Annotated in this window: 46 protein-coding genes (1 of these 46 running past the window's edge); 36 read left to right on the top strand and 10 right to left on the bottom strand. The window is 60.0% G+C overall.

The annotated features are described in order from the left end of the window. From KGA98_RS22295 to tssI, 6 genes are all read right to left on the bottom strand, one after another. A protein-coding gene (locus KGA98_RS22295) for a hypothetical protein (protein ID WP_223503852.1) crosses the window boundary here: on the bottom strand, positions 1 to 10 show its beginning. It extends 308 nt beyond the left edge of the window; only the first 10 of its 318 coding nucleotides appear in the window; its start codon is at positions 8 to 10; its stop codon lies beyond the left edge, outside the window. 275 nt (positions 11 to 285) lie between these two features. Next, positions 286 to 804, bottom strand: coding sequence for an SMI1/KNR4 family protein (locus KGA98_RS22290; RefSeq protein ID WP_223503850.1), 519 nt, complete (start codon positions 802 to 804; stop codon positions 286 to 288). 13 nt (positions 805 to 817) lie between these two features. Further along, positions 818 to 5,020: an RHS repeat-associated core domain-containing protein gene (locus tag KGA98_RS22285; protein ID WP_223503848.1), complete on the bottom strand. Its 4,203-nt coding sequence runs from the start codon at positions 5,018 to 5,020 to the stop codon at positions 818 to 820. A gap of 5 nt (positions 5,021 to 5,025) precedes the next feature. Continuing rightward, a complete protein-coding gene (locus KGA98_RS22280; RefSeq protein WP_223503846.1) occupies positions 5,026 to 5,493 on the bottom strand; it encodes a DcrB-related protein in 468 nt (155 codons plus the stop codon). Between the two features lie 36 nt (positions 5,494 to 5,529). Beyond that, positions 5,530 to 6,111: a DcrB-related protein gene (locus KGA98_RS22275; protein WP_223503844.1), complete on the bottom strand. Its 582-nt coding sequence runs from the start codon at positions 6,109 to 6,111 to the stop codon at positions 5,530 to 5,532. Positions 6,112 to 6,123: 12 nt separating this feature from the next. Further along, positions 6,124 to 7,977 carry a type VI secretion system tip protein TssI/VgrG gene (gene tssI, locus KGA98_RS22270; RefSeq protein WP_223503841.1) on the bottom strand — a complete coding sequence of 618 codons (1,854 nt, stop codon included), beginning with the start codon at positions 7,975 to 7,977 and terminating at the stop codon, positions 6,124 to 6,126. Positions 7,978 to 8,699: 722 nt separating this feature from the next. Between tssI and KGA98_RS22265 the strand changes: the two genes are divergently transcribed. The 5 genes from KGA98_RS22265 (at position 8,700) to KGA98_RS22245 (ending at position 12,985) form a co-directional block, all read left to right on the top strand. After that, positions 8,700 to 10,190 carry a DUF6861 domain-containing protein gene (locus KGA98_RS22265; protein ID WP_223503839.1) on the top strand — a complete coding sequence of 497 codons (1,491 nt, stop codon included), beginning with the start codon at positions 8,700 to 8,702 and terminating at the stop codon, positions 10,188 to 10,190. Beyond that, positions 10,187 to 11,302 carry an ADP-ribosylarginine hydrolase Tri1 gene (gene tri1, locus KGA98_RS22260; protein ID WP_223503838.1) on the top strand — a complete coding sequence of 372 codons (1,116 nt, stop codon included), beginning with the start codon at positions 10,187 to 10,189 and terminating at the stop codon, positions 11,300 to 11,302. Before KGA98_RS22265 ends, tri1 begins: the two co-directional genes overlap by 4 nt. Before the next feature lie 74 nt (positions 11,303 to 11,376). After that, entirely contained in the window at positions 11,377 to 12,285 is a 909-nt protein-coding gene (locus tag KGA98_RS22255) for an immunity protein Tsi6 family protein (RefSeq protein ID WP_223503836.1), read from the top strand. 39 nt (positions 12,286 to 12,324) lie between these two features. Next, positions 12,325 to 12,672, top strand: a complete 348-nt coding sequence (locus KGA98_RS22250) for a hypothetical protein (protein ID WP_223503834.1) — start codon at positions 12,325 to 12,327, stop codon at positions 12,670 to 12,672. A 34-nt stretch (positions 12,673 to 12,706) separates the two neighbouring features. Next, on the top strand, positions 12,707 to 12,985 hold the full coding sequence (locus KGA98_RS22245; protein ID WP_223503832.1) for a DUF6966 domain-containing protein: 279 nt from the start codon (positions 12,707 to 12,709) through the stop codon (positions 12,983 to 12,985). 60 nt (positions 12,986 to 13,045) lie between these two features. On the opposite strand, the gene KGA98_RS22240 is transcribed toward KGA98_RS22245, so the two are convergent. Beyond that, positions 13,046 to 15,211 (bottom strand): M48 family metallopeptidase, encoded by a 2,166-nt coding sequence (locus KGA98_RS22240; RefSeq protein ID WP_223503830.1) that lies wholly within the window; start codon positions 15,209 to 15,211, stop codon positions 13,046 to 13,048. A gap of 692 nt (positions 15,212 to 15,903) precedes the next feature. Between KGA98_RS22240 and KGA98_RS22235 the strand changes: the two genes are divergently transcribed. The 23 genes from KGA98_RS22235 (at position 15,904) to KGA98_RS22125 (ending at position 43,875) form a co-directional block, all read left to right on the top strand. Beyond that, complete coding sequence (locus KGA98_RS22235) at positions 15,904 to 16,656, top strand: hypothetical protein (RefSeq protein WP_223503827.1); 753 nt, start codon at positions 15,904 to 15,906, stop codon at positions 16,654 to 16,656. Between the two features lie 68 nt (positions 16,657 to 16,724). Then, entirely contained in the window at positions 16,725 to 17,258 is a 534-nt protein-coding gene (tssB, locus tag KGA98_RS22230) for a type VI secretion system contractile sheath small subunit (RefSeq protein ID WP_223503825.1), read from the top strand. Between the two features lie 10 nt (positions 17,259 to 17,268). Continuing rightward, the gene (tssC, locus tag KGA98_RS22225; protein WP_056723981.1) at positions 17,269 to 18,771 is read left to right on the top strand and encodes a type VI secretion system contractile sheath large subunit; all 1,503 of its coding nucleotides are present in this window, start codon (positions 17,269 to 17,271) and stop codon (positions 18,769 to 18,771) included. A gap of 25 nt (positions 18,772 to 18,796) precedes the next feature. Continuing rightward, entirely contained in the window at positions 18,797 to 19,279 is a 483-nt protein-coding gene (gene tssE / locus KGA98_RS22220; protein ID WP_223503823.1) for a type VI secretion system baseplate subunit TssE, read from the top strand. Further along, a complete protein-coding gene (gene tssF, locus KGA98_RS22215; RefSeq protein WP_223503821.1) occupies positions 19,279 to 21,111 on the top strand; it encodes a type VI secretion system baseplate subunit TssF in 1,833 nt (610 codons plus the stop codon). The genes tssE and tssF overlap by 1 nt, the downstream gene beginning before the upstream one ends. After that, positions 21,075 to 22,145 (top strand): type VI secretion system baseplate subunit TssG, encoded by a 1,071-nt coding sequence (gene tssG / locus KGA98_RS22210; protein ID WP_223503819.1) that lies wholly within the window; start codon positions 21,075 to 21,077, stop codon positions 22,143 to 22,145. Before tssF ends, tssG begins: the two co-directional genes overlap by 37 nt. Continuing rightward, positions 22,142 to 24,739 carry a type VI secretion system ATPase TssH gene (tssH, locus tag KGA98_RS22205; RefSeq protein ID WP_223503816.1) on the top strand — a complete coding sequence of 866 codons (2,598 nt, stop codon included), beginning with the start codon at positions 22,142 to 22,144 and terminating at the stop codon, positions 24,737 to 24,739. Before tssG ends, tssH begins: the two co-directional genes overlap by 4 nt. A gap of 23 nt (positions 24,740 to 24,762) precedes the next feature. Beyond that, positions 24,763 to 25,518: a type VI secretion system lipoprotein TssJ gene (tssJ, locus tag KGA98_RS22200; RefSeq protein ID WP_223503814.1), complete on the top strand. Its 756-nt coding sequence runs from the start codon at positions 24,763 to 24,765 to the stop codon at positions 25,516 to 25,518. Next, positions 25,515 to 26,858: a type VI secretion system baseplate subunit TssK gene (gene tssK, locus KGA98_RS22195; protein WP_046042543.1), complete on the top strand. Its 1,344-nt coding sequence runs from the start codon at positions 25,515 to 25,517 to the stop codon at positions 26,856 to 26,858. The genes tssJ and tssK overlap by 4 nt, the downstream gene beginning before the upstream one ends. Next, a complete protein-coding gene (icmH, locus tag KGA98_RS22190) occupies positions 26,855 to 27,568 on the top strand; it encodes a type IVB secretion system protein IcmH/DotU (RefSeq protein ID WP_223503812.1) in 714 nt (237 codons plus the stop codon). The genes tssK and icmH overlap by 4 nt, the downstream gene beginning before the upstream one ends. Before the next feature lie 30 nt (positions 27,569 to 27,598). Next, positions 27,599 to 31,471, top strand: coding sequence for a type VI secretion protein IcmF/TssM N-terminal domain-containing protein (locus KGA98_RS22185; protein WP_223503810.1), 3,873 nt, complete (start codon positions 27,599 to 27,601; stop codon positions 31,469 to 31,471). Between the two features lie 31 nt (positions 31,472 to 31,502). Further along, the gene (gene tagF, locus KGA98_RS22180) at positions 31,503 to 32,429 is read left to right on the top strand and encodes a type VI secretion system-associated protein TagF (protein ID WP_223503808.1); all 927 of its coding nucleotides are present in this window, start codon (positions 31,503 to 31,505) and stop codon (positions 32,427 to 32,429) included. Then, positions 32,426 to 34,900: a type VI secretion system membrane subunit TssM gene (gene tssM, locus KGA98_RS22175; protein ID WP_223503806.1), complete on the top strand. Its 2,475-nt coding sequence runs from the start codon at positions 32,426 to 32,428 to the stop codon at positions 34,898 to 34,900. The genes tagF and tssM overlap by 4 nt, the downstream gene beginning before the upstream one ends. A 163-nt stretch (positions 34,901 to 35,063) precedes the next feature. Continuing rightward, positions 35,064 to 35,582, top strand: coding sequence for an Hcp family type VI secretion system effector (locus tag KGA98_RS22170; RefSeq protein ID WP_007978712.1), 519 nt, complete (start codon positions 35,064 to 35,066; stop codon positions 35,580 to 35,582). Between the two features lie 94 nt (positions 35,583 to 35,676). Further along, the gene (tssA, locus tag KGA98_RS22165) at positions 35,677 to 36,774 is read left to right on the top strand and encodes a type VI secretion system protein TssA (RefSeq protein WP_223503803.1); all 1,098 of its coding nucleotides are present in this window, start codon (positions 35,677 to 35,679) and stop codon (positions 36,772 to 36,774) included. Between the two features lie 251 nt (positions 36,775 to 37,025). Further along, positions 37,026 to 37,616: an amino acid synthesis family protein gene (locus tag KGA98_RS22160; protein WP_007978708.1), complete on the top strand. Its 591-nt coding sequence runs from the start codon at positions 37,026 to 37,028 to the stop codon at positions 37,614 to 37,616. A 44-nt stretch (positions 37,617 to 37,660) separates the two neighbouring features. Next, a complete protein-coding gene (locus tag KGA98_RS22155; protein WP_090456298.1) occupies positions 37,661 to 38,494 on the top strand; it encodes an alpha/beta fold hydrolase in 834 nt (277 codons plus the stop codon). Beyond that, positions 38,491 to 39,972 (top strand): aldehyde dehydrogenase, encoded by a 1,482-nt coding sequence (locus tag KGA98_RS22150; RefSeq protein WP_090456300.1) that lies wholly within the window; start codon positions 38,491 to 38,493, stop codon positions 39,970 to 39,972. The genes KGA98_RS22155 and KGA98_RS22150 overlap by 4 nt, the downstream gene beginning before the upstream one ends. 12 nt (positions 39,973 to 39,984) lie before the next feature. Continuing rightward, positions 39,985 to 40,470, top strand: coding sequence for a flavin reductase family protein (locus KGA98_RS22145; RefSeq protein ID WP_046042555.1), 486 nt, complete (start codon positions 39,985 to 39,987; stop codon positions 40,468 to 40,470). A 137-nt stretch (positions 40,471 to 40,607) separates the two neighbouring features. Further along, positions 40,608 to 42,059, top strand: coding sequence for an NAD-dependent succinate-semialdehyde dehydrogenase (locus KGA98_RS22140; RefSeq protein ID WP_223503801.1), 1,452 nt, complete (start codon positions 40,608 to 40,610; stop codon positions 42,057 to 42,059). A 19-nt stretch (positions 42,060 to 42,078) separates the two neighbouring features. Beyond that, positions 42,079 to 42,468: a carboxymuconolactone decarboxylase family protein gene (locus KGA98_RS22135; protein ID WP_007991919.1), complete on the top strand. Its 390-nt coding sequence runs from the start codon at positions 42,079 to 42,081 to the stop codon at positions 42,466 to 42,468. Between the two features lie 89 nt (positions 42,469 to 42,557). Further along, a complete protein-coding gene (locus KGA98_RS22130) occupies positions 42,558 to 43,310 on the top strand; it encodes a GntR family transcriptional regulator (protein WP_015095667.1) in 753 nt (250 codons plus the stop codon). 1 nt (position 43,311) lies between these two features. Next, positions 43,312 to 43,875, top strand: coding sequence for an NUDIX hydrolase (locus KGA98_RS22125; protein ID WP_218496460.1), 564 nt, complete (start codon positions 43,312 to 43,314; stop codon positions 43,873 to 43,875). A 134-nt stretch (positions 43,876 to 44,009) separates the two neighbouring features. Here the strand turns inward: KGA98_RS22125 and KGA98_RS22120 are convergent, their stop codons facing one another. Then, entirely contained in the window at positions 44,010 to 44,306 is a 297-nt protein-coding gene (locus KGA98_RS22120) for a DUF1330 domain-containing protein (protein ID WP_150814363.1), read from the bottom strand. 70 nt (positions 44,307 to 44,376) lie between these two features. On the opposite strand from KGA98_RS22120, the gene ribBA reads away from it, so the two are divergent. The 6 genes from ribBA to KGA98_RS22090 all read left to right on the top strand — a co-directional run bounded on the left by ribBA (position 44,377) and on the right by KGA98_RS22090 (position 51,919). Next, complete coding sequence (gene ribBA, locus KGA98_RS22115; protein ID WP_223503799.1) at positions 44,377 to 45,486, top strand: bifunctional 3,4-dihydroxy-2-butanone-4-phosphate synthase/GTP cyclohydrolase II; 1,110 nt, start codon at positions 44,377 to 44,379, stop codon at positions 45,484 to 45,486. A 322-nt stretch (positions 45,487 to 45,808) separates the two neighbouring features. Then, a complete protein-coding gene (locus tag KGA98_RS22110) occupies positions 45,809 to 46,834 on the top strand; it encodes an ABC transporter substrate-binding protein (protein WP_095967714.1) in 1,026 nt (341 codons plus the stop codon). Beyond that, entirely contained in the window at positions 46,831 to 47,763 is a 933-nt protein-coding gene (locus KGA98_RS22105; protein ID WP_223503797.1) for an ABC transporter permease, read from the top strand. The genes KGA98_RS22110 and KGA98_RS22105 overlap by 4 nt, the downstream gene beginning before the upstream one ends. A gap of 6 nt (positions 47,764 to 47,769) precedes the next feature. Next, complete coding sequence (locus KGA98_RS22100; RefSeq protein ID WP_090456315.1) at positions 47,770 to 48,579, top strand: ABC transporter permease; 810 nt, start codon at positions 47,770 to 47,772, stop codon at positions 48,577 to 48,579. Between the two features lie 17 nt (positions 48,580 to 48,596). Then, the gene (locus KGA98_RS22095) at positions 48,597 to 49,751 is read left to right on the top strand and encodes an ABC transporter ATP-binding protein (RefSeq protein WP_090456316.1); all 1,155 of its coding nucleotides are present in this window, start codon (positions 48,597 to 48,599) and stop codon (positions 49,749 to 49,751) included. A 452-nt stretch (positions 49,752 to 50,203) separates the two neighbouring features. Then, positions 50,204 to 51,919: an amidase gene (locus KGA98_RS22090; RefSeq protein WP_223503795.1), complete on the top strand. Its 1,716-nt coding sequence runs from the start codon at positions 50,204 to 50,206 to the stop codon at positions 51,917 to 51,919. Between the two features lie 114 nt (positions 51,920 to 52,033). On the opposite strand, the gene KGA98_RS22085 is transcribed toward KGA98_RS22090, so the two are convergent. Then, positions 52,034 to 53,032, bottom strand: coding sequence for a bile acid:sodium symporter family protein (locus KGA98_RS22085; protein WP_218496456.1), 999 nt, complete (start codon positions 53,030 to 53,032; stop codon positions 52,034 to 52,036). Positions 53,033 to 53,117: 85 nt separating this feature from the next. Here KGA98_RS22085 and KGA98_RS22080 point away from each other — a divergent pair, with 85 nt between their 5' ends. After that, positions 53,118 to 53,906, top strand: a complete 789-nt coding sequence (locus tag KGA98_RS22080; protein WP_223503793.1) for an AraC family transcriptional regulator — start codon at positions 53,118 to 53,120, stop codon at positions 53,904 to 53,906. A gap of 257 nt (positions 53,907 to 54,163) precedes the next feature. Here KGA98_RS22080 and KGA98_RS22075 read toward each other — a convergent pair whose 3' ends face one another. After that, complete coding sequence (locus KGA98_RS22075) at positions 54,164 to 55,264, bottom strand: polyamine ABC transporter substrate-binding protein (protein ID WP_090456322.1); 1,101 nt, start codon at positions 55,262 to 55,264, stop codon at positions 54,164 to 54,166. 334 nt (positions 55,265 to 55,598) lie between these two features. On the opposite strand from KGA98_RS22075, the gene KGA98_RS22070 reads away from it, so the two are divergent. Next, positions 55,599 to 57,191 carry a hypothetical protein gene (locus tag KGA98_RS22070; RefSeq protein WP_223503791.1) on the top strand — a complete coding sequence of 531 codons (1,593 nt, stop codon included), beginning with the start codon at positions 55,599 to 55,601 and terminating at the stop codon, positions 57,189 to 57,191. Positions 57,192 to 57,671 lie beyond the last annotated feature (480 nt).

Here is a 57,671-nt window from a genome sequence, read left to right as displayed (position 1 = left end):
ATGTTTTCACATTCACCTCAACACGCTGAATTTTGCAGTTTTTTAAAACTACTGTAATCTACGTGATTACTCCAGTGTCCCGGGAGATTGAGTGTTTTTGCCAATTCTTTTGTTCGTGGCCGCTCGATACCGTTTGAGGGGCCACCAGGCATAAACCCTGTCGATTTTGCCTTATCAAACATTTGGGGCTATTTCTTCATTATTTCTTTAGGAATGATATGACGTGGAGTGACGGATTTTTCGCACAAAGCCAGAATCATCAAAAAAGTAAAAAACAAAAAAACTTTAAATCTCCTCTATAAAAGCCGGCGCACCACCCACACACTTAACAATCAAATCATAGAACTCAACAAAACTCCCAGAGACAAAAAACAAGTTCCCAGAATCGTTCTGCTCCGGGATGTCAAAATCATTCTTTAAATCAGACTCATGAAGATGAGTTCTATCCCAATAATAAACTCCTTTTTCGCCACGTTTACCAACCATTACGTAAGGATTTCCTCCTCCATCCTCGCCAATAGCGACAGCCTCGTCGAGAAAATCAAGCTCCTCAATAAATTCCTTGTTAAAACAAATTACATCATTACAATCTTCCTCTGGCAAAAGTCCAAAAAAACGATCAAAACTAATAACCCCTTCATCAACAGCACTTAATGGGATCTGCGCGTAATCAGGCGCTGTCAAGTAAAACCCATTCATTTTGCATAAAAAATCTCTATACCCAACTGGGAGCGCCCTATTAATTTCCACTTCAATATAATCAACATCTGCAGACTTCAATCCTGACTTATACACTACTGGCATACTACACCTTACCTTAGCAAGTGGATTTCATATTTTTCACTCCACCGGAGTGAGTGAACCTGTTGTGAATTTTTTTAGGAACTTCCTGCATCGTTTTCATATTTTCATGATGATGCCAAGTATTCTTCGTGTAATCTGCACTTCCTTTAGGAGCAAGCGCATCAGCCTTTCCGAAATCCCCACCCGGATTTTTTCCGTGATTTCCTTTCAAGTCCGGAACATCAATCTGTTGACGTTCGAACGGTGTAAAGTCTGGATGTCCATTCGGGTACCTGACACTGTTGCCCTCCCAATCACTGTATACCCACGTCCGCCCTTCAATTTCTGAATGTACCGAACCGCCTTTCTCCAGCCATTTTGATATATCTGGTGAATGAGACGGTTTTGCGCTCCAACCCCAAGGATCGATCCAAGCGATTGGATTCGCAGCGTATTGGTAAAGGTTGAAGCCACCCAACAACCCAATCGGATCCTGCGTTACAAACCGCCCCACCTCCGGATCGTAATACCGAAACGTGTTGTAGTGCAGCCCCGTCTCGTCGTCGAAATACTGCCCCTGAAACCGCAGGTTCTGCTCGACCTCATTGACCGCCAGCTTTTCCACCGCCCCCCACGCCTTGTACGTCGCCTGCCAGACAATGCTTCCGTCCGCGTCGGTCATCTCCAGCGGCGTACCAATCTGATCGGTATGGAAGTAGTAAAGCTTTTGCTCTTCACCTTCCGCCTGATCGACCCGCGCCAAGGGCGCATAACTCCCCGGCTCATAGAGGTACAGACGGCTCTGCCCCGGACGCTCTTCGCGCAGCATGCGCAGGCCTTGCCAGAGGAAACGCTTCTGCTCGGTCTGACCGTTGACCTGCGAAACCTTTGCCACCCGCCGGCCCAGGCTGTCGTACCGATACGCACCGGTACTTTCCAGCTTGCCGTTGACCAAGGTCTCAGCCCGCACCAGGCGATTTTCACAGTCATACCCAAACGTCTGCAGCGTGCCCATGCCGCTGCGCTTTTCAATCAGATTGCCCCACGCATCGTAGGCATATTCCTGGTCGCGCCAGCGCTTGAGGCGGTTGTCCTTGACGTGATCAAACTGGCTGGTGTTGAAGTTCAGCCGGTTCGCCGCGGCGTCGTAGCGGAATTCTTCGCTGTCGAGCAACTGGCCGGTGTCGCGGCTGTGCAACTGGCCGTTGGCTTCGTATTGGTACTTGATCTCGCCGCGCAGTTTGTCGAGGGTGCGGGTCAGTTCGCCGGCCGGGTCGTACTGGTGACGGCGGTGGATCGGGTTGTAGGCGTGCTCGACCAGCAGGTCGGGCTGGATGCCGGGGTTGTGCAGGCGTGAGAGTTTTTCCGCCGGCAGGCGCGAGGCGAACTGCCAGCTCTTGCGGCCCATGGCGTCGTAGCCGAAGCAGCTGGTGAGCGTGCCCTGGGTGCGCAGGACTTCGCGGTGCAGATCGTCGCGCTCGATGTCGCTGATCAGTAGGCCGTCGAGGTTGAGTTGGTGCAGGTGGCCGCTGCCGTAGTACAGGTGATTGAGGTGTTGGCCGGTGGGCAACGTCAGGGTGGTGAGGTTGCTCAGTGGATCGTAGTCGTAGGACAAGGCGCCTTGCGCCGTGGTCTCCTGGATCAGACGGCCAAGCAGATCGTAGGAGAATTCGAGCTTTTCTTCGCTGACGCCGATTTGCTTGCCCTGCGCGGTTGGCAGGCGCTGGATCGATAGCAAGCGATCGCCATCGTCATATACATAATCCTGCCGCGCGTCGGCATTGAGCTTGGCCAGCAACCGGCCAATGCGATCGCGCTCGAATTCGGTGCGGCGCTGTGGCCGCTCGCCGCGTTCGCCGTAGCCGGTTTCGTCGACCTGGGTCAGATGCCCGCCGAGGTTGTAGCTGAAGCGCCGGGTCAGGTTGTCGATGCGTTTTTCTTCGATCAACCGGTCGGACGCATCGTAGGCGAACTGGTACGCCGCGTTGTTTTCGTTGATCAGTGCGGTCAGGCGAATCGCCGGGTCGTATTCGTAGCGGATGCGCTGGCCCTTGGCGTCCTGACGACTGCTCGGCAGGCCCCGGGCGGTACGCAGCAGCCGGGTGGTCTGGCCTATGCCATTGGTGTGCGTCAGCACCTGGCCGAGGGCGTTGTAGGTGAACAACTCGGCACTGCCGTCCGGATGACGGATGCGCAGCACTTCGCCGTCGGGCTTGCGTTGCAGTTCGGTGGTCTGGCCCAGCGCGTCGGTGACGGCGACCAGGTGCTGACGCTCGTCGAAGCGGTACGTGGTGTTCTTACCCGAGCAATCCTGGAAGCGTTCGACCTGGGCCAGGGTGTTCCACCACAGGTATTTGGACTTGCGGGTCGCATCGATGATGGTGTGTGGCAGGCCGTCATCGCCGTTGAGGTATTCGGTGGTATGACCGAGGGCATCGACTTCGGCTATGAGGTTGCCCTTGTCGTCGTAGCGGGCTTGCCAGGTGCTGCCGTCAGGGTAGTCCACCTGGGTGACCAGCGGGGTCAGATGGTGATAGCGGTATTTGATCGTGCGCCCGAGCGGGTCGGTCTCTTCGAGCAGGCGTGAGTACTCGTCGTATTTGAGTTGGAGCTTGTTGCCGTCGGGCAGCGTCAGGCCGGTCATGTTGCCGGTGTCATCGATGTCGATGACGTAGTGCTCGCCACCGAAGTCGCGGCTGGCGGTGACGCGATGATCGGCGTTGTAGTGAATCTCGGCTTCGCGCCCGAGCACGTCGGTGATTCGCGTGACGCGGGCCTTGGTGTCGTAGCGGAACTGGAAACGCTCGCCATCGCTGGTCCAGTGCTCAACTACCCGCTGTTGGCCGTCGAGGTGTTCCCAGCGGTAGTTGCAGGTCAGGCCCAGGGCGTTGCTGTGGCTGGCCATTACGCCATCGATGTAGCTGAAACGGCGCAGTGAATCGCCGTTGCGGTTGATCACTTCAGCGAGCCGGCCGTTGTCGTCGTAACGGTACTGCACCAGGGTTTCAACGGCCTCGTTGTCGACCACGCGCCGGACGTCGGTCAGGCGGCCCAGCGGGTTGTCGTAATGCAGGTGCACCCGCACGCCACCGGTGGCGCTGATGTCAGTGAGCGTGCCCTCGGCGGTGCGGGTGAAATGCAGGAAATGGCCCAGGGCGTTTTCGATGCGGTGCAGCGGTACCGGGACATTGTCGTCCGCTACTTCGCCGAAGTAGAAAAAGCTGTTGTCGAGGGTTTGCAGCAGGTAGTGGCCGCCTTCGGTGCAGACCAGGTACACCTGTTCATGGGGGTTGTAGATGCGCTCCCCCGGTTGCACATCCACGAACGGAACGCTGCGCCCCTGACTGTCGGTGAGGTAAACGAAGCTGCCACTGCGACGCAGGCTTTGCTCCCAGGGCAAGACCCAGCCCTTGCCGAGCACGCTGTCGACGCTCAGGTCGCTGGCATAGAAGCGCGACCATTGGATCGGCATCAGGCCCGGCAGGCTGAAGTCGGTTTCGTCGGGAATGACCTTGCGGCCGGTGGTGGCGTCGACGGGGTTGCCGATCAAGCCTCCCACCGCACGCTCGATGGCCGGCCCGACGACGTAACGCGAGGCCACCTCACCGGCGACGAACCCGGCGGTGAATTTCAGGGCGCAGGGCATGACGGCTTTCATGCCGGCCTGGGTCCCGGCCTTGATCAGTTGGGCGATACCGCCCGCTGCGCCGGCGACTGCCATGAGGATGTCGACCGTGGTCCGCAGCCAGCCGGGGATCTCGTCGTCCACTGGCAGATAGCGGTGAGTTCCGCCACCGATGAAGACGTTGTCCGAACCGCTGGAGAGGGTCGCGCCGCAAGTCATCTTGTCGCCCTTGCGGGCGGCGGCCGTGCCATTGATGAAGACGTTGGTCGAGCCTTCGGCGACCTTTACCGGGCCGGGATGCTTGTCGCAGGCGCCCGTGCTTTGTTCGACATGGGCCGCCTTGCGGCTGTTGATGAAGACGTTGGGCGACGCGGTGACGATGGTCCCCGCGGGTGAAGAAAACATACTGCCTATCTTCTCCCCGGCCGCGGTGAGCAGGCTACCTCCGACGCCTGCGACCAAACCCGCCAACAAAGCCACGCCAAACCCACAAGTGAACGTTGCGATCGCCACCGTGGCGACCAGCGCTATGCCGAGCGCCGCGCCGATGAGAAATCCGCCCAGGGCGCTGGTGTGCGACAGTTCATCGCCAAACCTTGCGGCTTCAAACATGGCCGTTACTCCTGCGCGCTGGAGTCGGTCTTGGGGCCGCCGGGCTGGCGAGGCTGAAAGCTCGCCAGCAGGTCAATCCAGTTCTGGTTCTGCTCGCTGCTGAAGTCAGCCTGGGCTGTGGTGGAAAAAATGATGGCGCGTCCGGGCTCGATCAGAAACGCTGCCTGGCGCTGATAGAAAGGTCGGCCATCGGTCATGTAATACGCATCGATCTGCACGCCTTCTATCGGCGCCGTGGTCGACAGCGCAACGGCCTTCTTGCCCAACAGTGTGTAGCCGCGCAGCCTGGACGCGAGCATCTTGATCTGACGCTCGACGTAGGCTTTTAGCACCTCGCCGGGCAGCAATGCGTCCCGGGAAATGGTGATGCTCAACGGCGCCGGAATACTCGCCCCCAGTACAAACATGTTTACCGTGCGGTCCTGGAAACCTTGCGGCAACGCGATGCTGCCTTCCTGCAACTCATAATCCATTCTGGGTAACTTCCTTGAATCAAAAAAATTAGGCGTTCAGCGGACGGCAAGACCGTCGAGCATGCCGTCAAAATCAACCAGCCAGAGACTGAGCGCGGGCCGGGCCGGATCAATCTCGCAAGCAATAGTCAGCCATTGCACATCGTCACGTCCGGCGACAGGCACCAGGGCACCGACCAAGCGAGCGTGGCGATCGGCACGACCGGACTTGAAATGCAGATCCACGGCTTTCGCCGCACTGCCGGCCACACTGACATCGCGCTGGCGGATGATGCGCACGTCTGGATGGTCCTTGCGAAACGCCTGCACCGATGCCTCGAAAAGTTGCTCCAGGGTCTGCCCCTGCTGCACATCACGACGCTTGATCGTCAGGCTGACCGACTCGCCTTCGTGCTCGAGGGTGGTCTGGACCTCGCGAAAATTGAACCCCGTCGGGAATGCCAGGTTGAAGCCACCGAAAGTGAAACTGCAGGGCGTGTCTTGCAGCGCCACCACAGGTTCGGGTTCTGGTTCCGGCTGGGGTTCAATGACCGGCGCGTTCTGTAGTTCAATGCGTGCAGCTTCTTCCTGCGCAATGCGTTTTTCGGAAATCCGATCGTAGAGGCTGGTTCTGATCATGACGCCACTACCTCAGTCATTGACCCTGACCTCGGAACCGGTGATCTGGGTCGTTCCGGTACTCGTAGTGGTGATCGCCTTGCCCTTGATCTCGATGCCGTCCGGCGTGAGAGTGATGCTGCTGTCCCCCACCTGAAGAATGATGTGCTGTTTGGCACTGACCTGAATGAACTGGTTGTCGACCAGAATCGTCAGCGAGCCTTCCTGGACATTCATCACCGTGTCTTTCTTGATGGTTTCGGTGTGCGTGCCACCGACGGTGATCGTGCGGTTGCTGCCGACACTGTGGGTCTCGTCGACCTCGATCTCGGTGTCCATGTTGCGCTCGGCATGCATGATGATCTGCTCGGCGCCGGACTTGTCTTCGAAGCGGAAGAAGTTCGCCGTGCCGCCGTCACCCTTCATCGACCGCGTCAGGAACCCGCTTTGCGTCTTGTTTGCCGGCAGCGACCATGGCGGGGTGTTCTGGCTGTTGTAGAGGCTGCCCATGATCAGTGGACGGTCTGGGTTGCCGTCGAGGAACACCACCACGACTTCATCACCCACACGGGGAATCTGGATGCTGCCGAAACCGCCGCTAGCCCCCGCCTGGGCGACGCGGACCCAGCAGGAGCTCTTGTCGTTGTGCTCGCCCTTGCGGTCCCAGTGAAACTGCACCTTCACGCGGCCGAGTTCGTCGGTGAAGATTTCCTCCCCCGGCGGGCCGACGATGATCGCGGTTTGCGGGCCGGAGATGGTGGGGCGCGGTGTGGTGAGTTGAGGACGGAAGACGATCTTTTTGCGCACGCAGGAGAAGGCGTTGTAGTAGCTCGCCTGATGTCCGCTGAGGTAGTTGTTGTGGCCTTCGCTTTCGACGCTCATCAGCAGGAACTGACGATCCTCGGCGGGGCCTTGATCGTGATCGTAATGCTGCAGCAGTTCGAAGGTGTATCCGGGTTTCATCGCGCGGCAGTTACTGGCGCCATGAAAGCTCTTGCCCTTGAGCTCAAGCGCTTCGACCCGCAGCCGCAGCAGCGCTTCGCCTTCGTCGTAGGTACCGTGGGTGTACTGGCCGGGGAAGTCGTAGATTTCGAATACGTCGACATCGCCCTGCTTGTTCAGGCTCTTCATGGCGACCGGCAAGCGATTGGACGGCTGACGATAATCGAAAGTCTGGACCGCGATTTTCCCGGACTGCAATTGGCGGTTGCCGCTCCATTGGGTAATGGAGTCGGCGGTCTCGGTGACCGATGCCGTGTGGAAGCGGATTTGCGGCTGCTCAGGTAACGGCACCAGCGTGCTGGAGTCATCGCAGATGATCATGGTGTGGCCTTCGGCGGTGTGCTCGAAGTAATAGAACATCCCCTCTTCTTCCAGCAGACGCTGGACAAAATTGAAGTCCGATTCGCGGTACTGGGTGATGTAGGTGTAATGCTTGAGCGGCTTGCTCAGCCGGAATTCGTGGCGGGAAAACGAGGTGCACAACGCAAATACCTGGGTGACGACATCTTCCACCGTGCAGCCCTGGAAAATGCGAGTGTCGAAGCGGTTCTTCAGCATCGAGAACCAGGGGTTCAACGTCGCCGTATAACGCGCCATGCCGCCGTCGCTGCCGATGCTGGCAAACCGCGTGAGGTAGCCTGCCAGGTAACGAGGCGAGGCATCTGCCAGCTCGATTTCCAGAACCACGTGCTGGCCCATCATCGACTTCAACTCGACGCCGGAGTCCTGGCACACCAGCAGCAATTCGAAGTTGTACGCGCGCGACAGACCTTCAGTCCCCTTGAAGGACTCAAGCAACAATTGCTGTTCGGGGTTGGCGAGGTTCTTGAATTTGAACAGGCGCCGATTCTGCGGGGAAAGCATTGCGGCAAGGTCCATCAACATGTGTATCTCCTTGAAAACAGTGGAAAGCTACCGCCCTCTCTCAACCACTGCGCATAACGAATCAGATAAGAGGGTTAAAACGCTGTTTGCCACAACATTGATTAGTGTGAACACTTCGCCGCCCCATGTTTTCGGACTGCGGCATGAATCAATCTGCATGCTTTGTAAGAGACAACCTACAGAAGACTCTTCATTTTCATCGAATTAGCTTAAACGTCGAGCGAAACTGATTACACGAAATGTCACGTCAGGAACTGCGCCCCCAAGACAGTATGATAGTGCCATCACTCGGCAAAAAATTTGAGAAATTTGTCACGCGTTTGCAAGTATCACAGGCTCTCGAACGCGGGAAGGAGACACCCATGTCATGCACCGTGTCAACCCGCACGCCGTGTATGCGGTAACTTCCACGTACTTCGAACTCAGCTCAGGACAATCCCTGAAAAATAATTATCAGCCACGCTGACCGGCCAGAAACGCCGATATATCAAGGGTGAACAGGAAGTTAGCAGCCATTGTTCGGTAACTAATGCCTTATTGCCACCATTGCTGAATGCAACGCAAATAACAAAAATGGGATCCATGTTGAATTTTCTATTCCGCCCCGCAGTCTGCGGGCGCGGCTGATAGCCATCACTTTGTCAATGATGTGAAGTCGGATATTCGACAGCTCGACCGCAGCAACAAGGAAGCGCCTTACCCCCAAGGACAGTGACGAGTAAATGGATCTTTTAGCCAACGTGCCCAGCTGGGCCGATGTCGAACGCAACCTCGACCAGAAATTCAACGAGCTGAACCAGGGCGTCAATGACGGCCTGCAGAGCGTTCACGATAACTGGAACGGCTTCACCCGGCGTGTCAGCAATGGCGCGAGCCTGGCCTATGGCTACATGGGCGGTCATCGCATCGATGCGGTGCATCAGGCGATGACTCTCTCCTACCCGATCATCCAGATGGACCTCAAGCGCAAGTGGGCCTCGATTGAAATCGAGCAGATCCTGCCGGTGCTGCTGCAACTGGTCAAAGAAGTCTCGATGATTCTCGGCGGCAGCGTGGCGATCGGCACCGTGGCCGGCGGCGCAGCGGGGGCCTTCGCATTCGGCGTCGGCGCTGCCCCAGGAGCTGCTGCCGGGGCCGGTATCGGTCTGCAGGTCGGTAACCTGATTCTCATGGGCCTGGGCCTGTCCGCCATCGCCGAATACTTTTACCAGGGCCTGCCCGCCTGCCTCTCGACCTTGCAGGAAGGCATCGCTACGGCCTGGCACGCCGAAGAAGGCGTCAAACCGTCCGGCCTGGACCCCAGCGGCGGTTCTGCTGCACTGGTACAGGAACGCGTCGAACGCGCGGCACGACAACTCGCTCGCGGGCAGGAGCAACTTGTACTGCTGCTACTCACCGCCATCGTCACCTACCTGACCCGGGGACAGATGAAGGCGGGCGTGATGAACAGCATGGAAAGCATCGCGACCCGCAGTGCGAAGCTTCAGGCGGAGATTTCGAACAAGGAGCTGGCGGGTTGGCTGGCAAGGAATGAGCAGAAGTTGCTGGCTCGGGATGAGTTGCGGGTGAGGGAGCCGGCGCCGTTGGCGAAAGCGGAACTCCCCGAAACCCAAAAAACATTGGAACGTCCGGTTGAGACCAAGCGTACCCCTGCGCCGCCGCCACTAATGTCACTCAGAGATGCAGTTGGTCGACAAACTGCAGAAAGGTGGATTGCAAATGGAAGAAGAATCGCCGACCAAGCTGATCTGTCGCGTTCAAGATTGTTAACAGATGACCAGATAGGTGCTCTCCACGGCTATACGACAAATGAAGGGTATACGTGGATCAACCCTGGCTTGCGCGGCCTGACCCCGATGACAGAACAGATGGAAGCGTTTGCCGCACATGCCAAGGAAGGCTTATCCAAACTTCCTCCGTATCACGGGCCTGAAACTTACAGAGGTGCCTCTCTGTCGTCAGATATACTTTCAAAAATACGAATGGGTCACCCTACGAGTGACGGCGCGTTTTTTAGTACCTCCGCCGAGACCGGAAAAGCGTTCAACGGGAATGTTAAATATGTGATCCGCGGCACCTCGGGGCGAGACATCAGTTTTCTCTCGGGACATCCCGAAGCAGAAGTCCTGTTTGGCCCGGGCACGCAATTTCAAGTCGTTAACAAAATTGAATCAGGGCCCGTCACCCATCTTCTATACCAAGAGATCTTATGATTGACCTAAGAAGCTCAAACGAAGCGCTCACCCAATACACCGAGCGTTACGACCACCTGCTCCCACCTCCGTCTCCTCAACTGCGTCAGCGCATGGACCCTATGTTGCAGCCGGACGCACCCAGATATCCGAACAGGAAGCCTGAGTGGCTGACTTCCAGGCCTTGCAACCTCACTGAAGAGCAGGCACTGGACCGCGCAAAGGGTTGCCTGCTGGGGCTCGCGATTGGCGACGCCGTGGGTACAACGCTCGAGTTTCTGCCCCGTGATCGTGAACATGTCAGTGGCATGGTTGGCGGTGGCCCTTTCAAGCTGAAAGCGGGAGAGTGGACTGACGATACGAGCATGGCACTGGCTCTCGCAGACACTTACGTAGCAAACAATAATTTCGATTTCCTCGACTACTCGCAAAGGCTTTGTCGCTGGTACAAAAATGGCGAGAACAGCCATAACGGGAAGTGCTTTGATATTGGCAACGCCACTCGTACCGCGCTAGAAGGCCTGTTGGCGCAGGGCGTCGACTGGTACGGCAACGATCACCCATCCACAGCTGGCAACGGAACAATCATCAGGCTGGCACCTACTGCCATCTTCCGTCGCCATTCCTTGTCCGGCACCTGGCGGGAAAGCGCGGCTCAAAGCCGTTGCACTCACAGGGCTGTTGAGGCGGTAAATTGCTGCGAACTGCTCGGCGCTCAACTGCACCTGGCCCTCAATGGCGCAGACAAGGAAGAAACCTTGTCGTCAATGGTTCGCGCCTTGTATCCCCGCCCCTTGATCATCAACGCTGGCGAATACAAACAAAAAACCCGCGATCAGATCCGCTCCTCCGGCTATGTCATCGATACGCTGGAAGCCGCTCTGTGGGCGGTCTGGAACACCGACAACTTCAAGGATGCAATCCTGTTGGCGGCCAATCTTGCAGACGACGCCGACAGTGTGGCAGCTACCGCCGGCCAGATAGCCGGGGCGCTTTACGGGGTGACGGGCATGCCTGAAGAATGGGTCAAAACGGTCGTTTGGTCAGAACACATTCAAGACCTGGCACAGAAGTTATTCGAAAGCGCCCCACTTCATGACGAGATGGACGAAGTGATTTATGGGAATCACTGACACGGAAAATAAGCCCCTGATATGTTTGTCAGCGCATTGCCGTCCTCAAAATCAAAATACTTGACGGCTATCCCGTGGAAAAACTGCTGCATCGCTTGAAAACCCTTTTCAGGCAAAAGACCGGTCTTCCACCCGCCCCCACCGAGCAGGTTGTTGATGCAGCCGCCTTGTCCGAAGTGGACAAGGCGCCTTCCCAAGTGGAAAGGAACCTGTTCTGGCTGCCGACCAATCGTGAGCCAGACGTTTTTGTAGCGCTGATGCCCCCCGCCTGCCCGGATCTGACGCTTGTGGATGCCCTCCTGTTGCAGCGTTATCGCGTATTCGTCATAGCGAATGACCCGGCCGGCTGGACATCAGAGACCACGATAAACCGCGATAAAGCCAGCCAACTGGCTCATGACCTGTACGGCAAAGGGACAGATATTGGTTATTGTCGAGGCACCGAATCCTCATTCGAAATCTATTGGCTCATGCAATGTGCAGCGATTGTTTCGCTGCTGGCCCATGGACCACAATCGGAACAATTCCTGACTTATAGAAAACACGTTGATTATTATCGGGACGATGCCTCGATCGGAGAGCAGGTTCGAATGTTTGATGAATACGTGGCATCGCGCAGCAATCAAACCACTGGAGCCGGGACGGAGCACCTCTTGAAAACTCCGATAACGGCCCTCGACTACATCGACAATGCGATAGCTATCACCGCCCTGAGATACAACGGCTGTCCAGAATTCCAGATTTACTCAAGCTCGTTAATCCAATTGCAATTCATCAAAAACGTGTTGCTGGGCGTTGAAAAAGATAAAGCCCGGTTGCACCAATTGACTATCGGCGTTTGGGCAAGCAAAGAGTTTGAAGCCGACGATCCTGAACTTGCCAGCGCACTGGGGGATGCCTTCTACATAGGCATTCAGATTGCACGCGGCCTGAAGATTCAGCTGCCTAATGGTCTGCCGCCGGAAAGTCTTCCACGCACATAGCAATGCTGCGACTTCACGGATAGCGCTAGAGGTAACGTAATGACCGAAACGTGGTACCGCGTTAACAACGGAATCCTATGGATAGCGAATCAACCCATTCACCTGCCTCACCCGGTCAAAGTCGCTTTGCAACATGACGACAGGCTCGCGGTCCTGATCGACCCCCCTCAAAATGTCATTTCCAACAAAAACATCCTTGCACTATCCAGGCATGGAAAAGTGCTTTGGTACGTCCAGGAAAGTCCCCATGGTACGCAAGCCGATAAACCCTACATGAGTCTTCACTGCGACAAAAACGGGGCACTGATCGCAGGTAACTGGAATGGCCTCAACTACTCGGTCGATTGGCACAATGGCTCCGTCAGCGTTGTGAGCGTTGATAAGTGACCCACCGAAAACACAACGGCTCAGGGCTGTCACCATGAAAGACATCCGCAAGATCTCCTCGAACCTTGCCCGAACAGCAGAACTGCTGAGGAAATTCGGCCACCCGCAATGGGCAGACAGACTTCAGGAGTGCAGCCTTGCGCTGCCCCAGGATACGGCGTACGCGTTGTCTCGACTGATGTCGCTGTACAGCGGCATGGGCTCAATCAACGACGTTGTTCTGTATGAGAACGCAAAACCCTTGCTGGACGAAAACAACGAACTGCAAGGGCTGCTATCAGACCTTTATGAACTTTGCGCAGGAAGCCTCTGAACTCGCCGACCCACGCAGACCAATGCTGACAGCCTTTACGACTGCCAGCACCGCCCTCCTTCAAGCCTGCTCAAATCGCTGTTGCAGCAGGTGCCGTGCAGTACCTGCATTCAGATAGGTGCCAATCAGTTCCGCCAATTCCTTGTCCTTGAGTTTTTTGTTGTCGCGGCAGACTTGAATCAATTGCAACTGGACCCAGCGTTTTTTCTTGTCGAGTTTCGCATCGGGCGAAAAGAACGAACGCGAAGTCAATTCAGGCAGGGGGGCATCGTCTTCCAGCAGCAGGTTCAAGTGCACACCCTGGCCGGTTCGCAGGCCGAAATCGGCGACGTGCCGGATCGGCAATGGCGACTTGAGGTTCGCGAAAACGAAGTGCTCGGGGGTCAGCAGCAACGCGGTCTTGTTCGCCCGCTTGAGCATGCGCAGCGAGAACGGCAGCAGGCACGCCATCAAGACGACCAGCCCGCCGCCAGCGACCTGCATCATCGATTTGCTCTCCTCCAAAGTCGGCGGCGACAGCAATGGCAAAATCAGTAGGCCCAAGCCCGACAGCAAAAGGAGTGCAAAGCAAATCAGGGTGATCCACCCGCGCAATCGCGCGCCTTCATGCAGTCGGACTTCGTCCGTGACACTGTCGGCCTGGGCACGCAATTCTTCCACGGCCGTGGCGTCCTGCTCCACGTAATGATCGAGAAAATCCTCGGTAATGCGCGCACGCAATGCCTGGGGATCGGCGAAATGGCGATCCATCGCGGCGCAGGCTTGTGCCGCGATGATCGGGCGAGTCCCGCGGCTCAGCGCTTCTTCGAGCGTGACTTGCAAGGAAGTAATGCGCTCGCCATTGGATGGATGAGTGTCCGACGGATGAGGCAGGCTGGTTGCCATTTCCTCCTCGGGCAGGGTCAGTGACTGCGCGGCCAGTTCCTGCACCACGCTGGTTGGCAGGTCACGGGACAGTACGTGCCCGGCACTCGAGTTAGTCGCGTGGGCCACTTGGGTAAATACACTCTCCTGCAACAACGGGTCGATGGCAGAGATGCGCACCAACGCCGAGGCCGTGGCGACATTCCCCGCCAACTCCGCGCCCGTTGCGTCCGCCGCCAGTTCCCGCACGCGGCTCCAATGGTTCACCGCATGTTCGAAGCGCTCGAAAAAATACTCACCGAGCATCAATGCCGGCCACAGTATCGTGCGTTGCAGCACGTCGCTATGGAGCATGGTTTCGGCAATCACCCCAAGGCTGCGGCCAATGCCATCGTAGATCGGCACGAAGCGCAAGCTGTACTCGGTATCGGCGCCGGCGAAGTGCGCCAGTTCGTGCCCAATCACCGCACTGGTTTCTTGCGTATCGAGCAGTCCCAGGTAGACCATCGGCACGTGCAGGGTTCGGCCCTTGAGCGCGGTGTTCGACGGGAGCAGATCGACGTCGCTGGAAGTGACGTAAAAACCCTCGGCCATGCCCAGAACGATGTGCTCAGGAGGTAGCGCGCCGAGTCGATCGGCCAGGCCGCGAACATACGCCCATAGCTCCGGAGCCTGTTGCGCCGAGACCTCCTGACCGAGAACGGGCATCGGCGTCGACTCGAACATGTGCAGCATGACAGGTAACTGCTTGCCCATCTGCCAGATCGAGTACATGAAGCCGAGTATCACCATCATTGCGATGGCTATCAATTTGATTTCACCGGCGATCATTTGTCCCGCATGCCAAAACACCAGGCTTTCGAAAGCCAGGATGGCCGCGACCGCCAAGCCCATGAAGACGATATGGCCCACCAACAGGTAAGGCAGGGTACGACTGACTTCAGTAAAGTTGTACAGCAGTTGCTCACGAGACCGGCTCGCGCGCAATCCGGCCCAACCGAGCCAGAGCAAACCCGACACGCCGATCAGCGAGGCCGTAAGGCCAAGGACGACGACACCTTTGGCCAAAAAGGTTCTCACCGCATTTACCGGGATCAGAGTGTCAAACGCATCTAAGGCTTCCTTCAGGCGAGACAAGCCCAACGCTATGTCCACCCGTTCACCGTCGACATCGACTGCGATGGCACTGGAGCCTCGTTTCCTGGAAAGCGCTTCGAGCTGCGGACGAATATCGATCAGTTCAGCCCGTGCCCTGGCGAACTGCCAGCCGGCATCACTGCTGCGTTGCAACTCCCAGATGCCAATCAAACCAAGGCAAAGAGGCAACAGAACAAGTACGGCAATGAGTTTTAGATACTTCATGAGACATGGCCTCAATCGTTGCATCGCCCATATAGCCATGGCGAGCAAAAAGTCCATTTAAAAAGGCGCGGAGGTCCTTTCGCGATTGCACAATCCGCCATGAAGTTCCCAGAGCGAAGTTGTACCGGGCGCGTTATACAGAAATTCCGCTGATATGTAATCCCACACAAATACAGCTCGCGTTCATTCACTGACCCCTTGCGAATATTGGATGCCCCACCTCATCGCCATTTCCTACAAGCAACCTCAAAACTTCCTACGGATCTTGTTTTTTCAACGGTGGCACCCCCTCGTATTCAGTGAACCGGTTCACCTATTTACAATTTAATTTGAACTAAAAATTGGATCCAACACACTCGCCAAACCCTTGCTCCTGCTGGGCTTCAAAAAATTTTGTAAGTAATCTCCTACACATGGTGGCACTAAGACAGTATTGCGACCTGTATCAAAAACAAGAAAAAATCCGGCCCCATGTGAACTTCTCGACATCGGTATTGCCCTACACGAGGTTACTGGCAACTCAATATCCATATGCCAGCATCGCACTTCCAAATATTCCTGGCAGTTTGATTTTTTGATGTCAAACATCAGCAATCACAACTCGTGGACAGGTGTTCAATCGAGAATTAGTAGCTCTTCACACCCGGATTGATCCGGGTAGCGGACGTGGAGTGTTCAAGGATGATGTACCGATGACTCAGACGTTTTTTGATGTTGAAGCATTGATCAAGCTGCGAAGCCAGACCCGGGCCATTTCTGACGCGCTCAAGGCGCAGGCTTCGGATTACCTGGCGACCCTGGCATTGCTGATTCGTCCGCAGACGTTTTTCGGTGAATACCTGCAAGGCGCGCAGCGCAGCAGCGGGCGCGAGACCCAGCACCATTTCAAGGAACTCAAGGAGCTCTACGACCGCATCGGCTCGACCTCCCCGTACAAGCTGGTCAACGAACTCGAAGTGCCCCTCAGCCTGCTCAGTACCACCCCGCAACTGTTTGCGCTGGAGTACGACAAGGTGCTGTCCCAAAGCGGCCAATCCATTCGCATCACCAGCCCCGTGCGCTGGGTGATCGGGTTCAGTTCGTTCGACCTGGCCCGCTTCCGTACCGTCATCAAAGACCCCAATCGCAGCAGCGCCGAGCTGTACCGCTTCGTGGTGCATTACCTGGTGCTGTTCTACTGCCTGAGCAAATCACCCGGTATCAGCCGCTTGCTTGAAGGCTTGCGTTTTCCCGTCAGTTTCGAACGCTTGAAGGACTTCGGCGACTTGCCCTTTTGCGTCATCAGCTCGCCGGTTCGCTCGCAATTGCCCGACGAGGCCGTAATCCGCAGCAGCACCCAGATCGCCGGCAACACCAGCTTCGAAGAGTTGGTGGGCCACGCAAACATCATGGAAATGAACGATGAAATCCGTCAGCGCCTGCTGCTGACGATCGAAGGAATGTAACGCGCCCGGCCAGGCATTGGACCGACACGCAAACGACTTGCAGCGAATTGTTCGCACAGGAGATCACGATGGCGAAGAAGGAAAGTACCCAGCACAAACTCGACCGCGTTCGCGCGCCTCGGGTCCATATCACTTACGACGTGGATATCGGTGACGCTCAGGAAAAGAAAGAGCTGCCCTTTGTCGTCGGTGTGCTGGGCGATTTCTCCGGCAACCCGCTGGAGCCGCTGCCGAAGCTCAAGGACCGCAAGTTCATTTTCATCGATCGCGACAACTTCAACGGCGTGCTCAAGGGCATCAAGCCGCGCCTGACCTACCGCGTCGACAACACCCTGGCGAAGAACGGCACGCAACTGGGGGTCGAACTCAACTTCAACGCCCTTGAAGACTTCGAACCGCAGAACGTGGTCAAACAGGTCGAGCCGCTGCGCAAGCTGCTGGAAGTGCGCAACAAGCTGGCGGACCTACGCAACAAGATGGGCGGCAACGACAAGCTCGAAGAGCTGCTGATGGACGTGTTGCAGAACACCGAGAAGTTGAAAACCCTGGGCCAGGAATTCGGTCGCGAAGCCACCGTCCCTGCCACCGACGGCAAAGCGTAGGAGCCTGACGATGAACGACAAGCAAACCGTGACTCAACAGGACAGCACGCTGGTTGAAGTGGACAGCTTCACCGCGCAATCCTCGTTGCTCGACAGCATCATTTCGCAAAGCCGAGTGGCCCGTTCCGAGACCGAGCGCACCCGTACCCGCGACCTGATCGGCGAATTGGTCAACCAGATCCTGGAAGGCGAAATGACGCCGAGCAAGGACCTGATCGCCGTGCTCGATGCGCGCATCGCCGAGATCGACGCGATGCTCTCCGAGCAGATGAACGAGATCATGCACGCCAGTGAGTTCCAGCAGCTTGAAGCGTCCTGGCGCGGCCTGAAGTATCAGGTCGACCAGACCGAAACCAGCACCACGCTGAAGATTCACTTGCTCAATGCGTCGAAGAAAGACCTGGTACGCGACCTCAAGGCCGCTTCCGAATTCGACCAGAGCGCGCTGTTCAAAAAGATCTACGAAGAAGAATACGGCACCTTCGGTGGTGCACCGTTCGGCATGCTGCTGGGTGACTACGAGTTCAACCGCAGCCCGGAAGACATGTACCTGCTCGAAGAGATTTCCCATGTCGCCGCGGCCGCCCATGCGCCGTTCATCTCGGCGGCCTCGCCTGAACTGTTCGGCTGGGATTCGTTCACCGACATGTCCGGCCCACGGGATCTGGCGAAGATTTTCGACACCGTCGAATACGCCAAGTGGAAGTCGTTCCGCGCCTCCGAAGACTCGCGTTATGTCGGCCTGACCCTGCCCCACGTGCTCGGTCGCCTGCCTTACGGCCCGGATACCACGCCGGTCGAGGAATTCAACTTTGTCGAAAGCGTCGATGGCCGCGACCACAACAAGTACCTGTGGATGAACGCCGCCTACGCGCTGGGCACCCGGGTCACCGATGCGTTTTCCCGTTACGGCTGGTGCGTGGCGATCCGTGGCGTCGAAGGTGGCGGCCTGGTGGAAGGTCTGCCGACCCACACGTTCAAGACCGACGACGGTGAAATCGCCCTCAAGTGCCCGACTGAAATCGCCATTACCGACCGCCGTGAAAAAGAGCTGTCGGACCTCGGTTTCATTCCGTTGGTGCACTGCAAAGGCACCGACTACGCGGCGTTCTTCGGCACCCAGTCGGCGCAGAAGCAGAAGCAGTACAACACCGACATCGCCAACGCCAACGCCCGGCTTTCCGCCCAGTTGCAGTACATCTTCGCCACGTCGCGCATCGCGCACTACATGAAGGCGATCATGCGCGACAAGATCGGCAGCTTCGCCTCGCGCAAGGACGTCGAGCTGTTCCTCAACAAGTGGCTGTCGAGCTACGTGTTGCTGGACGACACCGCCAGCCAGGAAGCCAAGGCCAAGTTCCCGTTGCGCGAAGCCCGCGCCGAGGTGTTCGAGGTGCCGGGCAAGCCGGGGGTGTACAAGGCCGTGACCTACCTGCGCCCGCACTACCAACTGGACGAGCTGACCGCTTCGTTGCGTCTGGTCGCTGAATTGCCGCAATCGACACGCGGCTGATCGAGCACATTGCCAGGGAGGCAATATGACAAGTCAACACAAGCTGTTGCCATCACTGCTGGACCGTCTGCTGGACGACCGTCCGCATCAGTCCGTCGAGGCGTCATCGCAGCGCTTGTGTTCGCTGGCCGATTACAAGGCCAGCATCGTTCGCGACCTGGAAATCCTGGTCAACACCCGCCAGTCCCTGGTCGCCAACGAGCTGGAGGGTTTCGTCAACCTGAACGGCAGCATCCTCGATTACGGCATGCCGGACTTCACCAGTCGCAGCGTGCTTGATCCGAAGGATCGCCTGCTGATCCAGCGGCAACTGGAGAAAGCGATCACGGTCGGCGACCGGCGCTTTCGCAGCGTCAAAGTCCAATTGCTCGCCCAACAGACCGGCCAACGCATGCTGACCTTTCGCGTGGACGCGGTCCTGCGCCTGCAAGACGTCACCCGTCAGGTGTCCTTCGACGCGGTGCTGCAGGTCAACACCCAGGAATACAAAGTGCAGAACCTCAACTGATGCTCGACGATCTGCTGCCCTATTACGAAAAGGAACTGTCGCACCTGCGCTTTTTGGGCCAGGAGTTCGCGAGCCAGTATCCTAAAATCGCTTCGCGGTTGCTCATTGAGGGCGATAACTGCGAAGACCCGCATACCGAGCGTTTGATCGAAGCCTTCTCGTTCCTGTCTGCGCGGGTGCATAAAAAACTCGACGATGAGCTACCGGAAATCGTCGAGTCGTTTCTCGAAGTGCTGTACCCGCATTACCTGCGCCCTACCCCGTCGATGTCGATCGTCGAGTTCAACCTGGGCAAACAGGAAAAAGTCACCGAAGCGTTCCGTGTGCCCCGGCATACCGAACTCAGTGCCAACCCGATCGATGGCGTGGTGTGTAAATTCCGCACCTGCTACCCGGTCGAGCTGTGGCCGGTATCGGTGCAACAGGCGTCATTCATCGAAATGGAACGCTCGGCGTTCAACGGCCACAGCGCGGACCTGGTCGCGCGCTTGCGCATTGGCCTGGTGGCGACGTCCGATGTGATGTTCGGCAAGCTGGAACTCGACAACCTGCGGTTTTTCCTCGACGGCGAAAGCACGTTGATGCTGCAACTGTACGAACTGCTGTTCAACAACCTGGCCAAAGCCACGCTGACCTTCGAAGATCAGGGGCGCACCCGCGAGGTCGCCTTGCCGGCCGGCGCATTGAAAGCCGTCGGTTACAGTCTGGACGAAGGTCTGGTGGACTACTCGGAGCGTTCGTTCCTCGGTTACCGCTTGCTGCACGAGTACTTCACCTTCCCCGATAAGTTCATGTTCTTCGACCTGTCGGGCTTCGCACGCATTCTGACGGGCAAGGAGATCGAGAAAGTCGAGGTCAATTTCTACTTTTCCGACTACGACCTCAGCGATCGCCTGGTGCGTCTGACGCAGAATATCGGGCGCAATAACTTCAGGCTCAATTGCACGCCGATCATCAACCTGTTCCGCCAGCAGGCCGAGCCGATCAAGTTGACCCACGCCCAGCACGAGTACGCGGTAACACCGGATGTGCGCCTGCAAAGTTCGGCCGAAGTGGTGTCGATTGATCGCGTGCGGCGCGTGCGCAAGGTCGGCGGTATCGATCAGGTCGGCACCTGCCATCCGTTTTTCGAACCCCGTGGCGATCAGGGTCCCGGCCAAAGTTTCTGGATTGCCCGGCGTCGGCCCGTGCAGACCGGCCAGCGCGATGGCTCGAACGTGTTTATCCGGGTGGTGGATCGCGAATTGGGTTTGTTGGAGGCCAACAACGATACGTTGAGCATCCGCCTGACCTGCAGCAACCGTGACCTGCCCCTGATGTTGCCGTTCGGTGGCGAGCGTGGTGATTTCAATATCCCGGGCAACTCAGTGATCAAGGACATCCGCTGCTTGCGCAAGCCCACCGCCACCGCGCGCGTGCCGCTGGGCAACGGCGTGATCTGGCGGCTGATTTCGCACCTGTCGCTGAACCACATGTCGCTGGTGTCCCGAGGTCGCGAAGTGCTGCTGGAGCTGTTGTCGCTCTACAACTACCGCAACGTATCGGCGATCCGCAAACAGATCAACGGAATCGTCTCGGTGAGCAGTGAACCTGTAGTGGCGCGCATCGGCCACCCGCGGCCGAACTTCGTTCGCGGCGTCGGCATCACCCTCAACTTCGATGAAAGCCAATACACCGGCAGCGGTGTGTTTTTGTTCGGCATGGTGCTTGATCACTTCTTTGGTCAGTACTGCTCCATGAACAGCTTTACCCAATTAACCCTTCGCACCTTGCAGCGCGAGAAGAGAGTCGTCCAATGGCCACCGCGAACCGGCGATCAACCTCTGGTCTGATCGACCAGGCAAGGGCTGAGCCGCACCGATTCGAGTTTTTCCAATTGGTGCGCTTGCTTCGCCTGCATTACAGCAGAACCGGGCGCATGGATCTGCAAACCCGACCGCACGAAGACCCTTTGCGCTTTCGCTCACAGCTGTCGCTCAACTTCCCGGCCAGTGAAGTCAGCGACTTGCAGTTCGAGCGCGAAGGCAAGGTGTCCGTAGCCGGCCTGCCCCTGTCCGAAGTGCAAGTCACCTTCATGGGACTGGTGGGGCCGTCGGGTGTTTTGCCGCGCCCGTACACCGAGCTGTTGATTGAGCGACACATCCAGTACCGGGATGACGCGGCGCACGCCTTCCTCGACATCTTTTCGCATCGCATGACCACGCTGTTCTACGAGGCCTGGCAAAAGTACAAGTTCTATATCGAGTACGAGCGCAACGGCACTTCGGACTTCGATCGTTACCTGCTTAACCTGGCGGGTTTCGGCCCCGAGGCGCAGAAGCAGAAATTCGACAAACAGGGCTCGCCCCTGCGCCGGGAATTGTTCAGCTATTTCTCCGGCCTGTTCGCCCAGAAACCACGCAATGCGTTGAACCTGGAAGTGATGCTCAGCTTCTATTTTTCGCTGCCATTCAAGGTCAAGCCGTTTGCCGGTCGCTGGCTGAAGCTCGACGCCAGCCAATGCACGCAACTGGGGCGCAAGAACGCCGTGCTCGGGCAAAGCGCCGTCGCCGGCAATCGGGTCTGGGACTACCAGTCGTGCGTGCGCATCGAGATGGGCCCGCTGGAACTGGCCGACTATCAACGCTTCCTGCCAGGCACCGAGGACTACCAGAAACTGCTGGAACTGGTGCGTTTCTATGTCGGTGCGGAACTCGACTTCCAGTTGGCCCCAAAGCTCAAACCGCAGTCCGTACCCGTCGCCCGCCTGGGTCGCCAGGGCAACCTTTCGCTGGGCCGGCTCGGCTGGCTCAAACGACCAGGCGTCGACGTGGAGCCTTCCCGTTGCGCGCTCTTCCACATTCCTTTTGATGGGGTCTCCCTGTGAACCTGAAGTCCCTGTTCGCCAAGCTGAACGACACTAGTCGCACCGCCACCGAAAGCGCCGCGGCGCTGTGCCTGTCGGAACACCATTACGACGTCGAAATCGAGCACCTGTTGTTGCAGTTGCTCGACAGCCACGACAACGACCTGCCGGCGATCCTGCGTCATTACGACGTAGTGCCTGAGCGCTTGCAGGCGCAATTGGTGACAGCACTGGGGACGTTCAAGAAAGGCAATACCCGCACCCCGGCCCTGTCGCCGCACCTGACCCGCATGATCGAACAGGCATGGGTCCTGGCGTCCATCGAGTTCGGCCAGGCGCAGATCCGTACTGGTCATCTATTGCAAGCCTTGCTCGATGACGATGAGCTGCGCCGAGTGGTGATCGCGGGCGCGGCCGAGCTGGAGAAGATCAACGCTGACGATTTGCGGGTGAACCTCAACGCGTTGGTAGAAGGCAGCGCCGAGTCAGCAGCGGGCAAACCGCTGGGCACTGCCGACGCCGCCAGCACGGTAAAAGGCAATGGCAAGACACCGGCCCTCGACCAATACACCATCAACCTGACGCAAAGCGCTCGCGAAGGCCGGATCGACCCGGTGCTCGGCCGGGAGTTCGAGGTGCGGCAGATGGTCGACATCCTCACCCGCCGCCGCCAGAACAACCCGATCCTCACCGGTGAAGCGGGCGTCGGCAAAACTGCCGTGGTCGAAGGCCTGGCCCTGCGCATCATCCAGGGTGACGTGCCGTCAGTGCTCAAGGGCGTTGCCATCCACACCCTCGACCTGGGCTTGTTGCAGGCCGGCGCCGGGGTGAAAGGTGAATTCGAAAACCGCCTCAAGTCGGTGATCGAAGAAACCAAACGCAGCCTGCACCCGATCATTCTGTTCATCGACGAAGCGCACACCCTGATCGGTTCGGGCGGTCAGGCCGGGCAGAACGATGCCGCCAACCTGCTCAAACCAGCCCTGGCCCGGGGTGAACTGCGCACCATCGCGGCGACCACCTGGGCCGAGTACAAGAAGTACTTCGAGAAAGATGCCGCACTGGCCCGCCGCTTCCAGGTGGTCAAGGTCGAAGAGCCGGGCGAAGACAAGGCGATCCATATGCTGCGCGGCCTGCTGGCAAAAATGCAGGAGCACCACAAAGTCACGGTGATGGACGAAGCGCTGGTGCAGGCCGTGCGCCTGTCCAATCGCTACATCACCGGGCGCCAACTGCCGGACAAGGCCGTCAGCGTACTGGACACCGCTTGCGCCCGGGTTGCCTTGGGGCAATCGGCGCAGCCGGGTCCGCTGGAGGACTGCAAGCGTCAGATCGACAACCTGCAGGCGGAAATCTCGGTACTGCAGCAGGAAGCCGCCAAAGGCAGCGACCATGCCCGACGCCTGACGACTCTCAATACCGAACTGCTGGGCGAGCAGCAGACCCGCGATGCCCTCGAACAACAGTGGCAACGCGAGCTGCAACTGGTGGAAAAACTCGGCGCCCTCAGCCACCCGGAGAATCAGGCACCGGATGCCCAGGAGATTGCCGCGGTGCGCGCCGAACTGACCAGCGTCCAGGGTGAACAACCGCTGGTGCATGCCCTGGTGGATGGCGGCACCATCGGCGAAGTGATTTCCGGCTGGACCGGCATTCCGCTGGGCAAGATGCTGCGCGACGAAATCGAAACCGTGCAGCGCCTGCCTGCACTGCTGGGCGAACGGGTGCTCGGCCAGGACCACGCACTGCACGAAATCGGCAAGCGCATCAAGATTTCCCGTGCTCGCATGGAAGACCCGAACAAACCGATCGGTGTGTTCCTGTTGCTTGGCCCGAGCGGCGTCGGCAAGACCGAAACCGCACTGGCGCTGGCCGATACCCTGTACGGCGGCGAGCGCAACGTCATCACCATCAACATGTCCGAGTACCAGGAGGCCCACACCGTCTCGAGCCTCAAGGGTTCACCTCCGGGTTACGTCGGCTATGGCGAGGGCGGCGTGCTGACCGAAGCCGTTCGACGCAAGCCGTACAGCGTGGTGCTGCTCGATGAAGTGGAAAAGGCCCACCCGGACGTGCTCGAACTGTTTTTCCAGGTGTTCGACAAAGGCGTGCTGGATGACGGCGAAGGTCGCGAGATCAATTTCCGCAATACCGTGATCATCCTCACGTCCAACACCGGGACCGAGCGCATCATGCAGTGGTGCCTGAATGCACAGCCGCAACCGACGCCAGAAGACATCGTCGAAGGCCTGCGCGATGAGTTGAATCAGGTATTCAAGCCAGCCTTCCTCGGCCGCCTGACCATCGTCCCGTACTACCCGGTCAAGGACGCGATTCTGGAGCGCATCGTCGCGCTCAAACTGGAGCGCATTCGCCAGCGCTTCGAGCGCAATCATCAAGCGCAACTGAGCTATGACGAGGTGCTGGTAAAAGCCATTGCCTCGCGCTGCACGGAGGTCGACAGCGGCGCCCGCAACATCGACAACATTTTGTCCAGGACCCTGATGCCGGAACTGGCCCAGCGGGTCCTTGAGCGCATGGCGCAGGACAAACCGATTCAGAGTTTGTACATCGAGTTGGGCAGCGACGGCGATTTCGCCTATCGCCTGAACTGATCGGGCATCTACAGGTAGTGGTCATGGACAAGAGATATACAGGGAAGCGTCCCGAAAAGACGGCGTTGGCCAAATGCCTGACGGCGGTGGTGATGATGGCGGTACTGAGCGCCTGTGGCGTCACCGACCGGGTCGGCAAGCGGGTCGACAATACCTGGGCCGGCGACATGCTGTTCGAGGATAACGAGAAGGTCATCCTGACGTCCGACGGCGGCAACCAGCTCAATCCCGACGCGTCCGGCAAACCGCTTTCGGTGGTGCTTCGCGTGTACCAGCTGACATCGCTGGAGCGCTTTGCGTCGGTGGATGCCGACTCTCTGTGGGACGACCCGCAAAAGGCCCTCGGCAATACCTTGATCGAAAACCGCGAAATCACCTTGTTGCCGGGCATGGGGCAAGTCGACAAGTGGCCGCTGAACAAAGCGGCGGGCTATGTCGGCGTCGCGGCTTTTTTCCGCAGCGACGAGAACAGCCGCTGGAAGGTCGCGTTTGACGCCAACTCCCTGCGCAAGGACGGCATCTGGTTCTCCTCCGACGGCCTGCGGGTGCTGGTGGACAACAACACCGTGTCCGCCGTCAGCGGTGTCGACGTCCTGAACAAACCCAAGACCCAGGAGCAACTGGCCAAAGCCACCACCCTGCCCGACCAGCCGGTCCAGCCAACACTGACCCAACGGGTTCAGGACGCCGTGATTGAAAGGGCCCAGGACAAGGCGACCGGCTCCGCGCAAAAAGCGCTGGACTCGAAATTGAATTCATTATTGGAAGGCGCTCAATGAGTAAGCAAAGCCGGGTGATGTGGTCCGAAGGCATGTTCCTTTTGCCACAACATTTCCAGTATCAGGATGAGTTCCACCAGCATCAGCTGGCACAGGCGACCCTGCGCAACACGCCCTTTCACTGGGGCGTGCAGTTGCTGGAAGTGGACGAGGAGGCCCTCGCCACCGGTTCCCTGCAGCTCAAGCGGCTGAAACTGGTGTTTCCCGACGGCAGCCTGTTTGACGCGCCGCAGCACGATCCGCTGCCGGCAGCCCGTGACTTGAAGGACCTGCTCAAGGGCAACGACCTGAAAGTCTACGCCGCACTGAAACTGCCTGAGCCCTTCGGCCTGAATTACGTTGAAGACGGCCAGGAGCAAAAGACCGGGCGACGTTTTCGCAAGCAGTTCGACACCTTGCCCGACCTCAACGAAGGCGACCTGGAAAACGAAATCACCAGCCTGCGCCTGAACGTGGTGATGCTGATCGATGGCGACAATCTCGATGGCTACACCTGGTGCCCGATTGCCCGGCTGTCGCGCAACAACATCGGCGGTTTCAACCTCGACGGGCATTTCGTGCACCCGACGCTGCACCTGGGCACCCACGACACCCTGATCGGGTTGGGCAAGCGTTTGCTCGGCGCCCTGCAATCCAAGAGCAAGGCGCTGTCCGGCCGTCGTCGCGAGCGTGCGGACCAGATCGCCGAATTTGGCTCAAGCGATGTGACCCTGTTCTGGCTGTTGAACACTGTAAACCGCGCTCACCCTGCCCTGGCGCACCTGCTTGCTCACCCGCGTTTACACCCCGAGCGTCTGTACCTGTTCCTGGCTGAGCTCGCCGGCGGCCTGCTGACGTTTTCGCTGGATACACAACTCAACGACATTCCCGAATACGACCACCACGACCCGGCGGCCTCGCTGGTCAAGCTCGACGAAATGATTCGCGTGCTGCTCGATAACGTGGTGCCGAACCAGTGCGTGGTGATCAACCTGACCCAGACCAAACCCTCCTACTGGCAAGGGCAGTTGCACGATCCACGGCTGGCCGAGGCGGATTTCTACATCTCCGTGCACGCCGACATGCCGGGCGCAAGCCTGCTGGAACTGGTGCCACGGGCGTTCAAGGTCGGCTCGCCGGAAGACATCGAAGTGGTGGTCAACAGCGCCATGCCGGGGGTCACCCTCAATCACTCGACCCGCCTGCCCAATGCGATTCCGGTTCGACTGGACAATCACTACTTCTCCATCGAGCCCCATGGTCGGGTCTACGAACGAATGATGAGTGCCCAGGCCATCTCTTTCTATGCGCCCAGCGCGTTCACCAACCTCAAGCTTGAACTGATGGCGGTACTCAAATGACCGAAGCCGTACTGCAAGGCGCCGTTGCGGCCGCCCGTGAAAAACCGACGCTCAAAGACCTGGTACAGGACTTCATCAGCATGGCGCTGATCGTGCGCAAGGGCCGCCAGGTGACTTCGGTCAGCGCCTTCGAGGCAAGCGTCGACACTTTCTTCAAGGCGCTGGAGCTCGATGCCCGTGGCGCCAACTACAGCGTTGAACAGGTCAAGGACACCCAGTACGCCCTGTGTGCGTTTCTCGATGAAAGCGTGTTGCGATCCGGGGACAACGAATTGCGTCGGCACTTTGAATTGCAGCCCTTGCAGTTCCGCTATTTCGGCGTGCACCTGGCCGGCGAAGGCTTCTTCGAAAAGATCGACGCACTGCGTGGCGACGTCAAACAGAACCTCGACGTGCTCGAGGTTTACCACCTGTGCCTGGCCCTGGGTTTCGAAGGCAAGTTCAGCCTCGGGCAAAAGGACCAGCTGCGCTACCTGGCCAACACCTTGGGGCAGGACATCGCGCGTTTTCGCAAGACGCCCAAGGCCCTCTCGCCTGACTGGGCATTGCCCGACCAGGTCTCGCAGATGCTGCGCCATGAAGTTCCCCTCTGGCTCTACCTGGCGCTGATAGCGCTGGTCTGCGCGGGTGTCTACCTGACGCTGGACTGGCTGCTGGCCAAAGACGTAGCCGCGTTGTCCGAACAAATCAGCCAGCTGTTCAGTGCCTGAAAACAGGTCAGGTAATCGAGTCAGGAAGACATGAAGACATTATTGCGCTCGTTGAAAAGTTTTTGGTTCCTCGTCCCCGTCCTGTGGCTGGCGAGCCTGGTGATCTGCTGGTTCGTGGCCCCGCACGTGAGTTGGCTGCGCGGTTATGCGCTGGAGGCGATGGCGATCGTCAGCGCCTTCTACCTGTTGATCATTGTGCTACGTCAATACAAGCGCATCCGCGCGGAACACAACCTTGAAAACCTGGTGCAGATCGAAGTCGATCGATCGCTCAAATCCACCGGCGAGTTCCGTGATCAGCAAGTGCTGCGCGAACGTCTCAAGCACGCCATCGCCATGCTGCGCGCCGACCGTTCGGCCGGTGGCGGCGGTTCGTCGGCCCTTTACGATTTACCGTGGTACCTGGTGATCGGCATGTCGGCAGCGGGCAAGACTTCGTTGCTGACCCGCTCGGGCCTGTCCGCAAGCATTGCCAGCAGCGCCAACGACACCGAAAGCGGCACCCAGCATTGCGATTGGTATTTCAGCCCCGAGGCCGTGATGATCGACACGGCTGGCCGCTACCTGCGGGACGACCCGTCGGCCAGCGAATTCGCCGCCTTCCTGCGCATGCTGAAAAAGCAGCGCAGCAAGGCCGCGGTCAACGGTCTGGTATTGGTGGTGAGCCTGCCAGAACTGCTGGCCTGCAGCGCAACCGAGCGCAACGAACTCGCCGCACAACTGGTGTCACGCATCGAGGAATACAACGATTGCCTGGACGCCAATCCGCCGATTTACCTGATGCTCAGCAAGACCGATCAATTGCCGGGCTTCAGCCAGGCGTTTGAAGGCCTGGACCTGAACGAGCGCCAACAACCGCTGGGCATGACGTTCGGGTTGTCCGAGATCCGCAACCAGGGCCTGCGCCCGGTGCTGGATGCCAAGCTGGCCAACCTGCACAGCCACATTCGTCGCCACGTCGACGCCCAGATGATTGCGTTGGGCGCCGATGCCAACAGCGCCCTACTGAACTTCCCGAACTATTTCGCCGAGCTTTCGGGCGTACTGGAGCAGTTTCTCCAGCACTTCGCCGAAACCCGTCGCAGCGGTGCGCCATTGTTGTTGCGCGGGCTTTATTTCACCAGCGCCTTGCAGACCGACCAGCAGCTGAGCCAGGTATATGAAGACGACCTGGCCGAGTCGTTCGCGTTGCAACCGGAGCATGAGCAACCGTCGCAAAGCACCGGCAGGAAAATCAGCGACCGCAGTTACTTCATCACCGATACGTTCCGTCGGGTGATCTTCCCTGACCGGGACCTGACGCTCTATCAGTCGCGTCTTGGCAGGAACACCTCCGCCAGCCCTGCCTTGCTGGGCCTGGCGGTACTGGCCGGTGTTGCGTTCATTGGCTGGCAAGCCCTGTCGTTCCAGAACAACCGTCAGTGGCTGGCCACATTGCGCGAGCAACTGACCGAGCTGCAACAGTCCCCGGACCGTGCCGGGCTGCTCGCCTCGGGCCAAGGCCTGGAACTGCTGCGCGACCAACTTTCGGCCATCGAGAAGTACCGTGCCAAAGGCGTGCCGCTGCAACTGGGCGCAGGCCTCTATCGTGGTGATGACGTCTACCGCGTCGCGCAGACCGCCTACTTGCAGCAACTGCGCAGCCAGGCGCTGGAACCTGTCACCTTGCAACTGCAATTGCAGATGCGCGCCTTCAATGAGTTCGCCAAAACCATGGATGCGCAGAACAGCTTTGCGCCTGCGCCAGACAAACCCGGCTCAGTCAAAGCCCGTGTGCAGGACCAGAAACTGCCGATCCGCTTGAACAACCTGCCGCGCAGTAGCAGTGATGTAGCCAGTCGCCTGACCGTTGCCGCCAAGGGTGCCGCCAACAAGGCACGGGGCGACGCGCTGACGGCACTGCGCAACCCTGCCACGGCGAGCGATGCCGCTGACTTGTCGGCGACCACCGGCGGGCTTTCGCTGTCCGAGGAAATGCTCGGCCGGCTGGATGAGCGACAAGTCGCGTCCATCATCGAGTCCTATAACGCGCTGAAGCTCTACCTGATGCTCACGCAACCGGGCACCCATCCAGACCCGGAGTTCGTCGGCGCTGCATTGCCCGTGGCCTGGTCCAATACCGCCAGTGCCGACAAGCCTGTCAGCACTGCGGTGATTCAGGACAACTCGCCGGTCTACGTGCAATTGCTCAAGAATGGCCAGGCACCGACCTTGTCGCGTAACGAGCAACTCATCAGCGAAACCCGCAACAGCCTGAAGTCCTTCATGATTTCCAGCTCGCTGGTGGACCGTGAATACCTGCGTCTGCAACTGGAATCCAGCCGTCAGTTCCCGGCCGTTGGCTTGAGCGACCTGGTGCCAATGCCCGGCCGGCAGTTGCTGTACGGCACCGAAGCGGTCCCGGCGATTTTCACCCGCCAGGGCTGGGAACAGTTCGTCAAGCCTGAGCTGATCAAGCTGGTGTCGGGCAACCTGCAAAACGAATCGGACTGGGTGCTCGATGGCGAAGGCGGCGACAGCATCGTGCAGAAAGCCAATTTCATCCGTGAGTTCATGACGCGCTACAAGCGCGACTACACCCAAGCCTGGTACACCTTCATCGACAGCGTTGGCGTTCGTCATTTCACCGACATGGCCAATGCGACCCAGCAACTGTCGCTTCTCAGCGACGTACAGAACTCGCCGGTGAAAATCCTCCTGGCGGCGATCAACGACAACACCCAATGGGACGTCCCTGCCCCCCGCGAAACCCTGCAAGCGGGCGTCAAGCCCGATGACGGATTCTGGAGCAGCGTCACCGGGATCTTCGATGGCAAAAACACATCGCCAGGCGCGCTGATTTCGCCTTTGCCGGCGGTCGACGACGGCAGCCTGGCCAAGCGCTTCGAACCTGTATCGCGGGTGTTTGCTGTGCAGAACGCCGAAGGCGCCGACAGCACGATCATGGACCGCTACCTCGCGGCCTTGCGCAAGCTCAAGGTGCGGATGAACAACATCCAGCGCTCCCAGGACGTTGGCAAGAGCAGCAAGCAGCTGATCAGTGAAACCCTCGAAGGGCTGCCAAGCGAAGTGACCAGCGTGCGCAACTATGTCGAGACCACCGTCGACAGCAGCCAGGGAAGCCTGTCCGATTCGTTGCAGGGCCTCTTCAGCCTGCCGATCCAGTTTGCCTGGGAAACCCTGCGCGATCCGGCCGGCCAACAGATTGCCAAGGCCTGGGCGCAGCAGATCGCCAAGCCCTGGGAGCAGGTCATGGCGCACCGTTACCCGATTGCGCCCGGCAGCCGCAATGAAGCCTCGGTCAAGGACCTGCAGCGTTTCGTCGACCCGGAATCCGGGCTGCTGCCGAACTTCAAGCGTAACGAAATCGGCAATCTGTCCGGCGGTGAAGGCCTGGGGATGAGCAGCAACAGCAAGGCAACGCCGCTGGTCAACCCGAACATGGTCAACAGCATCGACAAAGCCAGCTCGTTGGGCCAGGTGATCGCCAGCCTGTCGGACCGCGACAACGGCTTCGAGATCATGCTCGAGCCTTCCGCCAACCTGACCGACATCATCTTCACCCTCGATGGCCAGGTGCAGCACTACCGCAACGGCAAGACCAGCTGGAGCCGCTTCTCGTGGCCGGGCACGACTACCACGCCGGGCGCACGCCTGGATGTGGTCACCCTGACCGGCGAACGCATCACGGTGTTCGACTACCCGGGCCGTTGGGGCCTGCTGCGCATGAACGACAGCGCACGGGTCAACGATCTTGACGGCATCCAGCAACGCTTCAGCTGGAACACCGGCAGTGGTCCGGTCAGCCTCGCCGTGCGCAACTACGGCGGCGTCAAGCTGACGGACCTGGCAAACGTCAAGGCTTTGAGCGCGCTCAATGGCGCAGAGGGTCGCCCGCTGTGAGCAGCCGGAACTTGAACCAGGTAACCGGCCAATGATCGGCTGCTTCGGCAAGGTGCCCGCGAGCCCGGACTTCGTCAGCCTGCAAGGTGCGGGCGACGACGTCTGCGAGTTCGACAGCTGGCTGCAAGGCGCACTGGCCGCCCTGCAACATCGCGAAGACTGGCGCGAGCTGTTCGACGAATTGCCGCTGTGCTCTTTCAGCTACCGCGCACGCAGCGGTAACTGGCTACTGGGCGGGCTGATCAGCTCAAAGGACTCGAGTGGACGACGCTATCCGTTTTTCATTTTCCAGACCCTCAAGGCCAGCGATGCCGAGCCTCTGGTCAATCCATTCACTCTCGGCGAACTGTTCAGCGGGCAGATCAGGCCTCTGCTGCACATGGCCGTTCAGGGCGAAAGCACTTCGGTGCTGTTCGATCGCATCAAAGCCCTGCGCCCGCTGCAAGGCCAGGACTTCGAGTTGTTCCGGCGCGTGCATGACAAGTTCCTGGTGAACTTCAACCTGCGCGATATCAGCACCGCACTCGAAGGCGCCTACCCGGAGTTCGTCACCAACGCCGTACTGACCCGGCTGCTGGCCCTGAGAAAGCACCTCGACCAGGCAACGCCGATCGGCATCGCCCTGCCCCTGCCGGCGGAAAGGGGCTTGAAAAACCCGACCGCCGATCTGTGGGTCACCTGGCTGACGCAAATGACACCTGAACGCGCCGTGCCGCAAATCAGCCTGCTGGCGGACGACTTCATGCGTCCCCGGCTGATCTGTTTTGCCTCACGCAATACCAGCGATGCCTATCGCCTGCTGACCGGCATCCATGACCGTTCGCAGAGCTATGACGTGCTGGCGTCTTTCGATGCCTTTGACGAGCACCACCGCAAACACGCCTTTCCCGAAATCGACCGCCCTCTGGGTGACGTTATCGACCGTTTTGTCGATGCCCTGGATTCGAAGCCTGTATGAACAAGATCAAGTATTACTTCTTGCGCTATCAACCCTACATCCTGGGGGTGTGCTTTTTCCTCACGATCTTCGTGGTGTGGGGCATCGGGCGTGCGTTCGGCTTCAGTTCGCTCAACAGCCTGCTGAGCGGCATCGGTGTGTTCCTCGGCCTGTCCGCCGGTTATGTCCTGCTGCTTTATCGGGGCGTGTCCCGGCATCACAACCTCGAAGGACTGCTGCGCGAGGATGCCGATCAGGCCGTGTTGAACGCGAGCCCGGCGGATCGGGAGGAAGTCAGCCTGTTGCGCGAGCGTCTGCTGCAAAGCATCGAGCGCTTGCACAGCAACAAGCCACGGGGCAGTAACCCCAAGGATGCGCTGTATGCCCTGCCCTGGTACTTGGTGGTCGGGCAGCCGGCGGCAGGCAAGAGCACCATGCTCTACCAGTCGGGTCTCAACTTTCCCTACGCCGAGCGCGAAGGTGTGCGGGTCGCAGGTCTGGGTGGCACCCGCAACTGCGACTGGTTCTTCAGCTCCGAAGCGGTCTTGCTGGACACCGCCGGCCGCTACATGAACAACCAGGAAGAGGCCGGCAAATGGCGCGCGTTCCTGCAGCTGCTGCGCCAGCATCGCCAGCGCCGGCCGCTCAATGGCCTGATCGTCACCGTCAGCATCCACGACATTCTGCAAGCCTCGCTCGAAGATCAGGAGCGTATCGCCAAACGCCTGCGCGAACGCATACAGGAAACCCATGCCTTGCTGGAAGTGCGCCTGCCGGTCTACCTGGTGTTCACCAAGTGCGACCTGGTGCCGGGTTTCGCCCCCTTCTATCGCCAACTCGATGAAACCGCACGCGGCGAAGTGATGGGCAAGACCTTTTCCCACAAAGGTTATGAGCAGACCGACTGGGGGCAGCGCTTCGGCGTCGCGATGGACGAACTGGTCAGCTATTGGCAACAGGTGGCGAGCCAGCAGTTGGTCACCCAAGACATCCAGATCACCCGGCAGGATTCGGCGGTGTATCGGTTCCCGCTGGAACTGGCGGCCCTCAAACCACGGCTTCAACTTTTCGTCGATGCCCTGTTGCGCGCCAACCCTTATCAAAGTGCGGAACTGCTGCGCGGCTTCTATTTCACCAGTGCGCTGGACGCAGACCAGCCGGAATTGGGTGGACACGCACGGCAGGTGACAGAGCGCTTTTCCCTGGAAGGTGATCGGGAGATCGCCAACGGTCACGCGCAACCGCGCCCTTTGTTCATCAACAGTCTGTTCCGCAAAGTCATCATTCCCGACCAGCACCTGGTGGCGCTGTACACCACTAACCATCGTGAGCGTCGGCGCAAGGCGACCTGGATCGGCGGTGCCGGACTGGTCGCGGTACTGCTGTGCAGTCTGTTGGGCTGGTCGTATCTGAACAACAGGAACACCTTGCAGAGTCTCTCGGCGGAACTGACCCAGGCGGCCGTCGATGACCGCTCCGCTACCGGGCAATACACCGCCTGGCAAACCCTGGACCGCCTGCGCTTCTGGACTGCGGATTACTACGCGCGGCATCACGACCAAGGCGTGCCGCTGCGCATGCGTCTGGGGCTGTATCAAGGCCACAAAGTAGAACCACTGGTGCGCAGCCGCTATTTCGACCGCCTGGAAAGCGTGATGCTCAAGCCCACCGCCGACAACCTGACCCGCTCGTTGTATTTGTTGACCACCCTCAAGGTCTATCAACGCAATGCCAAAGAGTTGATGCCCGTGACCGGCGTGGACAGCGTCGAACCCAAGGCGCTGCCCAATGACAACCGGGCGCAATCCATTGCGCAGTTCGGCAAGGCGACGCTGGACACCTACGTCATGCTGTCCCGTGCCCAGCGTGAAAAGGCCGACCCTGCGTTCCTGAAAGCGAAAATCCCGGATTACTGGTACCCGGCAATTGCCCGTCAGGTTGGCAACGCCAGTGTCGCCGCCTCGGACTATGAATTCGCCAGCCGCCAGATCCATTTCTACAGCGATCAGATTCACGAGCCGGACGTGCCGCGGATCCTCGACAACGCGTTCCTGATCTCCAGCTCGCGCAACTACATCAACAGCCTGCTGACCCAGTCGTTGCGCTCGATCGAAACCATCACGCTGGAGTCGGACACCCTGTTCGCTTTCGCCCGTGCGGATTTTCAGAGCCTGAAGACGGAAGGCCAAAGCCAGCTCAGTGCGATCGCCGGCAAGCTGCTCAGCACCCCCAACATCGGAAAAATCATCATCGCCGGGCACGCCGATCAACTCGGTGACCCCCAAGGCAACCTGCAGGTTTCCAAACAGCGGGCGCAAACCATCAAGACCTACCTGGTGGGCAAAGGCGTACCCGGCGAGCTGGTAGAAGCCGTCGGCGAAGGCAGCAACAAGCCCTTGGTCAAGTGCGATATGCAGCAGCCAAGAGCCCAGCTGATCCGCTGCCTTGAGCCTAACCGGCGGGTAGAAATCGAAGTGCGGGCACTCAACTGAGCATGCGCGCCTTATGAAGAAATACCGGCATCCGGGTCATCTCGACGAGAGGCCCGGGCCGGCATAAGACACCTCTCTTGATCGTTTCAAAGAGGTTAAAACGAAGGGCTGTGACCTGTTCGCAGGTGACATCCCTTTAAATGAAGGTAAGGAGAAAATAGAAATGGCATTTGACGCATACATCCAGATCGACGGCATTCCAGGTGAAGTTCTGGACGACAAACACAAGGATTGGATCGAAGTGCTGGGCTACGAGTACGGCGCAACCCAGGCAACTTCCGCGACTGCCAGCTCTTCGGGAGGTGCTTCGTCGGAGCGTGTTGCGTTGAGCGACTTCAGCATCCGCAAAGCCGTGGACAAGGCTTCTGCCAAGCTGTTCGAAGCCTGCTGCAAAGGCACCCACATCGCCAAGATCCAGCTGAACGTGAACCGCGCCGGTGGCGACAAGGTCACCTACCTGACCATCAACCTGGAAGAAGTCGTGGTGTCGTCCGTGAAAGCGGTCGCTGGCGGCAGCCAGAACGGTGAAGACAAAGCCGTTGGCGATCTGCCGATCGAAGAAATCAGCTTCAACTTCGCCCGCATCAAGACCACCTACACCCAGCAGAGCCGTGCAGATGGCCAGGGCGGCGGTAACGTCACCGGTGGCTGGGATCGCACCGCGAACAAGGTTTTCGCATAAAACCGTGGTGATGACGGGCCGCACACGCGGCTCGTTTTCAGCACCGTGCCTGCCAGGCGGGCGCGGTGTTCTTTTATTTTGATCAGAGTTTCCCATGTCTGAATTTCTCAACGACCTTTCGCTGGCCGAACTGACAGCGCCCATCAACGAGGGGAGCGGCGAAGACCTGAGCTTTTCCACCTTGTTCGATCAGGTGAAAGAAGCACGGCGAGCAGACCCCGATTACCTGACCCAGGGTGACTGGCAAACCGATCTGAAGTCTTCCGACTGGGATCTGACCCTCACCCTGGCTGCCCAAGGCCTGGCTCGACAGAGCAAGGACCTGATGCTCGTCGCCTGGCTCAGCGAAGCCCTGGCGCACAAGTATCATTTCACCGGTATCACCTTTGGCCTGACACTGGCCGAGCGAATTCTGGATAATTTCTGGGCCGGCCTCTTCCCTTCCCTTGAGGACGGGGTCGATGAGCGCGCCGCCCGCCTGGCATGGATGAAGACGTCGCTGGCGGATGTCGTCGGCGGACTGCCCATCACCCAGGGTCAACAGTACGGTCTGCTGCGTTATGACGAATCCCGGCACGTCGAAAACCTGGCGTTGCAGAACCCCCAGGCCATGCGTGCGGCCCTCGACGAAGGCAAGATCAACGCCGAGGTGTTCCAGCGTTCGGTGGTGCTGACCGACTCGGATCACCTGCGCCTCAAGGCCGGCGAAATAGCCGCCAGCCTCAACGCTTGCCAGCGGCTGCAGAACACCGCTGACAGGCTTTTTGGCCCCGACGCGCCAAGCTTTGCCGGGCTCAACGACATGTTGTCCCGAGCCGGCCAACTGGCCGAAAAGCTGCTCAAGGATCGCGGCATCGAACTGCACCCGGCCCCTGTCGCACCCACTCTGGCCGTGTCCGAAAGCGCTGGTGCACAACCTACAGGTGCTGCAATGACCCAGATCCCTCAAGACCTTTCAGCCACGCCGCTGCGCACCACGCCGGTGACCCGTGACGAGGCGTTCACCCTGCTGGCGGGTATCGCGCAGTTCTTCAAGCAGACCGAACCCCAGAGCCCTGTCCCCTACCTGATCGAACGCGCAATCAAATGGGGCAACATGCCGCTCGAGGGCTGGCTCAACGATGTGATCAAGGACAGTAATGTGGTGGACAACATCCGTGACGTGCTGGGGACCAAGGAAGCGAAGTCCTGATGGACGGCCGGTAACAAACCCGACGCACCGCTTGACGCCATTTCACCGCTGCCCCCCTTCTTTACCCTTCTATTCTCCCCCATGCCGGGCCTGTGCCCGGCGTAAAACCGTGCCTGCCGTTTGTCCGCTGCTGCCTGTGGCACGAACTTTTGCATGCCATCCAGCCAGAAACTCCGTTCGAGGGACTTGTGCTTCCGGTATTATGGTATACCATCAGACGCACAGACACCCAAACCTCTACGGAGCAGCTCATGAGTTTCGAAATCCGCAAGATCGTCAGCTATGTCGAAGAAACCTTTATTGAAGGCGGCAAAGCCACCGATAAGCCCGTGACCATGGTCGGTCTGGCCGTGGTGATGAAGAACCCCTGGCTGGGCAACGGTTTCGTCGAAGACCTGAAACCACAGATCCGCGCCAACTGCTCCGACCTCGGCGCGCTGATGGTCGAGCGCCTGGTGGGCATCATTGGCGGCGCCGAGAAAATCGAGGCGTACGGCAAGGCTGCGGTGGTCGGCGCCGATGGCGAGATCGAGCACGCTTCGGCGGTGATCCACACCCTGCGCTTCGGCAACCATTACCGCGAAGCGGTCAAGGCCAAGAGCTACCTGAGCTTCACCAACAAGCGCGGCGGCCCGGGCACCTCGATCCAGATCCCGATGATGCACAAGGACGACGAAGGCCTGCGCTCGCACTACATCACCCTGGAAATGCAGATCGAAGACGCGCCGCGTGCCGACGAAATCGTCGTGGTCCTGGGTTGCGCCGATGGCGGCCGCCTGCACCCGCGCATCGGCAACCGCTACATCGACCTGGAAGAACTGGCCGCCGAAAAAGCCCAGTAACCGGCCAGCAGAACGACAACAAGAAGGCATTGCAGGAGCGCTCCATGATTCGGCTCACCGCTGAACTCACCCCGGCTGGCACCAGTTACCTGGCGACCGGCCAAGGCCAGCCCGTGGTCTTGATCCACGGCGTGGGCCTGAACAAAGAAATGTGGGGCGGCCAGATCGTTGGCCTGGCCACGAAGTACCGCGTCATCGCCTACGACATGCTCGGCCATGGCGCCAGCCCGCGACCGGAGAACGGTACGCAACTGCTCGGCTATGCCGACCAGTTGCTGGAGCTGCTCGACCACCTGCAATTGCCCAAGGCAACGGTGATCGGTTTTTCCATGGGCGGGCTGGTGGCGCGGGCCTTTGCCCTGCACTACCCGCAACGCCTGGAAGGCCTGGTGGTGCTCAACAGCGTGTTCAACCGCAGTGCCGAACAGCGTGCCGGGGTCATCGCCCGCACCAGCCAGGCTGCCGAACACGGGCCGGACGCCAATGCCGAAGCCGCGCTGTCGCGCTGGTTCAGCCGTGAATACCAGGCCGCGAACCCGGCGCAGATCGCCGCGATTCGCCAGACCCTGGCCGGCAATGATCCTCAGGGCTACCTGACCACTTATGAACTGTTCGCCACCCAGGACATGTACCGCGCCGACGACCTGGCCAGCATCCAGGTGCCGACGCTGATCGCCACCGGCGAACTGGACCCCGGCTCAACCCCGGAAATGGCCCGGCAACTGGCCGAACGCATTCCCGGCGCGACCGTTGCCGTACTCGCCGAGCAACGGCATATGATGCCGGTAGAGTCGCCACGCCTGGTCAACCAGCTGTTGCTGGAGTTTCTGCAGACCGCGCACTCCAAACAAAACCAGATCAAGGGGATCGTTGCATGACACTCGCACGCTTCCAGATGTGCATCGGCGGTGAATGGGTCGATGCCCTGTCCGGCAAGACCTTCGAAAGCCTCAACCCGGCGCTGGCCGAGCCCTGGGCTGAACTGCCCGATGCCGACGAAGCCGATGTCGAGCGTGCCGTGCAGGCTGCGCAGACGGCTTTCGACAGCCCGGCATGGCGCGGTTTGACGGCTACCGCTCGCGGCAAATTGCTGCGACGCCTGGGCGACCTGATCGCCGAGAACAAAGAACAACTGGCGCAGCTCGAAAGCCGTGACAACGGCAAGCTGATCCGCGAAACCCGTGGCCAGGTCGGCTATTTGCCGGAGTTCTTCCACTACACCGCAGGCCTGGCGGACAAGCTCGAAGGCGGCACCCTGCCGCTGGACAAGCCGGACCTGTTTGCCTACACCGTGCACGAAGCCATGGGTGTGGTTGCCGCGATCATTCCGTGGAACAGCCCGCTGTACCTGACCGCGATCAAACTCGCCCCGGCCCTCGCCGCGGGCAATACCATCGTGATCAAGCCGTCGGAACACGCCTCGGCAACGATTCTTGAACTGGCGCGCCTGGCACTGGAAGCCGGGATTCCGCCGGGGGTGGTCAACGTCGTCACCGGTTACGGCCCAAGCACCGGCGCCGCCCTCACCCGCCATCCGCTGATCCGCAAGATCGCCTTCACCGGCGGCGCGGCGACGGCTCGGCATGTGGTGCGCAGCAGTGCCGAGAACTTCGCCAAGCTGTCGCTGGAACTGGGGGGCAAATCGCCGAACATCATCTTCGCCGACGCTGACCTCGACAGCGCGATCAACGGCGCCATCGCCGGGATCTATGCCGCCTCCGGGCAAAGCTGCGTCTCCGGTTCGCGCTTGCTGGTGCAGGACGAAATCTACGATGAGTTCGTCGGTCGTCTGGTGGAACGCGCCAAGCGCATCCGCATTGGCAACCCGCAGGACGACAGCAGCGAAATGGGCCCGATGGCCACCGCACAGCAACTGGCTGTGGTCGAAGGCCTGGTGGCCGATGCCATCGCCGAAGGCGCGCGCCTGCGCCTGGGCGGCAAGCGTCCAGAGAATCTGGGGGACGGCTGGTTCTACGAACCGACGCTGTTCGAGTGCGACCGCAATTCGATGAAGATCATGCAGGAAGAAGTCTTTGGTCCGGTGGCTTCGGTCATCCGTTTCAAGGACGAAGCCCAAGCGCTGGCGATTGCCAACGACTCGCAGTTCGGCCTCGCCGCCGGCATCTGGACCCGCGACCTGGGCCGCGCCCATCGCCTGGCCCGGGACGTGCGTTCGGGGATCATCTGGGTCAACACCTACCGTGCAGTCTCGGCCATGGCGCCGATCGGCGGCTTCAAGAACAGCGGCTATGGACGCGAAAGCGGCATCGATTCGGTGCTGGCCTACACCGAGCTGAAAACGGTGTGGATCAACCTGTCCCAGGCACCGATGCCTGATCCCTTCGTGATGCGCTAGGAGTCCTGGAAAATGATCGAACCCGGCATTTACAAAGACGTGATGAGTTCGTTCCCGTCCGGGGTCACGGTGGTCACCACCCTGGACCCGGACGGCGGCATCGTCGGCATCACCGCCAGCGCCTTCAGTGCGCTGTCGATCGACCCGGCACTGGTGCTGTTCTGCCCCAACTACGGCTCCGACACCTACCCGGTGTTGCGCGACAGCAAGCAGTTCGCGATTCATTTGCTGTCCGCCGAGCAGACCGCCGAGGCCTATGCCTTCGCCGGTAAAGGCAAGGACAAGGCCAAAGGGATCGAGTGGCACTTGAGCGAACTGGGTAACCCGATCCTGGCCAAGGCCACGGCGATCATCGAGTGCGAACTGTGGCGCGAATACGACGGCGGCGATCACGCGATCATCGTCGGCGCGGTGAAGAACCTGATCCTGCCCGCGCAACCGGTCACGCCGATGATCTACCACAAAGGCAAACTGGGGCCCCTGCCCACCCTGGCCTAATGGTTGAACACAATCCCCCTGTGGGAGCGGGCTTGCTCGCGAAGTGGCCGGCACATCCAACATTGATGGCGCCTGATACACCGCCTTCGCGAGCAAGCCCGCTCCCACAGGGTCCACCACTCTACTAAGGAGCCGGCATGAGCCCAGCAGCCTCGCAACTGTTCCGCCAACAGGCCTACATCAATGGCCAGTGGCTGGACGCGCCGGATGGCGCCTGTCAGGACATCTTCAACCCGGCCACCGGTGAACTGATCGGCCAGGTGCCGAACCTCGGCGCCGAGCATGCGCGCCTGGCTATCGAGGCCGCCAACAAGGCCTGGCCGGCCTGGCGTGCGCTGACCGCCAAGGAGCGCAGCAATACGCTCAAGCGCTGGCACGCGCTGATGCTGGAAAACGCCGACGCCCTGGCACACATCCTCACCCTCGAACAAGGCAAGCCACTGGCCGAAGCCAAAGGCGAAATCCTCTACGCCGCAAGCTTCATCGAGTGGTTCGCTGAAGAGGCCAAACGCATCTACGGCGACACCATTCCCAGTCACAAGGGCGATGCGCGCATCGTGGTCAGCAAGGAGCCGATTGGCGTCGTCGCGGCCATCACGCCGTGGAACTTCCCGGCGGCGATGATCACCCGCAAGGCCGGCCCGGCACTGGCGGCCGGTTGCCCGTGCATCGTCAAGCCAGCCCCGGAAACACCGTTCTCGGCACTGGCCATGGCTGCGCTGGCGGAACAGGCCGGGATTCCAGCGGGCATTTTCAACGTGATCACCGGCGATGCCATCGCCATCGGTGGCGAGCTGACCGGCAGCAGCCTTGTGCGCAAACTGTCGTTCACCGGCTCCACCGCCATCGGCAAACTGCTGATGGCCCAGTGCGCGCCGACCCTGAAAAAAGTCTCGCTGGAACTGGGCGGCAACGCGCCGTTCATTGTCTTCGACGATGCCGATCTGGAACGCGCGGTTGACGGCGCGCTGATAGCCAAATTCCGCAACGCCGGGCAGACCTGCGTCTGCGTCAACCGCTTCCTGGTGCAGGACGGCATCCACGACGCCTTTGTCGCACGCCTGGCCGAGCGGGTTTCGCAACTCAAGGTCGGCAGCGGTTTCGATGATGGCGTCACCCAAGGGCCACTGATCAACGAGCGCGCCGTGGCCAAGGTCGAAGAACACGTGCAAGACGCTCTGGCCCACGGAGCACAACTGTTGTGCGGCGGCGAACGCCATGCCCTGGGCAATGGATTCTTCCAGCCGACCGTGCTCATCGGCGTCACCACCCGGATGAAAGTCGCCCGGGATGAAACCTTTGGCCCGTTGGCCGCCGTGTTCCGTTTCGACACCGAGGCCCAGGCCGTCGCAATGGCCAACGACACCGAATTCGGCCTGGCTGCCTACTGCTACACCCGCGACCTGGGCCGCGCCTGGCGCATGAGCGAGGCGCTGGAGTACGGCATGGTCGGGATCAACGAAGGGCTGATTTCCACTGAGGTCGCGCCATTCGGCGGGATCAAGTCCTCGGGGCTGGGCCGTGAAGGGTCGAAGTACGGCATCGAGGATTACCTGGAACTCAAATACACCTTGATGGGCGGCCTTTGAGCCCGCGGGAGCTACGTAAATGAACAACGAAAAGTATGAAAAAGGCCTGAAGATCCGTACTCAGGTGCTGGGTGAGGCCTACGTCAATCGTTCCATCGAGAACGCCGACGACTTCACCCGACCGTTGCAGGAAATGGTCACCGAATATTGTTGGGGTCATGTCTGGGGTCGTGAGGGTTTGTCGCTCAAGGAGCGCAGCATGATCAACCTGGCGATGATCTCGGCCCTCAACCGACCCCATGAACTCAAACTGCATGTGCGCGGCGCCTTGCGTAACGGCCTGAGTCGTGAGCAAATACGCGAAATATTGCTTCAGGTCGGCATTTATTGCGGTGTTCCCGCTGCCGTAGACAGTTTCCGGCTCGCCCGTGAAGCCTTCGCCGAAGCCGATGCCGAGGCCTCCAGTTAACCCTTGGCTGTTTGATCTGACCGGGCACGTAGATTTCCGTAATCGAAGTGCTCTTTTTTGCATGGACAGCCACAATCAGAGCGGACCCCATGAAACGCCTGCCACTCGACGACAGCTTCAAGGTCAATCGCAACCCCGTTACCCTGCGCGAAATCGTGCTGGATAAACTGCGAAGCGCCATCATGAACTTCCAGCTCCTGCCGGGAGACCGTCTGGTCGAACGCGATCTGTGCGATCGCCTGGGCGTCAGCCGTACCTCCGTGCGCGAAGCCTTGCGTCACCTGGAATCCGAAGGCCTGGTGGAATTCGCCGACGCCAAGGGCCCGCGTGTCGCGATCATCACCCTGGCCGATGCCGTGGACATCTACGAGCTGCGCTGCGTACTCGAAGGGCTGATCGTGCAACTGTTCACCCTGCGCGCCAAGGCCAAGGACATCAAGGCCCTGGAAAAAGCCCTCGAAGAAAATCGCAAGGCGCTCAAGGACGGTGAGCTGCAACAGGTCATCGACTCGGTGCAAGGTTTCTACGATGTGCTGCTCGAAGGCTCGGGCAACCATGTCGCGGCCACTCAATTGCGCCAGTTGCAGGCACGCATCAGCTACCTGCGCGCGACCTCGGTGTCCCAGGAAAACCGTCGCGGCGCCAGTAACCAGGAAATGGAACGCATGGTCGAGGCGATCAAGGGCGGTGATCCGCTGGCCGCCCACCAGGCTTGCGTCGACCACGTGCGTGCGGCCGCTGCCGTGGCCCTGGACTACCTCAAGCGCAAGCAGGAAGAAACCGGCGACATCCCGGCGATTACCTTGCCCATCGCGCTGAAAGAACCGCGCATAGGTCGCTGAAATGTTCAGCCCGAGCTTTTGCCCCAAGTGCGGCAGCGCTGATCTCGGTCAGCAGTTGCCGCCAGGCGATACGCACGAGCGCCTGATGTGCCGCGGTTGCGGCTACATCCATTACATCAATCCGAAAATCATTGCCGGCTGCATCATCGAGCAGGACGGCAAGTATTTGCTGTGCCAACGCGCGATTCCGCCGCGTCCGGGCACCTGGACGCTGCCGGCAGGCTTCATGGAAAGTGGCGAGACCACCGAACAGGCGGCCTTGCGCGAAGTCTGGGAAGAAAGCGGCGTGCGTGCCGAAATCGTCTCGCCCTATTCGATCTTCAGCGTGCCGAAGATCAGCGAGGTGTACATCATCTTCCGCGCCATCGCGCTGGAGATTACCGGGCAGTACGGCCCGGAAACCCTCGACTACAAGTTCTTCGCGCCCGAGGACATTCCCTGGGACAGCATCTACTATCCGGCGATCCGGCAGATCCTTGAGCGCTATATCGAGGAGCGCCAGGCCGGGGTTTATGGCATCTACATGGGCAATGACGACAGCGGGAAGATTCACTTCATTCGCTGAAAAAACCCCATTCCCCCTGTAGGAGCGCGCCTGCTCGCGATGGTCGTCAACGATGACGCGTGCTGACTGACCGAACGCTTTGCTCTAACGTTTTTCGCGAGCAGGCTCGCTCCTACAGGGTCAAGCGGTGTTGGTCAGAGCGGCGCCATGCCCTCGACGATAATGACCTCTGCCTTCGCCACGCCCTCGCGATGTCCCCTGGCCTCCTGATACAACGCCGAGTGATAGCAAGCCACCGCCTGCTCATAGGAATCAAACTCGATCACCACACTGCGCTGCGGCGTAGGCCGGCCTTCCATCGCCTCGCTGCGCCCGCCCCGCGCGAGAATCCGACCGCCATACAGGGCAAACGCCTTCGGCGCCCGCTGGGTGTATTGGCTGTATTGATCGGGGTCGGTGATGTCCACGTGAGCAATCCAGTAAGCCTTCATAGTGACCTCTCGGTTTGTTTTGTATTATGGTATACCACAATACCCATCCAACAAACACTGAGACTCCAGCATGGCCTTCAACAGCATCGAAGAAATCATCGAAGATTACCGTCTCGGCAAAATGGTCCTGCTGGTCGACGACGAAGACCGGGAAAACGAAGGCGACCTGTTGCTGGCCGCCGACTGCTGCACGCCCGAGGCGATCAGTTTCATGGCCCGCGAAGCCCGTGGCCTGATCTGCCTGACCTTGACCGACGAGCACTGCAAACGCCTGGGCCTGGAGCAGATGGTGCCGAGCAACGGCAGCGTGTTCAGCACCGCCTTCACCGTGTCCATCGAGGCCGCCGTCGGGGTGACCACCGGTATCTCCGCCGCCGATCGTGCCTGCACCGTGGCCGCCGCCGTCGCTGCCAGCGCCGGCCCTGCCGACATCGTGCAACCCGGCCATATCTTCCCGTTGCGTGCCCGGGAAGGCGGCGTGCTGACCCGCGCCGGTCATACCGAGGCCGGTTGCGACCTGGCCCGCCTGGCCGGCCATACCCCGGCCTCGGTGATCGTCGAAGTGATGAACGACGACGGCACCATGGCCCGGCGCCCTGACCTGGAAGTGTTTGCGCGCAAGCACGGGATCAAGATCGGCACCATCGCCGACCTGATCCACTACCGCCTTAGCACCGAACACACCATCGTGCGCATCGGTGAACGTGATCTGCCCACCGTACACGGCACCTTTCGTCTGATCACCTTTGAGGATCGCATCGAAGGCGGTGTCCACATGGCCATGGTCATGGGCGATCTGCGCCGCGATGAGCCGACGCTGGTGCGCGTGCATGTGATTGACCCGTTGCGCGATCTGGTCGGTGCCGAGTACAGCGGGCCGACCAACTGGACCTTGTGGGCCGCCTTGCAGCGTGTCGCCGCCGAAGGCCACGGCGTGGTGGTGGTGCTGGCCAATCACGAATCCTCCCAGGCGTTGCTCGAACGCGTACCGCAATTGACCCAGACGCCCCGACAGTTCAGCCGTTCGCAGTCGCGGATTTATTCGGAGGTGGGCACCGGTGCGCAGATCCTGCAGAACCTGGGTGTCGGCAAGCTGCGCCATCTCGGGCCGCCGCTGAAATATGCCGGTTTGACCGGGTATGACCTGGAGGTGGTGGAGAGTATTCCGTTCACGGACTGACGCTTGGTTTAACGCAATCTCCTGTGGGAGCGGGCTTGCTCGCGAAGAGGGAGTGTCAGTCGACCCAAAGTTGTCTGACACACCGCTTTCGCGAGCAAGCCCACTCCCACAGGGGGATTGCGTCGCCGGACGAAGTTCAGATCCACAGAAAAAACACCTTTTGGCTGATAGCCGGTACGGCAAAATGCTTGCACAAAGTTTGGAATACCATAATATGATATTCCATAGACCGGACAGTCAGCACTGACTCGACGGACCTACTGCTCCCGATAGGCGGGCACTCCAAAGCCCCGCTCATAAACACAACAATGAGGGCGTGAAAATGGTGTTGAACAAACGTGCGACCGCAGTTCTTTTTGCGGGACTGCTGAGCGTGACCAGCCAGGCATTGCTGGCGGCTGAAAGCGTCAACTTCGTGAGTTGGGGCGGCAGCACCCAGGATGCGCAGAAGCAGGCCTGGGCCGACCCGTTCAGCAAGGCCAGCGGCATTACCGTCGTGCAGGATGGCCCGACCGACTACGGCAAACTCAAGGCCATGGTCGAGAGCGGCAACGTGCAGTGGGACGTGGTCGACGTCGAAGCCGACTTCGCCTTGCGCGCCGCCGCCGAAGGCTTGCTCGAACCCCTCGATTTCAAAGTCATTGAACGCGACAAGATCGACCCGCGCTTCGTCAGCGATCACGGCGTCGGCTCGTTCTTCTTCTCCTTCGTCCTCGGCTACAACGAAGGCAAGCTCGGCGCCAACAAGCCTCAGGACTGGTCCGCACTGTTCGACACCAAGACCTACCCCGGCAAACGCGCCCTCTACAAATGGCCAAGCCCAGGCGTGCTTGAACTGGCGTTGCTGGCCGACGGTGTAGCGGCGGACAAGCTCTATCCGCTGGACCTGGACCGCGCCTTCAAGAAACTCGACACCATCAAGAAAGACATCGTCTGGTGGGGCGGCGGCGCGCAGTCGCAGCAACTGCTGGCCTCCGGTGAGGCGAGCATGGGTCAGTTCTGGAACGGCCGGATTCACGCCCTTCAGGAAGACGGCGCCCCGGTCGGCGTAAGCTGGAAGCAAAACCTGGTCATGGCCGACATCCTGGTCATCCCCAAGGGTTCGAAAAACAAGGACGCGGCGATGAAGTTCCTGGCCAACGCCAGCAGTGCCAAGGGCCAGGCCGACTTCTCCAACCTGACCGCCTACGCCCCGGTCAACGTCGACAGCGTGGCACGCCTGGATTCGGCGCTGGCCCCGAACCTGCCGACCGCCTACGCAAAGGATCAGATCACTCTTGATTTCGCGTACTGGGCCAAGAACGGTCCGGCCATCGCGACACGGTGGAACGAATGGCTGGTCAAATGAAAATGACGGTAACCGCGTCCCGTCCATCCACGCCAGTCGGGAGCGCCTCCGGCGCTATCGGCAAGGCGGCTGCGATGACGCAATCCCCTACCCTGGCGCAACGCTGGCGCGGATCGAGCAACCTGATCCCCGCCCTGCTGTTCCTCGGCCTGTTCTTTCTCGCGCCGCTGATTGGCCTGCTGTTGCGCGGCGTGCTGGAACCGGTGCCGGGCCTGGGCAACTATGAGCAATTGTTCGCCAACTCGGCCTATGCGCGGGTGTTGCTCAACACCTTCTCGGTGGCCGGCCTGGTGACGCTGTTCAGCCTGTTGCTGGGCTTCCCGCTGGCCTGGGCGATCACCCTGGTGCCGCGCGGCTGGGGCCGCTGGATCCTGAACATCGTGCTGCTGTCCATGTGGACCAGCCTGCTCGCCCGCACCTACTCCTGGCTGGTGTTGCTGCAAGCCTCCGGGGTGATCAACAAGGCGTTGATGGCCATGGGCATCATCGATCAACCGCTGGAGATGGTTCACAACCTCACCGGCGTGGTGATCGGCATGAGCTACATCATGATCCCGTTCATCGTGCTGCCGTTGCAGGCGACCATGCAGGCCATCGACCCGATGATCCTGCAGGCCGGCTCGATCTGCGGCGCCAGTCCGTGGACCAACTTCTTCCGGGTGTTCCTGCCGCTGTGCCGGCCGGGGCTGTTCTCCGGCGGCCTGATGGTCTTCGTGATGTCCCTCGGTTACTACGTGACCCCGGCGCTGCTGGGCGGTGCGCAGAACATGATGCTGCCCGAGTTCATCATTCAGCAGGTGCAGTCGTTCCTCAACTGGGGCCTGGCCAGCGCCGGCGCCGCGTTGCTGATCGTGATCACGCTGGTGTTGTTCTACTTCTACCTGAAGCTCCAGCCGGAATCCCCGGTTGGCGCCAGCAACGCGAGGTAAGCCGTCATGCTCCTGACCCCCAATGCCATGAGCCGGCGCATGCGCTTCGGCCTGTATGCCACCACCGGGCTGATCGGTCTGTTCCTGCTGCTGCCGATAGTGTTCATCGTGCTGCTGTCGTTCGGCTCGTCGCAATGGCTGGTGTTCCCGCCACCGGGCTGGACGCTGAAATGGTACGGCCAGTTCTTCTCCAACGCCGACTGGATGAGCGCGGCCATGGCCAGCCTCAAGGTCGCGGTGCTGACCACGTTCTTCGCCGTCGCGCTGGGCCTGCCCACGGCTTTTGCCCTGGTGCGTGGCCGCTTCCCCGGCCGGGAAATGCTCTACGGTCTGTTCACCCTGCCAATGATCGTGCCGCTGGTGATCATCGCCGTGGCGGTGTACGCGCTGTTCCTGAAACTGGGCTACACCGGGACCATGTTCGCGTTCGTGGTCAGCCACGTCATCGTCGCGCTGCCGTTCACCATCATCTCGATCATCAATTCGCTGAAGCTGTTCGATCAGTCGATCGAGGATGCAGCGGTGATCTGCGGCGCCTCGCGCCTGCAAGCGGTGTTCAAGGTGACCTTCCCGGCGATTCGTCCGGGCATGGTGGCCGGCGCCCTCTTCGCCTTCCTCGTCTCCTGGGATGAAGTGGTGCTGAGCGTGATGATGGCCAGCCCGACCCTGCAAACCCTTCCCGTGAAAATGTGGACCACCCTGCGCCAGGACCTGACGCCCGTGATCGCCGTCGCCTCGACGCTGCTGATCGGCCTCTCGGTATTGGTCATGGTGATCGCCGCCGCACTGCGCCGGCGCAATGAAATCAGCGCCTGAGCGCGCAGGAGTACGACATGAGTGCAGTGATCAAAGATTCCGCGCAGCAAAATGACAAGCCCCTGGTGAGCCTGCGCAACCTGAACAAATACTACGGCGACTTTGCCGCCGTGGACGACATCTCGCTGGACATCAAGGACGGTGAATTCCTCACCTTTCTCGGCTCCAGCGGCTCGGGCAAAAGCACCACGCTGTCGATGCTCGCCGGTTTCGAAACCCCGAGCAGCGGCGAGATCCTGGTCAACGGCCAGTCGCTGGTGAATGTGCCGCCGCACAAACGCGATATCGGCATGGTGTTCCAGCGCTATTCGCTGTTTCCGCACCTGTCGGTGCGCGACAACATCGCCTTCCCGTTGGCCATCCGCAAACTGGCCGCCGCCGAACGCGAACGCCGGGTCGATGCGATGCTCAAGCTGGTGCAGCTTGAGCAGTTTGCCCATCGCCGCCCTTCGCAACTGTCCGGTGGCCAGCAGCAACGAGTCGCCATTGCAAGGGCGCTGGTCTATGAGCCACGCATCCTGCTGATGGACGAACCCCTCGGTGCACTGGACAAGAAACTGCGCGAAGACTTGCAGGACGAACTGCGTCAGCTGCATCGGCGCCTGGGCATCACCATCGTCTACGTGACCCACGATCAGGAAGAAGCCATGCGCCTGTCCCAGCGCATCGCGATTTTCAGCCACGGCAAGATCGTCGGCCTGGGCAGCGGCTATGACCTGTACCAGAATCCGCCGAATGCTTTTGTCGCCTCGTTCCTTGGCAACTCCAACTTCCTCAAACTCAAGGCCCAGGGTAATGCGGTGGCGACCTTCGAGGGGCAACCGCTGTCGATCCGACTCACGGCCGGCCTGCAAACCGATCAGAACGTGTTGCTGATGGTGCGTCCGGAAAAAGCCCTGGCCCTGAGCAATGAACAGGCCGTTGCCGAACCCTTGGCGGCCGGCTGGAACGAAGTCTCGGCCAAGGTCGTGGAAGTGCTGTTTCTGGGTGAGAGCCAGACCTGCAGCGTGGTCACCGCTGGCGGCACCTCGATGACGGTCAAGGCGCTGTCCGCCGCCGGCATGCCGCTCAAGTCCGGTGACCCGGTGCGGGTGCGCTGGGCTACCGCGGATGCCTGCGTCTACACCGAATGGGCCGAAAGCGACCTGAACAAGGCCGCCGGCGCTCACTGATCCATTGGCCTGCGCGCGCGGGCCACTATAATGAGTCACCCTCGGGCCACCACAACGTCGGGTTGTGGTGGCCTTTTTTCTGGTTCTTTCTCTGGTTTGGAGTTCAGATCATTTTCGACCTGGACGCGGTCTCTTGTAGGAGCTGGCTTGCCAGCGATGGTCGTTAACGATAACGCGTGTGAGATGGATAAACGCGGCGCACTTGAGTCCATCGCCGGCAAGCCGGCTCCTACAGTTTCCCCCGAGATTGCATGAAGAACCTTTTTTCTGTCGCCTGTAAGATAAATTGGACAACTGATTCCTAAAATCCCGGTTTAATGCTAAATAGTGCTCAGTATTTTTAACACCCGACCCTGTCGTGCCACACAGTGCAACGAGAATAACGATATGAAAGTCCATTTCGAGAAAAGTGAAGTGTTTGGGACCCTCCACCTGCAAGCGGCGGTGGCAGCATGATCGAAGTTACCGAAGTTTCCATTGCCGAGCTGCGCGCCGCGCTCGAATCCGGCCAGACCACCTCGGTTGAACTGGTCCAGGCTTATCTTGCGCGGATTGACGCCTTTGACGGCCCCGAAACGCCTACCGCGCTGAACGCGGTCGTGGTTCGCAACCCCGAGGCGCTCGCCGAAGCCCAGGCGTCCGACGTCCGTCGCGCCAAGGGCCAGACGCTGGGAGCACTGGACGGGATCCCCTACACCGCCAAGGACAGCTATCTGGTCAAGGGCCTCACCGCCGCTTCCGGCAGCCCGGCCTTCAAGGACCTGGTCGCCTATCGCGATGCGTTCACCATCGAACGTCTGCGCGCCGCCGGGGCCATCTGCCTGGGCAAGACCAACATGCCGCCAATGGCCAACGGCGGGATGCAGCGTGGTGTCTACGGCCGCGCCGAGAGCCCGTACAACGCTGACTACCTCACCGCCCCTTTCGCCTCCGGCTCGTCGAACGGTGCCGGCACGGCGACCGCGGCCAGTTTCTCGGCCTTCGGCCTGGCGGAAGAAACCTGGTCGAGCGGCCGTGGACCGGCCTCGAACAATGGCTTGTGCGCCTACACCCCTTCGCGCGGCGTGATCTCGGTGCGCGGCAACTGGCCGTTGACCCCGACCATGGACGTGGTCGTGCCGTTTGCCCGGACCATGGCCGACCTGCTCGAAGTGCTCGACGTGGTGGTGGCCGATGACCCGGACACCCGTGGCGACCTGTGGCGCCTGCAGCCCTGGGTACCGATCCCGAAATCGTCTGAGGTACGCCCTGAGTCCTATGCCGCGCTGGCCGCGAATAGCGATGCGCTCAAAGGCAAGAAATTCGGCATCCCGCGCATGTACATCAACGCCGACCCTGAAGCCGGCACCTCCGAAGCACCGGGCATCGGTGGCCCGACTGGCCAACGCATCAACACCCGTCCTTCGGTGATCGGGCTCTGGGAACAGGCGCGCAAGGCCCTCGAAGCCGCGGGCGCCGAAGTGCTCGAAGTGGACTTCCCGCTGGTCTCCAATTGCGAGGGCGATCGTCCTGGTGCGCCGACCGTGTTCAATCGCGGCATCGTCTCCAAGGAGTTTTTACACCATGAACTGTGGGACCTGTCCGCCTGGGCCTTCGATGATTTCCTGCAAGCGAACGGCGATCCCAAACTGAATCGCCTCGTCGATGTCGACGGCCCGCAGATCTTCCCTCATGACCCGGGCACCCTGCCCAACCGCGAGGGTGACCTGGCCGCCGGCATGGACGAATACGTGCGCATGGCCGAACGCGGCATCACGCCGTGGGATCAGATCAGCACGGTGCCGGACGGCCTGCGCGGCCTGGAAAAGACCCGCAAGATCGATCTGGAAGACTGGATGGATCGCCTGGGCCTCGACGCGGTGCTGTTCCCGACGGTGGCCGATGTGGGTCCGGCGAATGCCGATGTCGATCCGCAATCGGCGGATATCGCCTGGAGCAACGGCGTATGGGTCGCCAATGGCAACCTCGCCATCCGTCATCTCGGTGTGCCGACGGTCACCGTACCGATGGGTGTGATGCCGGACATCGGCATGCCGGTCGGCCTGACGTTTGCCGGGCGCGCCTATGACGACTCGAAGCTGCTGCACCTGGCGTCGGCGTTCGAATCGACCGGCAGCAAACGCATGATCCCGCCGCGTACCCCGCCATTGGTCGCTGACAAGCGGTAATGTGGGAGCTGGCTTGCCAGCGATGGTCGTTAACGATAACGCGTTTGAGCTGGATGAACGCGGCGCACTTGAGTCCATCGCCGGCAAGCCGGCCCCTACAGTTTCCCGGGATCATCAGGGATCAACCTGGGCCATCAGCTCGGGAATCGATTCCGGCCGCTTGGCATAACGCTGTGCCAGCACCGCACAGACCATCAGTTGAATCTGGTGGAACAACATCAGCGGCAAGATCAGCAAGCCAATGGTGCTACCGGCAAACAGCACCTGCGCCATCGGCACGCCGGTCGCCAGGCTTTTCTTCGAGCCGCAGAAGAGAATGGTGATGCGGTCTTCCTGGTTGAAGCCGAATGCCTTGCCCAGTACGGTCGAGGCCACCAACACCAGCGCCAGAACGATGCAGCAGACCAGCACCAGCCCAAGCAGATCCAACAACGGAATCTGCTGCCAGATGCCTTCGATCACCGCTTCGCTGAACGCGCCATAGACCACCAGCAGAATCGAACCCTGGTCGACGAACTTCAACCAGCTCTTGTTGCGCGCCACCCAGTTGCCGATCCAGCGCCGCGCGATCTGCCCGGCAATGAACGGCAGCAGCAACTGCACGCTGATCTTGAGGATGGCGTCGAGGGTCGAGGCGCCTTCGCCGTGGACATTCAGCAGCAGGGTCACCAGCAACGGAGTGAGGAAAATCCCGAACAGGCTGGACGCCGCCGCGCTGCAAATCGCCGCCGGGATATTGCCCCGGGCCAGCGAAGTAAAGGCAATCGCTGACTGCACCGTGGCGGGCAGCGCGCACAGGTAGAGCATGCCCATGTACAGGTCATTGCCGATCAGCGGCGACAGCAGCGGCTTGAGCGCCAGACCGAGCAACGGAAACAGCACGAAGGTCAGGCTGAACACCAGCAAATGCAGGCGCCAGTGCCCGGCACCGGCAATGATCGACTCGCGGGACAGCTTGGCACCATGCAGGAAAAACAGCAGCGCAATGGCGATGTTGGTCAGCCAGCCAAAACCGAGCGCGACCTGGCCGCTGACGGGCAGCAGGCTGGCAAGCGTCACTACGCCGATCAGGGTCAGGGTGAAGTTGTCGGGTAACAAACGGGGGCGAGTCATGGGGTTGATCATCCGGGGGTTGCCAGTACATGAAAGTGACTCTAACGTGCCTGATAATTACCGACTAACGCCGATGAGCCAGCTGATGCCGCCTAAAGGACATGACAAGAGTGTTAGACGCAGTATTCCCGGGCTGTCCAGCCTGCCACGACCGCTCTACGGCCGTACCGAATCGCTGCCCAATCGCGCACTGACCCGGCGCCACAGCCACCCGTGGGTGCAGCTTTCCTATGCGATTGCGGGCGTGCTCGAAATACAGACCGGCGTCGGGCGTTTCGTGGCCCCGCCAGAGCGTGCCGTGTGGATTCCGGCGGGCATGCCGCACCGGGTGTTCAGTTCGCCGCGCACGGAAATGCGCAGCCTGTACATCGATTGCAGCGTCTCGACGTGGGCACCGCCGGGCTGTCATGTACTGGGGGTCAGCGATTTGTTGCGCGAGTTGATCCGCGCCTTCAGTCAGGTTCCGGTGGAATACGATCAGGACGGGCCGCACGGTCGGTTGGCCCAGGTGATTCTGGATCAGTTGGCCGAGGCGCCACAGATCGACTTGATGCTGCCGCTGCCCCAGGACAGCCGATTGCGGCAAATCGCGCAAAGCCTGGAGTCGCACCCGGAGCAACAGACCACGCTCAGTCACTGGAGCGACCAATTCGGCGTCACCGAGAAAACCCTCAGTCGCCTGTTCCTGCGCGACACCGGCCTGACTTTTCGCGCCTGGCGCCAGCGCTTGCGCCTGCTCGGCGCCCTGACGCCGCTGGAGCAGGGCGAACGAGTGACCGACGTCGCGTTGGCCTGTGGCTACGATTCGACGTCAGCGTTTATCGCTGCCTTCCGCCAGCAATTCGGCGAAACACCGGGGGAGTTTTTTCGCTGAGCCCTGCACCGTACATCTCTGTTGCCTGTCAGTCCGCCATCGCGAGCAAGCTCGCTCCCACAAGGAACATTACTTCGTACGCAGAATTTGTGCACAACAACATTCAACTGTGGGAGCGGGCTTGCTCGCGAAAGCGGTGGGTCAGTCGACACATGTATTGACTGTGACTGCGCATTCGCGAGCAAGCCCGCTCCCACAGGGCCATGGGTGTACACAAAATCTGTGCCCCCACAGATATCTCACACCATTTCCCGGTGTTACTGATCGGACTTGATACTGGTCCAGACCCGGGTACGGACCCGCTCAAGCTTTTGCGGCAATGGCTGCACGACGTACAGCGTCTTCAATGCCTCGCTGGTCGGTGTCAGGTTCGGGTTGCCGGTGATGTCCTTGTTGATCAGCGCCAGCGAGTCCTTGTTGGCATTCGGGTAACCGAGGAAGTCGCTGATCGGCGCGATGACTTTCGGGTCCAGCAGGTGGTTGAGGAATTCGTGGGCCTCGGCGACGTTCTTCGCGCTTTTCGGAATGGCGAAGGTGTCGAACCAGATCGGCGCACCTTCTTTCGGCAGGCGCCAGTCGACGACCACGCCGTTGCCCGCCTCTTTGGCGCGATTGCCGAATTGATAGAAGCTGCCGGAGTAACCGATGGCCACGCAGATATCGCCGTTGGCGATGTCGGTCATGTACTTGGCGGAGTTGAAGTAGGTGACGTAAGGGCGAACCTTGAGCATCAATGCCTTGGCTTTTTCGTAGTCATCGGGGTTCTGGCTGTTCGGATCCAGCCCCAGGTAATGCAGGGCCAGCGGCAGGATCTCCGACGGTGAGTCGAGCATCGCTACGCCACAGGCCTTGAGCTTCTCCATGTTCTCGGGCTTGAACACCAGGTCCCAGCTGTCCACCGGCGCATTCTCGCCCAGCGCCGCCTTGACCTTGGCCGGGTTGAAACCGATCAACACAGTGCCGTACATGTAGGGCACGCCGTACAGGTTGCCCGGGTCGTTCTTGTCCAGCAACTTGAGCAATGCAGGGTCCTGGTGCGACCAGTTCGGCAACCTGGACTTGTCGAGTTTCTGGAACACGCCCGCCTTGATCTGGGTTTCGATGAACTGGTTCGACGGCACCACCAGGTCGTAGCCCGAGTTGCCGGTCAGCAGCTTGGCTTCCAGGGACTCGTTGGTGTCGAAGGTGTCCCAGGTCACCTTGATCCCGGTGTCCTTGGCGAAATCCTTGGGCACGGACGGCAGGATGTAGTCCGCCCAGTTGTACACCCGCAATTCGCGCTGTTCGGCATGCACCGCGCTGGCCAGCAGCGACAGTCCGCAAACGGTGGCGCCCAGTATGCGTTTCATTGAGTCCATGGATCATTTCCCCAAGTGTGACGTGAGTTCGATGGTTTTTATGTTCTGTACACGGCAGCAGCCTTGAAAACAGCCAAGGGCAAGGAAGTGAAGCGTCTGGTTGTGGTTTTCACCTTGGGTTGCCGACTCAGCCACCCGCGTCTGATTCTTGCTGACGGCGTCGCCGGTTCACAGCGTGAGGCAGGCCAAAAGGAGATCGAAATGGCCAAAATACATGTCCGCTTTGATCAGAGGTGCGAGGCCTTTCACCGAGGTTAGTCCATACAGCCGATGCCCAGGCAGCCTCGTTGCTGCTTATTGCGCGTCACACCAATAACAAGATCGCGAGGCTTCGATGCGTGCTCCACTCCTGCTTGCCCTGCCCCTGCTCGGCCTGCTCAGTGCCTGTTCCGAACCCTATGAACCGCAACCGCTGGTCAGCAACGGCAGTGCCGCACCCTTGATCGGTAGCGCCGCTGTCGCGCAACCGCTGAACGGTACCATTCCCGCCAACCCCTACATGACCAGCAACGGCAGCAGCTACATGCATTCCGATGGCTACAGCTCCGACACGCACCCGGGGCCAGGTCCGTTGGGCCGGGATGTTCAGGTGAACAGTCGCGATGGCAGCCGCAAGCCCGGCGGCATGTGCCCGATCCATACCTTCGATCAGCAGGGTCGCCTGGTGGTGTTGTGCGCCAACCTGATGCAGTTCGAACTGCAATTGCTCGAACCACGCACCCTCAAGCTGCTGGCCCGCTACCCGCTGCCGCCGCGTCCGTCGACTTTCCACGCGCTGATTACCCTGGACCCGGACAAGATCATGGCCGACACCTCCGGCGCCTATTTCTATGTCGACGAACAGAATCGCGTGGTCATCGCCGATGCCGAGCAGCACATCCAGCGCGTCGTGCATCGTCAGGATGAGTCCGGTGCGTGGTCGTTCGAAGCGGTCGACAACTGGGACCTGAGCGACAAGGTCCCCCACGATTGTGTGAAGCCTGCCAACTGGTTCCCCAAAGGCGAATGCGACCCCGTCACCGGGGTCATGCCCGATCACCGGGGCTTGATCTGGTGGATCACCCGGCGCGGCCGCATCGGCACCCTGAACCCCGACACCGGCAAGGTCCAGGGCATTCAACTGGCCCACGAAGAAATCCAGAACGGCATGTCGGTGGCGGCCGATGGTGTCTACCTGGTGTCCGACCACGCCATGTACCGCTTCGTCGCCGATGCCGAGGGCAAGCCCGTGCAAGGCTGGCGCGAAGTCTATGACCGCGGCACCGGGCGCAAGGTCGGCGCGATCAATCAGGGCAGCGGTACCACCCCGACCCTGCTCGGCGAGCGCTACGTCACCATCACCGACAACAGCGACGGACGCATCAACCTGCTGGTCTACCGTCGCGAGCAGGACTACGCCGGCAATCGCCTGATCTGCAAGCTGCCGGTGTTCGACAACAACGCCTCGGCCACCGACAACTCGGCCATCGGTTGGGGTCACTCGATCATCCTCGAGAACAACGCCGGCTACACCAGCGCCTTCGCGCAGAAGGACTGGCAGGCCGTGCACGGCGGGATCAGCCGCATCGACATCCGCACCGATGAGTCGGGCTGCGACCGGATCTGGGAATCGAAGGAACGTTCGCCTTCGGTGGTTCCCAAACTCTCGGTGAGCAACGGTCTGCTGTACTTCTACACCTTCGAGCCGCAGCCCGACGGCGAGAACGCCTGGTACCTGATGGCGCTGGATTTCGACAGCGGCCAGACCCGATTCAAGGCGCTGAGCGGGGTCGGCCAGGCCTTCGACAACAACTGGTCGCCGATCACACTGGCGCCAGACGGCACGGCCTATGTCGGGACTTTCGGTGGGTTGGTTGCTCTTTGGGACAGGGGGGTGAATGCAACAAACGAGCAACCACGCGTGAGTGCCAGCGGCGGCCAACCCTGAAAAGCGACTCTTTGTGGGAGCGAGCCTCCCACAGGTATCGAGTACATCTGCAAGATTTCGGTCGGCTGGCAGGCCGACCTATTCGCAATTGAACGCGTTCCCTGTAGGAGCGAGCTTGCTCGCGAAAAACGTCTGGACAACACGATCAATCGGGCAGCACGCGTTATCGTTGACGTCCATCGCGAGCAAGCTCGCTCCTACAGGGCCGAGCGTTAGCTCGGAAGGCTGAGCGGAGGAACCCCGAGCCTAAGCGAGGGGCCGTACGTTCGGGGCGAGACCTTTGGTTCCTTTGGGCTGGGCCGGCACTCCGGCGTTTGCCAAAAGGGACTCGCCGTAAGGGCGAAACCGCCAGCCGCCGTTACCGCAGCAACGGATATGTACTCAATCAACCAAGAACCTGGTCGGCCCAAAGGCCGCCAAGGTCAAAGAATATCAACCAACACCAACAACCCCCTCCCCATGCATCTGCCGCAACAACAC

Origin of the sequence: Pseudomonas sp. BF-R-24 (assembly GCF_019947335.1) — a bacterium.
Classification (GTDB): domain Bacteria; phylum Pseudomonadota; class Gammaproteobacteria; order Pseudomonadales; family Pseudomonadaceae; genus Aquipseudomonas; species Aquipseudomonas jessenii.
The sequence above is the reverse complement of the archived record's forward strand: the minus strand, read 5'-3'. Positions and strand labels throughout refer to the sequence as shown.

Bases quoted from the DNA above. Each gene is read 5' to 3' on its own strand.
- KGA98_RS22290 (WP_223503850.1), bottom strand. From the start codon at position 804: ATGCCAGTAGTGTATAAGTCAGGATTGAAGTCTGCAGATGTTGATTAT.
- KGA98_RS22285 (WP_223503848.1), bottom strand. From the start codon at position 5,020: ATGTTTGAAGCCGCAAGGTTTGGCGATGAACTGTCGCACACCAGCGCC.
- KGA98_RS22280 (WP_223503846.1), bottom strand. From the start codon at position 5,493: ATGGATTATGAGTTGCAGGAAGGCAGCATCGCGTTGCCGCAAGGTTTC.
- KGA98_RS22275 (WP_223503844.1), bottom strand. From the start codon at position 6,111: ATGATCAGAACCAGCCTCTACGATCGGATTTCCGAAAAACGCATTGCG.
- tssI (WP_223503841.1), bottom strand. From the start codon at position 7,977: ATGTTGATGGACCTTGCCGCAATGCTTTCCCCGCAGAATCGGCGCCTG.
- KGA98_RS22265 (WP_223503839.1), top strand. From the start codon at position 8,700: ATGGATCTTTTAGCCAACGTGCCCAGCTGGGCCGATGTCGAACGCAAC.
- tri1 (WP_223503838.1), top strand. From the start codon at position 10,187: ATGATTGACCTAAGAAGCTCAAACGAAGCGCTCACCCAATACACCGAG.
- KGA98_RS22250 (WP_223503834.1), top strand. From the start codon at position 12,325: ATGACCGAAACGTGGTACCGCGTTAACAACGGAATCCTATGGATAGCG.
- KGA98_RS22245 (WP_223503832.1), top strand. From the start codon at position 12,707: ATGAAAGACATCCGCAAGATCTCCTCGAACCTTGCCCGAACAGCAGAA.
- KGA98_RS22240 (WP_223503830.1), bottom strand. From the start codon at position 15,211: ATGAAGTATCTAAAACTCATTGCCGTACTTGTTCTGTTGCCTCTTTGC.
- KGA98_RS22235 (WP_223503827.1), top strand. From the start codon at position 15,904: ATGACTCAGACGTTTTTTGATGTTGAAGCATTGATCAAGCTGCGAAGC.
- tssB (WP_223503825.1), top strand. From the start codon at position 16,725: ATGGCGAAGAAGGAAAGTACCCAGCACAAACTCGACCGCGTTCGCGCG.
- tssC (WP_056723981.1), top strand. From the start codon at position 17,269: ATGAACGACAAGCAAACCGTGACTCAACAGGACAGCACGCTGGTTGAA.
- tssE (WP_223503823.1), top strand. From the start codon at position 18,797: ATGACAAGTCAACACAAGCTGTTGCCATCACTGCTGGACCGTCTGCTG.
- tssF (WP_223503821.1), top strand. From the start codon at position 19,279: ATGCTCGACGATCTGCTGCCCTATTACGAAAAGGAACTGTCGCACCTG.
- tssG (WP_223503819.1), top strand. From the start codon at position 21,075: ATGGCCACCGCGAACCGGCGATCAACCTCTGGTCTGATCGACCAGGCA.
- tssJ (WP_223503814.1), top strand. From the start codon at position 24,763: ATGGACAAGAGATATACAGGGAAGCGTCCCGAAAAGACGGCGTTGGCC.
- tssK (WP_046042543.1), top strand. From the start codon at position 25,515: ATGAGTAAGCAAAGCCGGGTGATGTGGTCCGAAGGCATGTTCCTTTTG.
- icmH (WP_223503812.1), top strand. From the start codon at position 26,855: ATGACCGAAGCCGTACTGCAAGGCGCCGTTGCGGCCGCCCGTGAAAAA.
- KGA98_RS22185 (WP_223503810.1), top strand. From the start codon at position 27,599: ATGAAGACATTATTGCGCTCGTTGAAAAGTTTTTGGTTCCTCGTCCCC.
- tagF (WP_223503808.1), top strand. From the start codon at position 31,503: ATGATCGGCTGCTTCGGCAAGGTGCCCGCGAGCCCGGACTTCGTCAGC.
- tssM (WP_223503806.1), top strand. From the start codon at position 32,426: ATGAACAAGATCAAGTATTACTTCTTGCGCTATCAACCCTACATCCTG.
- KGA98_RS22170 (WP_007978712.1), top strand. From the start codon at position 35,064: ATGGCATTTGACGCATACATCCAGATCGACGGCATTCCAGGTGAAGTT.
- tssA (WP_223503803.1), top strand. From the start codon at position 35,677: ATGTCTGAATTTCTCAACGACCTTTCGCTGGCCGAACTGACAGCGCCC.
- KGA98_RS22160 (WP_007978708.1), top strand. From the start codon at position 37,026: ATGAGTTTCGAAATCCGCAAGATCGTCAGCTATGTCGAAGAAACCTTT.
- KGA98_RS22155 (WP_090456298.1), top strand. From the start codon at position 37,661: ATGATTCGGCTCACCGCTGAACTCACCCCGGCTGGCACCAGTTACCTG.
- KGA98_RS22150 (WP_090456300.1), top strand. From the start codon at position 38,491: ATGACACTCGCACGCTTCCAGATGTGCATCGGCGGTGAATGGGTCGAT.
- KGA98_RS22145 (WP_046042555.1), top strand. From the start codon at position 39,985: ATGATCGAACCCGGCATTTACAAAGACGTGATGAGTTCGTTCCCGTCC.
- KGA98_RS22140 (WP_223503801.1), top strand. From the start codon at position 40,608: ATGAGCCCAGCAGCCTCGCAACTGTTCCGCCAACAGGCCTACATCAAT.
- KGA98_RS22135 (WP_007991919.1), top strand. From the start codon at position 42,079: ATGAACAACGAAAAGTATGAAAAAGGCCTGAAGATCCGTACTCAGGTG.
- KGA98_RS22130 (WP_015095667.1), top strand. From the start codon at position 42,558: ATGAAACGCCTGCCACTCGACGACAGCTTCAAGGTCAATCGCAACCCC.
- KGA98_RS22125 (WP_218496460.1), top strand. From the start codon at position 43,312: ATGTTCAGCCCGAGCTTTTGCCCCAAGTGCGGCAGCGCTGATCTCGGT.
- KGA98_RS22120 (WP_150814363.1), bottom strand. From the start codon at position 44,306: ATGAAGGCTTACTGGATTGCTCACGTGGACATCACCGACCCCGATCAA.
- ribBA (WP_223503799.1), top strand. From the start codon at position 44,377: ATGGCCTTCAACAGCATCGAAGAAATCATCGAAGATTACCGTCTCGGC.
- KGA98_RS22110 (WP_095967714.1), top strand. From the start codon at position 45,809: ATGGTGTTGAACAAACGTGCGACCGCAGTTCTTTTTGCGGGACTGCTG.
- KGA98_RS22105 (WP_223503797.1), top strand. From the start codon at position 46,831: ATGAAAATGACGGTAACCGCGTCCCGTCCATCCACGCCAGTCGGGAGC.
- KGA98_RS22100 (WP_090456315.1), top strand. From the start codon at position 47,770: ATGCTCCTGACCCCCAATGCCATGAGCCGGCGCATGCGCTTCGGCCTG.
- KGA98_RS22095 (WP_090456316.1), top strand. From the start codon at position 48,597: ATGAGTGCAGTGATCAAAGATTCCGCGCAGCAAAATGACAAGCCCCTG.
- KGA98_RS22090 (WP_223503795.1), top strand. From the start codon at position 50,204: ATGATCGAAGTTACCGAAGTTTCCATTGCCGAGCTGCGCGCCGCGCTC.
- KGA98_RS22085 (WP_218496456.1), bottom strand. From the start codon at position 53,032: ATGACTCGCCCCCGTTTGTTACCCGACAACTTCACCCTGACCCTGATC.
- KGA98_RS22080 (WP_223503793.1), top strand. From the start codon at position 53,118: ATGCCGCCTAAAGGACATGACAAGAGTGTTAGACGCAGTATTCCCGGG.
- KGA98_RS22075 (WP_090456322.1), bottom strand. From the start codon at position 55,264: ATGGACTCAATGAAACGCATACTGGGCGCCACCGTTTGCGGACTGTCG.
- KGA98_RS22070 (WP_223503791.1), top strand. From the start codon at position 55,599: ATGCGTGCTCCACTCCTGCTTGCCCTGCCCCTGCTCGGCCTGCTCAGT.